The organism is Amycolatopsis sp. NPDC004378, from assembly GCF_053602455.1.
On sequence record NZ_JBSGDR010000007.1, the window covers coordinates 166,956 to 224,626 of the forward strand.

44 protein-coding genes and 1 pseudogene (2 of these 45 cut by a window edge) are annotated in these 57,671 nt (G+C 72.2%); 29 read left to right on the plus strand and 16 right to left on the minus strand.

From position 1 onward, the window contains the following. The 19 genes in view from ACWEN0_RS22580 to ACWEN0_RS22670 are tightly spaced (at most 26 nt apart) and all read left to right on the plus strand, a layout consistent with a single transcriptional unit that may run on beyond the window. Positions 1-1,690: the 3' portion of a phage tail sheath family protein gene (locus ACWEN0_RS22580; RefSeq protein WP_451976657.1), read on the plus strand. 578 nt of this gene lie to the left of the window's left edge; 1,690 of the gene's 2,268 nt are visible here — the last part of the coding sequence; its start codon lies off the left edge, out of view; it ends in the stop codon at positions 1,688-1,690. A 17-nt stretch (positions 1,691-1,707) separates the two neighbouring features. After that, positions 1,708-2,166: a phage tail protein gene (locus ACWEN0_RS22585; RefSeq protein WP_451976660.1), complete on the plus strand. Its 459-nt coding sequence runs from the start codon at positions 1,708-1,710 to the stop codon at positions 2,164-2,166. Positions 2,167-2,176: 10 nt separating this feature from the next. Further along, the gene (locus ACWEN0_RS22590) at positions 2,177-3,649 is read left to right on the plus strand and encodes a phage tail sheath family protein (RefSeq protein ID WP_451976663.1); all 1,473 of its coding nucleotides are present in this window, start codon (positions 2,177-2,179) and stop codon (positions 3,647-3,649) included. Further along, the gene (locus tag ACWEN0_RS22595; protein WP_451976666.1) at positions 3,646-4,146 is read left to right on the plus strand and encodes a phage tail protein; all 501 of its coding nucleotides are present in this window, start codon (positions 3,646-3,648) and stop codon (positions 4,144-4,146) included. The genes ACWEN0_RS22590 and ACWEN0_RS22595 overlap by 4 nt, the downstream gene beginning before the upstream one ends. A 26-nt stretch (positions 4,147-4,172) precedes the next feature. Continuing rightward, positions 4,173-4,358, plus strand: a complete 186-nt coding sequence (locus ACWEN0_RS22600; RefSeq protein WP_451976669.1) for a putative phage tail protein — start codon at positions 4,173-4,175, stop codon at positions 4,356-4,358. Continuing rightward, the gene (locus ACWEN0_RS22605; protein WP_451976672.1) at positions 4,355-5,023 is read left to right on the plus strand and encodes a CIS tube protein; all 669 of its coding nucleotides are present in this window, start codon (positions 4,355-4,357) and stop codon (positions 5,021-5,023) included. Before ACWEN0_RS22600 ends, ACWEN0_RS22605 begins: the two co-directional genes overlap by 4 nt. Positions 5,024-5,036: 13 nt before the next feature. Then, complete coding sequence (locus ACWEN0_RS22610; protein ID WP_451976675.1) at positions 5,037-6,230, plus strand: phage late control D family protein; 1,194 nt, start codon at positions 5,037-5,039, stop codon at positions 6,228-6,230. Further along, entirely contained in the window at positions 6,227-6,859 is a 633-nt protein-coding gene (locus ACWEN0_RS22615; protein ID WP_451976678.1) for a phage baseplate assembly protein V, read from the plus strand. The genes ACWEN0_RS22610 and ACWEN0_RS22615 overlap by 4 nt, the downstream gene beginning before the upstream one ends. Continuing rightward, positions 6,856-7,260 (plus strand): GPW/gp25 family protein, encoded by a 405-nt coding sequence (locus ACWEN0_RS22620; RefSeq protein WP_451976681.1) that lies wholly within the window; start codon positions 6,856-6,858, stop codon positions 7,258-7,260. The genes ACWEN0_RS22615 and ACWEN0_RS22620 overlap by 4 nt, the downstream gene beginning before the upstream one ends. Then, positions 7,257-9,164, plus strand: a complete 1,908-nt coding sequence (locus ACWEN0_RS22625; protein WP_451976684.1) for a hypothetical protein — start codon at positions 7,257-7,259, stop codon at positions 9,162-9,164. The genes ACWEN0_RS22620 and ACWEN0_RS22625 overlap by 4 nt, the downstream gene beginning before the upstream one ends. Then, positions 9,161-11,203 carry a putative baseplate assembly protein gene (locus ACWEN0_RS22630; RefSeq protein WP_451976687.1) on the plus strand — a complete coding sequence of 681 codons (2,043 nt, stop codon included), beginning with the start codon at positions 9,161-9,163 and terminating at the stop codon, positions 11,201-11,203. The genes ACWEN0_RS22625 and ACWEN0_RS22630 overlap by 4 nt, the downstream gene beginning before the upstream one ends. Continuing rightward, the gene (locus ACWEN0_RS22635; protein WP_451976690.1) at positions 11,200-13,122 is read left to right on the plus strand and encodes a phage tail protein; all 1,923 of its coding nucleotides are present in this window, start codon (positions 11,200-11,202) and stop codon (positions 13,120-13,122) included. The genes ACWEN0_RS22630 and ACWEN0_RS22635 overlap by 4 nt, the downstream gene beginning before the upstream one ends. Positions 13,123-13,137: 15 nt before the next feature. Continuing rightward, positions 13,138-14,334: a hypothetical protein gene (locus ACWEN0_RS22640; RefSeq protein ID WP_451976693.1), complete on the plus strand. Its 1,197-nt coding sequence runs from the start codon at positions 13,138-13,140 to the stop codon at positions 14,332-14,334. Continuing rightward, entirely contained in the window at positions 14,331-16,319 is a 1,989-nt protein-coding gene (locus tag ACWEN0_RS22645) for a coiled-coil domain-containing protein (protein WP_451976695.1), read from the plus strand. The genes ACWEN0_RS22640 and ACWEN0_RS22645 overlap by 4 nt, the downstream gene beginning before the upstream one ends. Continuing rightward, a complete protein-coding gene (locus tag ACWEN0_RS22650) occupies positions 16,316-17,446 on the plus strand; it encodes a hypothetical protein (RefSeq protein ID WP_451976698.1) in 1,131 nt (376 codons plus the stop codon). Before ACWEN0_RS22645 ends, ACWEN0_RS22650 begins: the two co-directional genes overlap by 4 nt. A 1-nt stretch (position 17,447) precedes the next feature. After that, positions 17,448-17,972, plus strand: a complete 525-nt coding sequence (locus ACWEN0_RS22655; protein ID WP_451976701.1) for a hypothetical protein — start codon at positions 17,448-17,450, stop codon at positions 17,970-17,972. After that, complete coding sequence (locus tag ACWEN0_RS22660; protein ID WP_451976703.1) at positions 17,969-19,660, plus strand: hypothetical protein; 1,692 nt, start codon at positions 17,969-17,971, stop codon at positions 19,658-19,660. Before ACWEN0_RS22655 ends, ACWEN0_RS22660 begins: the two co-directional genes overlap by 4 nt. A gap of 1 nt (position 19,661) precedes the next feature. Next, on the plus strand, positions 19,662-21,734 hold the full coding sequence (locus ACWEN0_RS22665) for an ATP-binding protein (protein WP_451976706.1): 2,073 nt from the start codon (positions 19,662-19,664) through the stop codon (positions 21,732-21,734). Next, a complete protein-coding gene (locus ACWEN0_RS22670) occupies positions 21,734-22,030 on the plus strand; it encodes a hypothetical protein (protein WP_451976708.1) in 297 nt (98 codons plus the stop codon). Before ACWEN0_RS22665 ends, ACWEN0_RS22670 begins: the two co-directional genes overlap by 1 nt. A 10-nt stretch (positions 22,031-22,040) precedes the next feature. Here ACWEN0_RS22670 and ACWEN0_RS22675 read toward each other — a convergent pair whose 3' ends face one another. Further along, the gene (locus tag ACWEN0_RS22675) at positions 22,041-22,721 is read right to left on the minus strand and encodes a hypothetical protein (protein ID WP_451976711.1); all 681 of its coding nucleotides are present in this window, start codon (positions 22,719-22,721) and stop codon (positions 22,041-22,043) included. Positions 22,722-22,740: 19 nt separating this feature from the next. Next, the gene (locus ACWEN0_RS22680) at positions 22,741-26,427 is read right to left on the minus strand and encodes a phage tail protein (RefSeq protein WP_451976714.1); all 3,687 of its coding nucleotides are present in this window, start codon (positions 26,425-26,427) and stop codon (positions 22,741-22,743) included. A 363-nt stretch (positions 26,428-26,790) separates the two neighbouring features. Here ACWEN0_RS22680 and ACWEN0_RS22685 point away from each other — a divergent pair, with 363 nt between their 5' ends. Both ACWEN0_RS22685 and ACWEN0_RS22690 read left to right on the plus strand, forming a co-directional pair. Further along, entirely contained in the window at positions 26,791-29,127 is a 2,337-nt protein-coding gene (locus ACWEN0_RS22685; RefSeq protein WP_451976717.1) for a molybdopterin cofactor-binding domain-containing protein, read from the plus strand. 11 nt (positions 29,128-29,138) lie between these two features. Beyond that, positions 29,139-29,615 (plus strand): (2Fe-2S)-binding protein, encoded by a 477-nt coding sequence (locus ACWEN0_RS22690; protein WP_451976720.1) that lies wholly within the window; start codon positions 29,139-29,141, stop codon positions 29,613-29,615. Between the two features lie 53 nt (positions 29,616-29,668). On the opposite strand, the gene ACWEN0_RS22695 is transcribed toward ACWEN0_RS22690, so the two are convergent. The 4 genes from ACWEN0_RS22695 to benA are packed head-to-tail and all read right to left on the minus strand — an operon-like array spanning position 29,669 to position 36,809. Continuing rightward, positions 29,669-32,332: a LuxR C-terminal-related transcriptional regulator gene (locus tag ACWEN0_RS22695; RefSeq protein ID WP_451976723.1), complete on the minus strand. Its 2,664-nt coding sequence runs from the start codon at positions 32,330-32,332 to the stop codon at positions 29,669-29,671. Positions 32,333-32,349: 17 nt separating this feature from the next. Then, positions 32,350-34,935 (minus strand): benzoate 1,2-dioxygenase electron transfer component BenC, encoded by a 2,586-nt coding sequence (benC, locus tag ACWEN0_RS22700; RefSeq protein ID WP_451976726.1) that lies wholly within the window; start codon positions 34,933-34,935, stop codon positions 32,350-32,352. 9 nt (positions 34,936-34,944) lie between these two features. Beyond that, positions 34,945-35,451, minus strand: coding sequence for a benzoate 1,2-dioxygenase small subunit (gene benB / locus ACWEN0_RS22705; RefSeq protein WP_451976729.1), 507 nt, complete (start codon positions 35,449-35,451; stop codon positions 34,945-34,947). Next, the gene (gene benA, locus ACWEN0_RS22710) at positions 35,448-36,809 is read right to left on the minus strand and encodes a benzoate 1,2-dioxygenase large subunit (protein WP_451976732.1); all 1,362 of its coding nucleotides are present in this window, start codon (positions 36,807-36,809) and stop codon (positions 35,448-35,450) included. The genes benB and benA overlap by 4 nt, the downstream gene beginning before the upstream one ends. 206 nt (positions 36,810-37,015) lie before the next feature. Between benA and ACWEN0_RS22715 the strand changes: the two are divergent. The 4 genes and pseudogenes from ACWEN0_RS22715 to catC all read left to right on the plus strand — a co-directional run bounded on the left by ACWEN0_RS22715 (position 37,016) and on the right by catC (position 40,174). After that, positions 37,016-37,913 (plus strand): annotated as a pseudogene (locus tag ACWEN0_RS22715) (LysR family transcriptional regulator). Continuing rightward, complete coding sequence (locus ACWEN0_RS22720; protein WP_451976735.1) at positions 37,913-39,016, plus strand: mandelate racemase/muconate lactonizing enzyme family protein; 1,104 nt, start codon at positions 37,913-37,915, stop codon at positions 39,014-39,016. The pseudogene ACWEN0_RS22715 and the gene ACWEN0_RS22720 overlap by 1 nt, the downstream one beginning before the upstream one ends. A 25-nt stretch (positions 39,017-39,041) precedes the next feature. Beyond that, a complete protein-coding gene (gene catA, locus ACWEN0_RS22725; protein ID WP_451976738.1) occupies positions 39,042-39,893 on the plus strand; it encodes a catechol 1,2-dioxygenase in 852 nt (283 codons plus the stop codon). Further along, positions 39,893-40,174 carry a muconolactone Delta-isomerase gene (catC, locus tag ACWEN0_RS22730; protein ID WP_451976741.1) on the plus strand — a complete coding sequence of 94 codons (282 nt, stop codon included), beginning with the start codon at positions 39,893-39,895 and terminating at the stop codon, positions 40,172-40,174. Before catA ends, catC begins: the two co-directional genes overlap by 1 nt. 8 nt (positions 40,175-40,182) lie before the next feature. Here catC and ACWEN0_RS22735 read toward each other — a convergent pair whose 3' ends face one another. From ACWEN0_RS22735 to ACWEN0_RS22760, 6 genes are all read right to left on the minus strand, one after another. Beyond that, complete coding sequence (locus ACWEN0_RS22735; RefSeq protein WP_451976743.1) at positions 40,183-41,253, minus strand: hypothetical protein; 1,071 nt, start codon at positions 41,251-41,253, stop codon at positions 40,183-40,185. 4 nt (positions 41,254-41,257) lie between these two features. Then, a complete protein-coding gene (locus ACWEN0_RS22740; protein ID WP_451976746.1) occupies positions 41,258-41,584 on the minus strand; it encodes a hypothetical protein in 327 nt (108 codons plus the stop codon). A gap of 146 nt (positions 41,585-41,730) precedes the next feature. Then, on the minus strand, positions 41,731-43,233 hold the full coding sequence (locus ACWEN0_RS22745) for a long-chain-fatty-acid--CoA ligase (RefSeq protein WP_451976749.1): 1,503 nt from the start codon (positions 43,231-43,233) through the stop codon (positions 41,731-41,733). A gap of 14 nt (positions 43,234-43,247) precedes the next feature. Continuing rightward, positions 43,248-44,042, minus strand: a complete 795-nt coding sequence (locus ACWEN0_RS22750) for an alpha/beta fold hydrolase (protein ID WP_451976753.1) — start codon at positions 44,040-44,042, stop codon at positions 43,248-43,250. Then, positions 44,039-45,700 carry an alpha/beta fold hydrolase gene (locus tag ACWEN0_RS22755; protein ID WP_451976756.1) on the minus strand — a complete coding sequence of 554 codons (1,662 nt, stop codon included), beginning with the start codon at positions 45,698-45,700 and terminating at the stop codon, positions 44,039-44,041. Before ACWEN0_RS22755 ends, ACWEN0_RS22750 begins: the two co-directional genes overlap by 4 nt. A 9-nt stretch (positions 45,701-45,709) precedes the next feature. Then, positions 45,710-46,876, minus strand: coding sequence for an acyl-CoA dehydrogenase family protein (locus tag ACWEN0_RS22760; RefSeq protein ID WP_451976758.1), 1,167 nt, complete (start codon positions 46,874-46,876; stop codon positions 45,710-45,712). A 61-nt stretch (positions 46,877-46,937) separates the two neighbouring features. Here ACWEN0_RS22760 and ACWEN0_RS22765 point away from each other — a divergent pair, with 61 nt between their 5' ends. Beyond that, positions 46,938-49,496, plus strand: a complete 2,559-nt coding sequence (locus ACWEN0_RS22765; protein ID WP_451976761.1) for a LuxR C-terminal-related transcriptional regulator — start codon at positions 46,938-46,940, stop codon at positions 49,494-49,496. 88 nt (positions 49,497-49,584) lie between these two features. On the opposite strand, the gene ACWEN0_RS22770 is transcribed toward ACWEN0_RS22765, so the two are convergent. After that, positions 49,585-50,031 (minus strand): hypothetical protein, encoded by a 447-nt coding sequence (locus ACWEN0_RS22770; RefSeq protein WP_451976764.1) that lies wholly within the window; start codon positions 50,029-50,031, stop codon positions 49,585-49,587. A 415-nt stretch (positions 50,032-50,446) separates the two neighbouring features. Between ACWEN0_RS22770 and ACWEN0_RS22775 the strand changes: the two genes are divergently transcribed. Next, positions 50,447-51,103, plus strand: coding sequence for a VCBS repeat-containing protein (locus tag ACWEN0_RS22775; RefSeq protein ID WP_451976767.1), 657 nt, complete (start codon positions 50,447-50,449; stop codon positions 51,101-51,103). 478 nt (positions 51,104-51,581) lie between these two features. On the opposite strand, the gene ACWEN0_RS22780 is transcribed toward ACWEN0_RS22775, so the two are convergent. The 3 genes from ACWEN0_RS22780 to ACWEN0_RS22790 form a co-directional block, all read right to left on the minus strand. Continuing rightward, positions 51,582-52,235: a response regulator gene (locus ACWEN0_RS22780; RefSeq protein ID WP_451977138.1), complete on the minus strand. Its 654-nt coding sequence runs from the start codon at positions 52,233-52,235 to the stop codon at positions 51,582-51,584. Beyond that, positions 52,232-53,416, minus strand: a complete 1,185-nt coding sequence (locus tag ACWEN0_RS22785; RefSeq protein WP_451976770.1) for a sensor histidine kinase — start codon at positions 53,414-53,416, stop codon at positions 52,232-52,234. The genes ACWEN0_RS22780 and ACWEN0_RS22785 overlap by 4 nt, the downstream gene beginning before the upstream one ends. Before the next feature lie 754 nt (positions 53,417-54,170). Further along, complete coding sequence (locus ACWEN0_RS22790; RefSeq protein ID WP_451976773.1) at positions 54,171-55,619, minus strand: alpha/beta hydrolase; 1,449 nt, start codon at positions 55,617-55,619, stop codon at positions 54,171-54,173. Between the two features lie 161 nt (positions 55,620-55,780). Between ACWEN0_RS22790 and ACWEN0_RS22795 the strand changes: the two genes are divergently transcribed. Beyond that, a complete protein-coding gene (locus tag ACWEN0_RS22795) occupies positions 55,781-56,629 on the plus strand; it encodes an NTP transferase domain-containing protein (RefSeq protein WP_451976776.1) in 849 nt (282 codons plus the stop codon). 37 nt (positions 56,630-56,666) lie between these two features. Further along, positions 56,667-57,671, plus strand: the 5' portion of a protein-coding gene (locus tag ACWEN0_RS22800; protein WP_451976779.1) for an aldehyde ferredoxin oxidoreductase family protein. 816 nt of this gene lie beyond the right edge of the window; 1,005 of the gene's 1,821 nt are visible here — the first part of the coding sequence; the start codon lies at positions 56,667-56,669; the stop codon falls past the right edge of the window.

Genomic DNA, 57,671 nt, shown 5'->3' on the forward strand with positions numbered 1-57,671 from the left:
CGTGCAGAAGGGCGCGCGCGACACCACGCCGGCGCTGCAGTTCACCGCCTCCAGCGCCGGGTCCTGGGGCAGGACCGTGCAGGTGCGGATCCAGCCGTCGGTGAGCGCTTCGCTGCCGGTGCTGGCGGACCCGGGTGAAGGGCCGCTGTTCGTCACCGCGGTCGCCGCCGACGCCGACCGCGACGCCGCGTCGATCCAGGTGAACGCCGTGCCCGGGCTCGACCCCGACGACCTGCCCGCCGACGTCTGGATCCTGATCGGCGACCGGCGGTTCAAGGTCACCGTCGCGCAGCCCGCGAACGGCCAGGTGACGCTCACCTTCCCGGACGGCACCACGCACGCGCCGTGGAAGACCGGCCTCACCGTGCGCCGCGTGCGCCGCGCGAACACCAGTGCCGGCCCGGTCCTGCGGGTCAGCGGCTCCAGCCGGCTGTACGAGGCCGCGGCCACCCAGCTCGACACGGGCGACCGGCTGAGCACGCTGCACGTCGTGTCGATCCAGCCGGACGACGTCGTCACGTTCGACGCGAACACCCCGGAGCTCGTCTTCGAGACCGCCAGGGTCCTGCTGATCGAGTCCACTGTGGACACGCGGTTCACCGACCCCGGTGGTGGCTCGGTCACCGAGACGTTCCGCAACCTGCGCCTGACCGGCGCCGGGCCCGGGACCGTGGTGGGCACGCTGGAGAGCCAGTCGCGGCTGGTGCGGGCCACCACGCTGGCCGGCCTGAGCACCGACCCCGCGAAGTTCCCCACCCCGCGCACCGGCGCCTGGCTCACCCTCGACCAGGACGGCACGGACGCCTTCGACGGGCTCGACGTCGGCGACTTCGTCGGCACCGACGGCGGGAGCGGCAAGCGCACCGGCATCGTGGCCCTGGAGGACATCGACGAGGTCGCGATCTGCGCGGTGCCGGGCGTCTGGTCCGGCACCGTCGAATCCGCGCTGGTGACGCACTGCGAGCAGCTCAAGGACCGGTTCGCCGTGCTCGACCCGCAGGACGGCCTCGACATCGAGGGCATCCAGGCGTTCCGGGAGCCGTTCGACACCAAGTACGCGGCGTTGTACTACCCGTGGCTGGTCGTCAACGACCCCTCGACCGGCCAGTTCGTCGAAGCGCCGCCGTCCGGGCACGTCATCGGGATCTACGCCCGCACCGACACCGAACGCGGCGTGCACAAGGCCCCGGCGAACGCGGTCATCCGCGGCATCCGGCTCACCGACGGCATCGCGCAGGACGTCACCAAGCGCCACCAGGACGTGCTGAACCCGCGCGGCATCAACGCGTTGCGCTTCTTTCCCGGCCTCGGCCAGCGGGTGTGGGGCGCGCGCACGCTGTCCTCGGACACCTCGTGGAAGTACGTCAACGTGCGCCGGCTCTTCCTGTTCCTCGAAGAATCGATCGACGAGGGCACCCAGTGGGTCGTGTTCGAGCCGAACGACGAGTCGCTCTGGGCGCTGGTGCGGCAGACGGTCGCGAACTTCCTCACCACGGTCTGGCGCGGCGGCGCGCTCGCCGGCACCACCGCGGACGAGGCGTTCTTCGTCCACTGCGACCGCTCCACGATGACCGACGACGACATCGCCAACGGCCGGCTCATCTGCGTGATCGGCGTGGCCCCCGTGTTCCCGGCGGAGTTCGTGATCTTCCGGATCCAGCAGAAGACCCGCGAGCCCCAGCTCGTCTGACCCGAAAGGCAACGGACATGCCACCAGTGACGCGGGACGATCCCTATGCCGCGTATAACTTCCTTGTCATCGTGACCAACGTCAGCGACGACGGCGTCGCGGTGAGCGGGTCGTTCACCGAGGCCAGCGGGCTCGACGTCGAGCTGCCCGTGATCGAGTACCGCACCGGCAGCGAGGACATCACGGTCCGCAAGCTCGTCGGGCTCAAGAAGTTCCCGAGCGCGCTGACGTTCAAGCGCGGGGTGACCGGCCACGTCGGTTTCTGGAACTGGGTGAAGGAAGCGCTCGACGGCCGCGTGCGGCGCACGTCCGGCTCGATCGTCATGCTCGACGAGAACCGCCAGGAGGTCATGCGCTGGAACTTCGACCGGGCCTGGCCGACGAAGTACACCGGCCCGTCGTTCAACGCGACCAAGAACGAGATCGCCATGGAGACCCTCGTGCTGGCCGTCGAGAGCCTCCTGATCGACGCGTGAAAGCAGGAACATGACCAGCGCGGCGCTTCCCGGCGTATCCCTCACCTTCGACCGTGCGGCTTCGGACGACGAGCCGTTGCGCACGGACGTGGCGGTGTTCCTCGGCCGCACCCGGCGCGGACCGGTCGGCTCGCCCGTCCGCGTCGAGAGCTGGAACGACGTCGTCGGCGCGTTCGGCCCGCCCGACGGCACGTCGGCGACGCCGTACGCGCTGCGCGGGTTCTTCGAGAACGACGGCCGCACCGCGTGGGTGCTGCGGGTGTCCGGGCCCGCCACGCCGGCCAGTGCACTGTGGACGGACGGCTTCCTCGTGGTGGCCGCGAGTCCCGGCGCGTGGGCGAACGGCGGCCGGGTGAGCGTGCGGTACCGCGGCAGCAGCGTCGCGGGCCCGCCGGCGGTCACCGTGCGGGTGCTCGTGCCCGGCGAGCCGGCGGAGACGTTCGCCGGGATGGCCCCCGGTGAGGTGGTCGGCCGCGTCGCCGCGTCCCGGCTGATCCGGGTGGTCCCGGTGGCCGGGGCGGCGCCGATCCCGCCGGACGCGCCGCTCTCGATGGCGTGGGAGCTGACGCTGTCCGGGGGCACGGACAGCCCGCCGCGGCGCGACGACTACGCGTCGGCCGTGACCACGCAGGCCGAGCTGCCGGAACCGGCGCTGGTGGCCCTGCCCGACCTCGGCGCCGACCTGACCGGGACCGAGCACACGGAGCTGGTGCTGAACCTGCTGGGCACGGTGGCACCGCTGCTGGACCGGCTGGTGCTGCTGGACGTCCCGCCGGAAAAGTCCACAGTGGACGACGTGGTGGCCTGGGCCGGCGCGCTGGCGGGCTTCGGCGACGAGGCGCTGCTCGCCGCGGCGGCGGTGTACCACCCGCCGCTGCGGGCGCCTTCGCTCGACGGCGCCGGGCTGCGGACAATCCCGCCGTCCGGGCACGTCGCGGGCCTCATCGCCCGGCTGGACGCCGAGCGCGGTGCCGCGGTCACCCCGGCGAACGCCACCCTGCTGGACGCGGTGGACCTCGAGGTCGAGTACCCGGAGGCCCAGCAGGTGCGGCTGTTCGACGCGAACGTCGACCTCGTGCGCTGCCTGCGCGGCCGCGGCCTGGTGGTGTGGGGCGGGCGGACGCTGTCGCCCGACCCACGCCGCGTGTACGTCGCCCACCGCCGGCTGCTGCACCTGCTGGTGCGGGCCGTCCGGCGGGCCGCCGCGCCCCTGGTGTTCGAGGTGAACTCGCCGGAGCTGCGGCTGTCGCTGGTCCGCGCGATCACCTCGGTCCTGCTGGAGGCGTTCCGGACCGGGGCGCTCGCCGGCACCCGGCCGGAGGACGCGTTCCAGGTGGTGTGCGACGACTCGAACAACCCGCCGGAGCAGGACCCGGGGCAGGTCGTGTGCGAGATCGACGTCGCACCGGCCGTACCGATGGAGTTCATCCGGCTCCGGCTCGTGCTGGGCCAGGACCGCGGTCTGGAGGTGATCGAGGAGTGACCACGCCCGTCGAGCAGCTGCTCGCCCTCAACGAGCCCCTGCCGAAGTTCCGCTTCGTCGTGACGCTGTCGGCGGCCGACGTCTACCTGCCGCCGGCGCAGGCCCAGCTGCTGCCGGTGGTCGCCGCGGGCGCGTTCCAGGAGGTCACCGGGCTCGGGGCGCAGCTGGAGGTGGTGACCTACGCCGAAGGTGGCCGCAACGACACCGTGCACCGGCTGCCGCTGCGCCACTCGTGGAACCCGATCACGCTCAAGCGCGGCGTGGTCCGCGACCGCCTGCTGTGGTCCTGGTACGAGACCGGCCTGCACGATTCGCTCGGCGCCCGCCGCGACGGCGCCGTGATCATGCTCGACGACGCCGGCGTGCCCGCGAAGTCGTGGATCTTCCACGGCGGGCTGGCCGCCAGGTGGAGCGGGCCGGACCTGCACGGCGAGCAGAGCGCGGTCGCGGTCGAGTCACTGGAAATCGCCCACGAGGGCCTGACGGCCGTCCTCTAGAGGACAGCGCTTTGAGGAGACACAGCGTGCCCAAGAACCTGATCATCCACAACCTCGAGGTGCGGTTCCAGGTGGAAGGCGACGACGGCGCCCTGTTCACCAGCCTGTTCAACAAGCACATCCAGGCGTGGGCGCGGCTCTACGAACAGGAGTGCGCCCGGGCGGAGCGCAGCGACGACGACCGCAAGATCGGCGGGGGAGCCCCGGCATGAGCGTCACCCCGTTCTCCGCGGTGAGCCAGGGCGCCGACGCGCACCTGGAGATCGAGCAGCCCGCGAACCCGCAGGGCGTGCCGAAGCGGATCCCGCTGAAGTTCAACCCGACGGACTACAAGCTGAGCAAGAGCAACACCTTCGCCGAGATCACCATCCCCGGCCTGGAGTCGCCGCCCATCCAGTACATCCGCGGCGGCAGCGAGTCGCTGACCGTGCAGGCGCTGGTGGACACCTCCGACACCCTCGCCGACGTCCGCAAGTCCTATGTGGACAACATCCGGCGGCTGATGCGGCCGCAGCAGAGCCTGCACGCCCCGCCGATCGTCAAGTTCGTCTGGGACCGGACGGTGTTCCGGGGCGTGGTGGAGAAGCTGGACGTCAACTACGTGCTGTTCGCCAAGAACGGCGTGCCGCTGCGCGCGCAGCTCGACCTCACCCTGAAGGAGTACCGGCCGGCGCGCGAGCAGGACCTCGACCCGCCGCGGACGTCGCCGACGGTCGAGAAGAGCTACGTCGTCCGGCGCGGCGACACCTGGGACCGCATCTCGGCCGCGGTGTACCGGCGACCGGACGCCTGGCGGGAGCTGGCGCGCGCCAACGGCATCACCGATCCACGCGACCTGCGGCCGGGGCTGGTGCTGACCGTGCCCCGGCTGCCGTGAGAGGGGGAGTGCGATGACCGCGCCCGCGGGCACCCGGCCCGAGATCGCCGACCCCGACCGGTACGCGCCCGAGTTCGAGGTCGTCATCACGGGCCTCCGGGCCGACGCGTCGACCAAGAACGACATCATCGACCTCAAGGTGCACCGCGACCTCGACGAGATGTCCGGTTTCGACCTGGAGCTGAACAACTGGGACGACGTCGCGCTGAAGTTCAAGCACAGCGACTCGCCGCAGCTGCAGATCGGCACGCTCGTCTCCGTCCGGCTGGGCTACGCGGACAAGCTGTTCACCGTCGCCACCGGCACGATCAGCTCGCTGGCCCCGAAGTTCCCGGACGGCGCGTCGCCGACCGTCTCCATCACCGGGGTCGACGGGATGCTCGCGCTCAAGGACCGCAAGCCCACCAAGGACGAGGACAAGAACTTCGTCGGGAAGACGGACTGGGAGATCGCCGAGCAGATCGCGCGGCGCAACCACCTGGCGTTCAAGACGACCCACGAGGGCCCGCCGCACGACCTCGTGGTGCAGAAGAACCAGTCCGACGCGCAGTTCCTGATGGAGCGGGCCAAGCGGATCGACTTCGACTGCTACATCCTGCCCGACCCGGAGACGAGCACGCAGACGCTCTACTTCGTCAAGCCGACCGACGGCCGCGACAGCCGCCCGATCCGGCTGTTCCGCCTCGCCTACGCCCCGGGCCTGGCGACCGGGCCCACCGCGCAGCCGGCCGGGCTGGTGCCCAACCTCATCGACTTCACACCGACCATGACGATCTCCAACCAGGTCAGCCAGCTCACCGTGCACGGCTGGGACCCGGTCAAGGCCGAGCCGATCGAGTACGTCGCGACGGCGAAGGACCTGCCCGGCGGGCAGAACTCGGCCGACGGGCAGAGCGGGCCGCAGGCGGCCGAAACCGCGGCCGGCGGCCGTCAGGAAGTGGTGGTCGACGCGCCGGTGCTCAGCCAGGAGGAGGCCAAGGAGCTGGCCATCGCGCTGCTGCGGGAGAAGGCCTACGAGTTCATCACCGCGACCGGCCGGGTGGCCGGGCTCCCGGAGCTGCGGCCGGGTGACAACCTGGAGATCTTCGGGCTCGGCAAGCGGTTCTCCGGCACCTACTTCGTCAAGCGCGTGGAGCACGCCCTCAACACCAGCGGCTTCTTCACGACGTTCACCGGGCGGAAGATCTTCCAGGGGGACAAGCAATGACGGCGATGCCACGCGCCATGCAGTACGACCAGCGCTACTACGGCGTCGCGCCCGCGGAGGTCGTGGAGAACGACGGCGACGACGAGGGCCGCGTCAAGGTGAAGTACTACTGGTTCGACAAGGGCGCGTCGATCAGCCCGTGGGCCCGGGTCAGCCAGCTGCACGCCGGCGGCGGCTACGGCTCGGTGTTCGTGCCCGAGGTCGGCGACGAGGTGCTGGTCGCGTTCTTCCAGGGCGACATGCGGCAGCCGTACGTGCTCGGCGGGCTCTACAACGGCAAGAAGAAACCGCCGACGGCGCACGACGACGGCCGGGACCAGAAGATCGTCCGCACCAAGGCCGGGCACCGGATCCTCTTCGACGACAAGGAGAAGGAGATCACCATCAGCACCGCGTCGGGCGCGACGGTGGTGCTGAAGGACAGCGGCGAGATCACCGTCGAGGCCAAGACCGTGACGGTCAAGGCGAGCGACGTCGACCTCGGTGGCGGCTCGACCGAGCCGGTCGTGCTCGGCAACGCGTTGCTGCAGGCGTTCGTCCAGCACACCCACCCCGCGCCGGGCGGTGTCACCGGTCCCGCGACACCGCTCCCGCCGTCCGTGCTCGCGAAGAAGGTGAAGGCGACGTGAGCGAGCCCTTCCTCGGCACCGGCTGGCGGTTCCCGATCGTGCCCGACGAGGCCGGCCGGCTGTCCTACGCCGTCGGCGAGACCAGCATCGAGCACTGCCTGCGCGCGCTGCTGCTCACCGCGACGGGCGAGCGCGTGATGCGGCCGGACCTCGGCACCACGGTGAGCGAGTCGGTGTTCGCGCCCGGCAGCGTCCAGAACCTGCGCGAGCTGGAACGCTCGATCGCCGACGCGGTGCGGAAGTTCGAGCCGCGGGTGGAGCTGGACTCCGTGCTCGCCGAGGCCGACCCGGCCGGCGAATCCCGCGTCACGGTCTCCGTCGCGTACCGCATCCGGCGCACCAACACCAAGGCCAACCTGGTGTTCCCGTTCTCCGCCGGCCTGGCGGGGAGCACGCCGTGACGCTGCCCGTGCCGAAGCTCGACGACCTCACGTGGGCCGACCTGATGGCGGCCGTCACCCGCCGCATCCCGGCGGAGTCCGACGGTACGTGGACGCTGCACGCGCCCGTGGACCCCGGGATCACGCTGCTGGAGCTGTTCGCGTACCTGCTGGAACAGCGGCTCTACTGGCTGGACCAGGCCCCGGACGAACTGGTCGTCGCGATCCTGAAGCTCCTCGACCTGGAGCCGCCGCGCCCGGCGCAGCCGGCGGCGACCGTCCTCGCGCTGACCACCGGCTCGCCGGAGCCGACCGTGGTTCCGCAGGGAACGGTCCTGGCACGCGACCCGGCCGCGGCGATCCGGTTCACCCTCGACGACGACGTCACCGTCTTCCCCGTAACGGGCGAGGTCACGGTGGTGACCGACCGCGACCGCACCGCGGATCTCCTCGCCCGCCGCGGGGTTCCCTTGCTCGGCAGCGACGGCGCGCCCGCGTCGGCGCGCTTCACGCTGCCGCTCGACGGTGCCCACCCGGCGTCCGGCTGGCTGTCGCTGCTCTTCGAACTCGACTCGGCGCTGCCGCCGTCGTGGACGTCGGACGTGGCCGTCGCGCCACCGGCCGAGCTGACCTGGTCGTGGTTCCGGCCCAGCGGCGACGCCTCCGGGCCGTTCGAACAGGTCCAGGACGGCACCGGCGGGCTGCGGCGCTCCGGCGTGGTGCGCCTGCGCCCGCCGGAGGACTGGTCCACGACGGCCCGCGGGCTGACGGTGTCCACCAAGGCCGCCACCTACGCGTCGGCGCCGCGGCTGCTGAGCCTGACGGTCAATGTGTCGGCCGCGCGGCACGTCGAGAGCCGGACGGTGACCGGCCTGGCGGACCAGACCGGCGACTGGCTGAAGCTGCCCGGCCAGCGGCTCGTCCTGCCGGACGCGGCCGACCGGCTGCTGACCGCCGCCCTGGACCTGGCCGGCGAAGACTGGAAGTCCGCGGTGGACTTCACCTTCGGCACCTCCCGCGACCGGGTCTTCCTGCTCGACCGCCACGAAGGCGCGCTCGAGTTCGGCGACGGGCTCACCGGCCGGATCCCGCCGCGGTCCGGCGACTTGCGCGTCGACTACACGATCGGCGGCGGGCAGGACGGCAACGGCGGCCTCACCGACAACTGGCTGCCGGTCGACAACGCCCTGCCCGTGCGCGGTGCGAACCCGGTCCAGGCCGAGGGCGGCGCCGATCCGGAGACGGTCGCCCAGGCCCGGGCCCGTGCGGCGGGCGCACTCGGCGAAGTGACCCGGGCGGTCACCCCCGGCGACTACGTCACCCTGGCGGTGACCACCCCGGGCGTCGCGGTCGGACGGGCCTACGCCTCGGTCGGCGAGCACCCGGGCTTCCCGTGCGCGCGGGTGCCCGGCGCGGTGACCGTCCACCTCGTCCCCGCCGTGCCGCGCGCGGACTTCGCCGCGCCCGACTTCGTCCCGGCACCACAACCGGATCCGGGCGCGCTGGCCGCCGTCGCGCGCCGGCTCGCCGGCACCCGCCTGCTGACGGCCGAGGTGTTCGTGAAGGTCCCGGCCTACCGGGACGTCCGGCTGCGGGTCGACCTGGCCGGCGCCCCCGCCGACCGCGTCAAGGTGTCCACTGTGGTCGGTGAAGCACTGCGCCGGTTCCTCGACCCGCTGGTGGGCGGCGAGGACGGGACCGGGTGGCCGTTCGGCGAGGCACTGCGACCGTCCGGGCTGCTGCGGGCCGCGCAGCAGGCGCTCGGCGACCTGGCGGACGTCGCCGCCGTCGCGATCGGCATCGACGGCGCCGACCCCGCGGAGACCTGCGACGACGTGCCCCTGCGCGCCGGCGACCTGCCGGTCGTCCGCGAGGTGCGCACGCACGTCGTGCCCGTCGTCGAACCGGGGGAGGGCTTGCTGTGACCGGCGACGTCTGGTGGGCGCGCGATTCGGGCCAGGAGGGCCACATCGTGCCCGGCCCGGGGCCGTCCGGTGTGCAGCCCGAACTCGTCGACGCGACGCGGGAAGCCGTCCGCGCCGCGGTGCGCGACCGCATCCCGGGCTACACCCCGGACTGGACCAACCCCGACCGGCAGGACGCCGGCGTCGCGCTCGTGCGGCTGTTCGGCACCCAGGTCGAGCCCGTGCTCACCCGGGTGAACCGGCTGCCGGAGAAGATCCTTGCCGAGCACCTGAACACCGCGGGCGTGCGCCGCCGCCCGGCCACCGCGGCGGCCGCGTTGCTGGAGTTCACCGTGAAGCCGCCGGACGGCGCGTCCGTGCTGGTCCCGGCCGGGTTCCAGGCGGCCGCGTCCGGCGTCGGCGAGCAGGTCGTCTACGAAACCGACCACGACCTCTACGCCACGCCGGCCACGCTGAGCGTGCTCGCCGTGCAGCGCGGCGGCGCGCTGGAGCCGGTCCCGCTCGGGCCGAACGGGCCGGGCCGCCCGTTCGCGCCGTTCGGCACCGAGCCGCAGCCCGGCAACGCGCTGTGGCTGGGCCTCGACGGCGTCGCCGGCCCGTTCCCGGCGCTGTCGCTGGGATTCGTGATCGCGGTCGCGGCCCCGGCGCCCGCGTCGGCCGGCGGCCTCACCCCGCTTCCCCTGGCGCCGCAGCCGGTGCTGCGCTGGGACGTGCTGGACGGCGGCCGCTTCGTGCCCGCCGACGTCGTCCGGGACGAGACCGGCGGGTTGCGCGCGAGCGGCACCATCGAGCTGCGGCTGCCGCGGACGTGGGCGACCGGCCAGCCGCCGACCAGGCGGCCCGGCCCCGCACTGCGGTGGCTGCGCCTGCAGGTCACGCAGGGCATCTTCACGGTCGCGCCGCCCCTGGTGTCGGGCCTGCGGCTCAACACGGTCGCCGCCACCGCCGCCCACACGATCTTCGACGAGCCCCTGGAACCGATCCAGGACGCCGCGACCCCGGCCGAGCAGCGGCAGCTGAGGCTGAGCCAGGTCCCGGTCCTCGCGGGCACCGTCGACATCGAGGTCGACGACGACCCGGGCGTCGACCTGTTCGGGACCGCGGGCGAGAACGCGGCGCCGTGGCAGGAGGTGCCGAGCCTCGCCGCGTACGGCCCGGACGACCGCGTCTTCGTCGTCGACTACGACACCGGCGTGGTCACCTTCGGCGACGGCGTCCACGGCGCGCCCGTGCCACCGGGCTTCCGCACCGTGCGAGCCGTGCGCTACCGCGTCGGCGGCGGCAAGGCGGGCGCGGTGGCGGCCGGCGCGATCACCGGCGTCGTGACCGCGCGGCCGTTCGTGACCGGGGTGAACAACCCGTTCCCGGCGACCGGCGGCACCGACGCCGAGCCGGACGACGACGTGATGCGCCGGGGCGTCGGCGAGCTGCGGTCCCGCGGCCGGGCCGTCGCGCCCGCCGACTACGGCCTGCTGGCGCTGAGTGCGCCGGGCGCGTCGGTCGCCCGCGCGAACGGCGTGCCCGGCCTGCACCCGGACTTCGCCGGCACACCCATCCCCGGTGTCGTCGGAGTCCTCGTCGTGCCGCCGATCGAGGACGGCGCCACCGAGCCGCCCGAGCCGAGCGCCGGGACCCTGCGTGCGGTGGCCGACTTCCTCGGCCGTGAGGTGGCGCCCGCCGGGATCACGGTCGTCACCGGCCCGGTCGCGTTCCGGCGGGTGGCGGTGGAGGCCCGGGTCCTGCTCGACGCCGGCCAGGACCGCGCCGCCGTGCTCGCGCGGGCGTCCGACGCGGTGACGACGTACCTCGACCCGGTGCGGGGCGGGGAAAGCGGGGCCGGCTGGCCGTTCGGCGGCGCGGTGCGGCACACGGCGCTCGTGCGGCGGCTCCTGGCCGTCGACGGCGTGCTCGCGGTGTCCGGGCTCGCGCTCACCGTCGACGGCCTGCGCCTGCCGCCGTGCACCGACCACGCGATCCCGCCGAACGACCTGGTGTGGCCGGAGCGGCCGCTGCTGATCCCGGTGGAGGAGTCCCCATGACGTGCACCCCCACCCCCGGCACCTTCCGGCTGCTCGACGACGTCGTCGGGTGGGACCAGGCCGCGGTGGCCGGCGTCGTCGGGTTCGGCGACCCGGCGGGCGTCCGGCTGGCCTTCGACGGCCCGTCGCCGGCGGGGCCCACGCGGACCCAGCTGCTGCCGTGGTTCCCCGACCCGCGCCTGGCCCCGGGCTGCGCGCCGTGCGGCTGGTACCTGCTGTCCGGGAACCGGGTGCTGCGCCGGAACACCTGCGACGGCGGCTGGCCGCCGCTGTGGCCGCCCGGCTGCGACCCGCGGCTGCTGCACGAGCCGGTCGCCGTGGCCGCCCGGGGACACCGGATCGCCGTCGCCGGCTCCGGCAAGGTCTTCTTGTGGCGCAACGAAGGCGATCACCTGACCGCCGTGATCGGGCTCCGGCACGCCGGTGTCGTCGCGCTCGCCCAGGACGAGCAGGTGCTCGTGGCCGCCCGCGACCGGCTCCGGCGGTACGGCGCCGACGGCCGGCTTCTCGAGGTCGTCCGGACCGGCGTCGACGGCGAGATCATCGGGATCCGCACCGGACCCGGCCGCACGATCTGGCTGCTCACCGCGGACCACGGCCGGCTCCGCATCCACCGCCGCGACCACCACCGGTTCCGTGAGTCCACAGTGGACGAACTGGCCGCGGCGCTGCCCTCGGGCACCCTCGTCGCCGCGGACGACGACGGCTTCTGCCTGCGGGAGATGGGATCCGAGGGCGAGGTGACAACGTGCTACGACTGGACCGGACAGCCGCGCGAGGAGCCCGCGCCCGGGGCCGGCCAGTACGTGCCGCAAGGGGAGTTCACCACCGGCCTGGTCGACAGCGGCATCTCGCGCTGCCGGTGGCACCGCGTGCGGGTCAGCGCGGACGTACCGCCGGGCACGGCCGTGTCGGTGGCGGTTGTGGTGTCCGAGGACGGCAGGTTCGCCGAAAGCGACTGGCAGACCGCGCCCGCGGGCGTCACGGACTTCCTCGTCGACCAGCCGCCGGGCCGGTACCTCACCGTGCGCGTGCGGCTGTCCGGCGACTCCGCCGCGACGCCGGTCCTGCACCGGATCCGGCTCGACTTCCCGCGCTCCACCAGCGCGGACCTGCTGCCCGCCGCGTTCCGGCAGGACCCGGCCGCCGACGACTTCACCGAGCGGTTCCTGTCCCTGTTCGACGCCACGACGGCCGAGATCGACCGGGTCGTCGAGCGCTACCCGGCGCTGCTCGACCCGGCCGGGGTGCCGGACGCGGCGCTGCCGTGGCTGGCCGGGCTGCTGGGGTTGTCGTTCGAAGCCGGGTGGGACGCCGGGACGCGCCGGAAGCTGATCGCCGCCGCGCCCCGGCTGTACCGGCGTCGCGGCACGCCGTGCGGGCTGTCCGAGGCCGTCGAGATCGTCTTCGGGGTCGAGCCGGTGATCGACGAACTGGCCGGCGACCGCCACTGGGCGCAGGTGCGCGCGGCCGCGAAGCCGGCGACCGCCCGCGGCCTCGGCTCGGTGCGGCTGTTCGGCCGCTCGTCGTCCCGGCTGCGCCTGGACACCTCGACGCTGGGCGCGACGCCGCTGCGCGCGTTCGGCGACCCGGACACCGATCCCCTCACCGAGCACGCCCACCGGTTCCGGGTCCTGCTGCCGGCCGGGGCCGCGGACGAGGACGCGGTGCGGCGCCTGGTGGTGCGGCAGGCGCCCGCGCACACGAGGGGAACGGTGCGCACCGGCGGGGCGGGGTTCGTGGTCGGCACGCGGTCGACGGTCGGGGTGGACACCGCGTTCGTCCCGCTCCCGCCGCCCGTGGTGGGCGGCGCGCGCCTGAACCACGACGGAGTACTGAGGCCCGGACCACGGGGCGCCCGCCACGGGGTGAGCGCCGGTGTGGTGTCCGCGGTCGGGGTCCACACGCGAGTGTCTTGAGAGGACAGAAGAGAGATGACCGAGGCAACGACACCGGAGCAGCCCTTCCGCCGGCTGCGGTACTTCCACGGGCAGTTGCTCACCGCCCGCGACTTCCAGCGCGAGCAGGAGTACTTCCGCGAGAAGCTGAAGCTGCGCATGCGCTGCCTGCTCGGCTACGGCGTGGTGTGCGGGCTGTTCGTCGAACCCGCGCCACCGGAGGACGGCAAGGAGAAGGCGGAACACCAGGCGAAGGTGCGCATCACCGCCGGGCTCGGCGTGGACTGCGACGGCAACGAGATCGTCGTGCCGGGCGGCTGCGCGATCGACCTGTGGGAGGCCCTGCACGAGGACGAGCGCACCGGCGGCACGGTGTGGGTCGGCGTCGAGTACGCCGAGCGCGCGGTCGAGCCGACCCGGACCGTGTTCAACTCCGCCTGCGCGGACACCTCGGACTGCGACTTCGGCTACACCGAGGAGACCTACTGCGTCCGCGTCACCACCAAGACACCGCCGAAGGACGAGCGCTGCGAGACCTGCTGCACGCCCTGCGAGCACAAGGTGCTGTGGCTGGCCAGGATCGACGACGTCGACTTCGCCCAGCCGGTCCGCGAGGACCAGATCCACCTGGACGTCCGCCGCTTCTTCGGCCGGCGCGTGCCGACCGTGATCACCGGGATCAACTGGCGGCACGGGCACACGTACACAGTGGACGAGGCGAAGGAGCTGCTCGGCACGCAAAAGGACGGGGGCGGGCTCGTGGTCCACTTCTCCGACGGCGTCCGCGTCGACAGCCTGCGCCGCGGCGTCGTGGAGATCCAGGTGATCGAGGGCGGCGCCGGCCGCAACGCCGACACCTGGTACATGGGCGGCCGGTTCGAGGAACCCACGCCGGAGGACGGCGAGTTCACCGACCACTTCCGGTACCGGCAGACCACCCGCGAGACGCTGCAGGACGGCGACCGTGTGCTGATCACGGTCCGCGCGGCGTTCATCCTCGACCACTGCTGCCGTCCGGTCGACGGCACCAACGTCGGCGGCCGGGTGCCCTTCGTCGGCGCGGCGACCGCCGAGGCCGACGCGGAATCGGGCCACGACCACCACCCCGAGCCCGAGCCCGACCCGACCGGCTGCCTGGTGCCGCCGACCGGAATCGGGCCGTGGACGTCCGGCACCGGCGCGGGCGGCGACGTCTTCGAGAGCTGGTTCTTCGTCACCGAGGAGCGGTCATGACCACCACCGACTGCGGGTGCGGGTGCGGCGGGACGTCGGCCTTCCCGGCCGCGTTCGCCCGGCCGCGGTTCTTCGCGGGCCAGTTGCTCACCGAGGACGACCTCACCCTGCTGACCGACTACGTGGCCGGGAAGGACCGGCTGCACAACCGGATGGTGTCCGGCCCGGGTGTCGTCTGCGGACTCGAAGTCACGTGCGACTCCTGTCCGGGTGGGACGGTGCTCGTCCACCCGGGACACGCGCTCGACTGCTGCGGCAACGACATCGTGCTGTCCTGCAAGGAAAAGGTCGACGTGCAGGCCCTCGTGCGCGAGCTCCGCGTGACGTCGCCGGGCGTCCACTGCGGCGACCCGTGCGACGACGACCAGCGCCACTTCGGCCTCTTCGTGCGGTACGAGGAGAGCATGGCCGACCCGGTCGCGCCGTTCGCCACCGAAGAGCCGTGCCCGACGCCGGGCTGCGTGCCGTCGCGGGTGCAGGAGGGCTTCCGGTTCGTCGTCAAGTGCGACACGGGCGACGACCACCGGTTCAACCCGGCGACCAAGCTCCTGGCGCAGATCGGCGACAAGGACACCTTCGAGCAGGTCCGGCTGCTGAGCGGGCGGCTCGAGCGCTACCTGGACCCGATGTCCGTCGCCGGCCCGGCGTCCACCAGGGCGATCGAGTTCGCCAACGCCGACGCCGTCCGCTACGCCGACAACCTCCGGCTGCTGCAGCAGAGCGGTGAGGGTGTGCCGCAGCCACCGGCGGCCCGGCAGATGACCGAGTACGTGCGGGCGCTGGCCAGTGCCGTCGCCCGGTACGACACCTACGACGCCGCCGGGCAGGAGGACCTCCGCACCAAGCACAACCTGGGTGACGTCGATGCCGCCCGACGCGTGCTCGGCTCGGCCTGCGACCTGCTCGCCCGGACGAACGCCGAGGACGTGTGGCCGGAGGCGGCGCACCGGTCGGTCGCGCTGTCCGTCGTGGCCGAGGCGAAGAGCCGGGTCGCGACCGTCGATCCGGACGCGCCCCTCGAAGTCCGCCTGCTGGCCCAGGGCACCCCGCTGAACAACGTGCTGGAGGCGGAGTTCCGGGCCGACCTCGTGCGGATCCGGGACTGGCTGCTCGGCCGGCTGGACCGGGTCGCCGGCGTCGCGGACTGCCTGCTCCACGACGACGTCCGCAAGGTCGCCGTCCCGCAGCCGCTGCCGGTCCCCGAGCCGGATCCGGCGCAGCACCTGGCGATCGCCGACCTGGGGCTGCTCGCGGACGCGGCCGGGAAGCTGACCACGGCCGTGCGCCGGTTCGTCACGGACGCGGCGTGCTCGACGCTGAACCCGCCGTGCGTCGACTGCTCCGACGAGGACGTGCTGCTCGCGCACCTGGAGCTGGACGGCTGCGACGTCGTGCGGGTCTGCTCGGCGACGCGGGAGCAGGTACTGCCGGGCGGCTCGGCCTACGGCGAGTGGCTGCCGAAGCTCTACCAGCTGCGGCACTTCGCCGAGCAGGTGTGCTGCCAGCCGACACCGGTGTACAAGCCCCCGAACGTGCCCGCGTCGGGCCCAATCCCGCGCCCGTACGTGCCCGAACTACTCGAAGAGTGGCGGCGCAGCGGCCCGCTGGAGCAGATGTGGACGCTGCTGGTGACCCCGGCGCCGGGGGAGACCGTGCCGAAGCCCGTGCGCGAGCAGGTGTACACCGTGCCCGCCGAAGTGACCGACAGCCTGCAGGAGCTCAACGCCCTGCGCGGTCAGCTGAGCGACCTCGTCGCGACCGTGGAGGCCTTGCGGGGGCAGCTGGACACCGCCCGGCAGCAGGTCTCGGAGGTGCGCGACGAGCTGCCGGAACGGCTGTCCGACCGGCTTTCGGAGCTGGAGAATGCGCCGGAACCGGAGTCCGGGGAGGAAGAGGATGCGAAGCCGCCGGCCCGGCGGACCCGGTCGTCGACGAGCCGGTCCGGCAGCACCGCCCGCAAGCCGCGGTCGGGTGAGACGTCGTGACCGGACCCCTGCGCCCGGAGTTCCGCGAAGGGCAGGTGCTCGCCGCCGCGGACCTGGCGGCGACCGTCGCCTACGCCCGCGCGACGGCCGTCCGGCACGCGCGCCTCGCGCACGACTGGGGCATCGCCGACGGGCTCGGCCTGACGACCGAGAACCGCACCGACCCGGCGACGAACGCCCGGTTCGTCGAGGTGAGCGTCCAGGCCGGGCTGGCGGTCGACGGGACCGGCCGGGAGATCGTGGTGCCGGCGGCGGTCGTGCTGTCGGAGGCGGACTTCGAGGCCGTCAACGGCGCCGACCGGCCGACGACCGAGCCGTACCCGGTGTTCCTCACCGCCGCCGACCGGGCGCAGCCGGCGACCGGGCCGACGTCGTGCGCGAGCTCGGCCGGGCCCACGCGGGTGGAGGAGTCCTACCAGATCCTCTTCAAGCGGCTCGGCGACGAGCGGCTGGTGGCCGACCAGCAGCCGCCCGCCGTGAACGCCGCGCCGGCCGCCCCGCCGGTCCAGTGGCTGGTGCTGCTGGGTTTCGTCCAGTGGACCGCGGGCCACTTCACCGCGGTGTTCCCGACGGCCCGGGGGGTCGCGCCGCGGTTCGCCGGGGTGCGCGCGGACACCGTGTCGGCCCGGTCGGGCACGCTCGCGCTGCGGACCCAGCCCGCGGTGGGGGAAGGGAAGCCCGCGCTGGTGCTGTCCGGATCGGACGCGCCGACGCTGGTCTACGGGCTGTACAAGGGCACCGGCGAAGTCGACCCGCTGATGACCGTGGAGGCCAACGGGAACCTCACCATCGCGGGCAGTTTCTCCGGTCAGATCTCGGCGGGCAGCGTGCTGGCGACGTCGGGCAGCGCGACCGACGGCATGGTGCTGCCGCTGCCGTCCGGGGTGACGCCCGAAGAGGTCGCCGACGGCCGCGTGTCGTTGCACGTGTATGTGACACCGCGGATCCCGCCCTCGGACAAGGGACTGACCGTGCCGGCCGAGGCCACTGTGGACGATCAGCGGCGGGTCCGGTGCCGGCTGCGGTTCTACGACCCCGCCGCGACCCCGGCGGCGGTCACCGAAGAACCCGGGTCGGTCGACTTCCTGGTCCTGGCCACGGTCGCGGCGACGAGCGGGGGTGGCTGAAATGGGCCTTTTCGCGGTGTACGAGTCGAGCACCGGCACCCTGGTGGGTGCGGTGAAGGCGATCGACGTCCCGGTGCCGGCGGCGGCCGCGCTGGTCGGCGACGCGCTGCCGGTGCGGCTGCCGCTCAGCACGGGCGAGGTCGCGACCCTGGCCCTGCCGGGCGGGGAGCTGGCGGTGCACGAAGCCGACGACCAGCCGGCGGTGTTCGTGGAGCCGTTGACCTACGGTGTCGCGCTGCAGCCGAACCAGCAGCCGAAACCCACGCTGGTGAAGCTGGCGAAGGTGACCGAGCCGCTCAAGATCGACGCGACCGGGCTGGTCGTCAAGCTGCCGGAGAAGCCGGCGCAGGACACCGCGGTGTTCGCGCTGGTCTCCGACGGCACGGACACGCTGCCCCTGCGCGGGACCATCACCAAGGACAACGACCACGTGGCGCTCCCGGTCACGGTGGGCCCGGGCGCGCACGCCGTGCTGGTGCTGGTGGCGGGCCGCGCGGGCCGGCTGACGGAGGTCAAGACGCCGTGAGCGCCGTCGGCGAGATCACCGTGCACCGCTGCGTGGTGCGGGTGGTCCGGCGCGGCGGCTGGAGCTGGGGTCCGGACCCACGGGGGCTCGTCCAGCGGGTGCTCGACGCGCTGCCGGACCTGCTGGCCGCGGAGTTCGACGAGTACGTCACCGGCGACGGCCCGGACGTCGAGGTCACCGAGCCGGTGCGGCTGTCGGTCCGGCTGTCGGCGCGCGGGGGCCGGGTGCTGGTGCCGGACGGTCTCGTCTTCGAAGCCGTCACCGGTGGTCTCGCGCCCGGGTCGGTTCCGGTGCCGGTCGCGGTCCCGCCGCCCGGTCCGGCCTCGTCCGCCTCGCCGGATCCCGCCGACGAGGTGCCCGCAACCGTCCACAGTGGTCCGGAGACCGAACCGCCGACGTTCGCCGTGTTGGTCGCGGAACTGGCCGCGCGGGACGAGCTGGCCGCGTTGCTCTCCTTGCTGCCCGAGGAAACCCTGGTTCGCTATCTCTCCGCGCTGCTGGTCTCCGACGGCTTCGAACCGCCCGGTGCGGTCGGTGGTGGTCCGGCCGCTGCCGAGGTGCCGAGCGGGCCGGCGACCGTGCTGGCGGCGGAACTGGCTCGCCGCCGGTCCCTCGCGCGGCCGCCCGAAACCCGCGCGGAGATCGCCGAGCTGGTGCGGTCCTCGGACGCGGTCGCCGAGGTCGTCCGCGCGGAGGTGGTGACCGCTGTCCCGACGGCGGCTGGGGAGACGAAGGTCAGCTCGGTGCTGCCGTTCCTGCTGGCCGGTCCGCTGGCGAGAACCGGCTACCTGGACGCGCTCGGCCCGGCACTGTCCGGAGTGGACCTGCTCGAGGAAGCCCCGCTGTTCGCCGCCGCCCTGGCGTACCAGGTGCTCGGTGCGCCACGGCGGGGCTGGCGGCGAACTCCGGAGGACGACGCCTCGGCCGCGGCGTTCGCCGGGTGTGCGTCGGTACCGGACCTGACCGGCTTCGCGCGGCGGGTCCGCCCCGCGTTGCCGGTGCTGGACGGCGTGCTCGCGCTGTCGCTCTGCCGCGGCCACGACCCCGCCGACCCGCTCCTGGTCACCGGCGTCGACGACGGCCTGCTGCTGGTCGACGCCGAGGGCCTGTTCCCGGTCGCGTGGGCGGCCACAGTGGACGGTCTGCTGCCGCACTGGATCGCGTGCGGGCGGCCCCCGGTGCTGGTCCGCGACAGCCCGCTCCCGCCGACGTGCCTGCGGGACCTGGCCGAGGCGGGCGTCCGGTTCCTCACCGACGTGCGTCCGGTGCGCGACGATCCGCTGACCCGGCTGCGCTGGCGGACTCCACTGTGGACGACCGGTGGCGTGGAACCCCGGCTGGCCGCGCACCTCGCCGCCGGCGGGCTGGACGAACTGGTGCGCGCGCTGTTCGTCGAGCGGCGGGCCGCGCCCCTGGCCGGCGACCGCGCGCTGGAGCGCAGTGTCGCGCTGGCGGCGTCCCTCGGCCTGGGCATGATCGCCTGGCAGCTGTGGGAGGGGGAGTCCCCGATGCCGGCGCTGACGAGGTTCGCCGACCTGGAGGGCACGGTCCGGTTCACCCGCGACGCGGTGCGCGTGAAGCTCCCGCTGGGCCGCCGGCACGCGGACCTCGCGCGGGGCGGCCTGCTCGCCGACGTGCCGGACGTGGTCTGGCTGGGCGGCCGGACCCTGATCTTCGCGGGGGGCTGACGTGAGCGGAGTGGCGGTGGAGCACCTCCGGGTGCGCCTGGCGGAGCTGCACCTGGCGCTGCGGACGGCCGTCGCCCGCCAGTCCGAGGCCGCGGCGCTGCTGACGCGTCCGGACCTGACGCCGTTCTGCGTGACGGACGAGCAGGTGGACGGGCTGCTGGACCGCGTCGACGCGTTCGCGGAGGCGATGACCGAGCCGCCGTCGCCCCCGCGTCCGGAGCCGGAGGCCGAGCTGCACCTGCGTCGCCTGGCGGCGTCGCGTGGCGTAACGCTGCCGCTGGACGCCCTCGCGACCCGGTACGGCCTGGCGCGGGTCGAGCAGGACGCGCTGCTGCTGGTGGCCGCGCCGGAGCTGGACCCGGGCTACGAGCGCGTCTACGCCTACGTCGTGGACAACCTCAACCGGCGGGCGCCGTGCGTGGAACTGCTGGTGACGGTGATCGGGGAGACACCGCCGGACCGCCTGGCGCTGCGTCGTGCGCTGGGGACCGCGGGCCGGCTGCGCCGCTACGGCCTGCTGCGGGCGTTCGGCGACGCGCCGTCCGAGCTGGCCCAGGAGCTGGCGCTCGGCCCGGGGGTGTTCGAGTACCTCCTCGGCTGGGGCGGCGACGTCGGCATCCTCGGCCACGACCCGGGCGAGGTCACGCGGCCGGAGCGTCCGGTGGCGTCGCCGTACCTCGGGTCGCGGCGGCTGACGTCGCTCGGCCGCGCGCTGGCCGCCGGTGACGTCGACGTGGTCGGCCTGTGGGGCTGCCCCGCCGACAGCCAGATCGACGCGGCGCGGGCCCTGGCCGCCGCGGCCGGCAAACCCCTGCGTCACCGGACCGCGGACGTCGCGGCGGACCTGCGCACGGCGGCCGCGCTGGACGCGATCCTGTGGGTGCGGACCGAAGGTCTCGGCCCGCACCCGGACGAGGCGCTGGTGCGCTCGGGGGTACCGCTGTGCCTGACGGGCGTGACGCCGTGGCGCCCGCCGGGCCTGCTGGCCGCGCGCACGTACGGCGAGCTGACGATCCCGGCGCCGGGTTTCCCGGAGCGCCGCGCGATGTGGTCGTCGGCGTTCCCGGTGCTGGACGAGGCGGTGCTGACGGACCTGGCGGCCCGCTACCGCATGAGCGGCGGCGAACTGCGCGCGGTGGCGTCGGTCGCCGACGCGGACGCGCGCCTGTCCGGCAACGGCCACCCGATCACGGCCCACGTGGAGCCGGCGATCGCGACGGTGACCCGCGGTCGCACGAGCGGCGCCGTCCGGTCGATCATCCCGCGCCGCGGCCTGGCGGACCTGGTGCTGCCGGAGGCCCAGATGGGCCAGATCACGGAGATCGCGTCGGCGTTCCGCGCGTGGCCGCGCATCGCGGAGTCGTGGGGTTTCGCGGCGAAGTCGGCGACCGGCGGGGTGAAGGCGCTGTTCACGGGCGAGCCGGGCACGGGCAAGACGATGTCGGCGGAGGTCGTCACCGGGATCCTGGGGCTCGAGCTGCTGAAGGTGGACCTCGCGCAGGTGGTGTCGAAGTGGGTGGGGGAGACGGAGAAGAACATGGAGGCGGTGTTCCAGCAGGCGGAGGACAGCCACGCGGTACTGCTGTTCGACGAGGCGGACGCCCTGTTCGGCAAGCGCGGCGAGGTCAAGCACGGCACGGACCGCTACGCGAACCTGGAAGTGGGTTATTTGTTGCAGCGCCTGGAAGCGAGCGACGGGCTGATCATCTTGACGAGCAACCTCAAGGAGAACATCGACCCGGCGTTCACCCGGCGCTTCCACTTCGTGGTCCACTTCCCGCGCCCGGGCGTACCCGAACGCCGTCGCCTGTGGGAGCTGGCGTTCCCCCCGGAAGCACCGCTGGCGGCGGACGTGGACGTGGACGTGTTGTGCCGCTTGGACATGACGGGCGCGGGCATCACGTCGGCAGCCCGCACGGCAGCACTGTCGGCGGCCGACGCGGGCAGCGCGGCGATCGCCATGCGCCACGTGGTCCGGGGAGTGTCCCGCCAGTTCCAGCGCGAAGCGCGCTTGTTCCGCCCGGCCGAGCTGGGCCGGTATGCTGAACTCCTGACCGACAACGGGAGTGCGTGATGCACGAGCTGATGCCACCGCAGACCAAGCCCGCGGTTCCGGTCACCGCCCACGAGCTGAGCACCGCTGCGGCGGCGGACCGGGGCAAGAAGAAGCTAGTGCTGGTCCCGGCGGTGATCGGCAACGCCCAAGCGGCCAAGACGGCCATGGACGGGTCTTCGAAGACGGTGCCTTCGCATTTGGCGTCGACGTTGGCGGCGGGCCAGGACCGAGTGGGCAACGCGGCGATCGCCGGGGCGGCGCTGCGGGTGGTGCCGATGGCGGTGCCCCACAAGGCCGCTTGCCCGGGTTGTTGAGCCCTGGCGCTTACTCGGCCAAGCCGGCCTCACGAAGTCCGTCGAAGAGTTCCTTCAGCCGCTGAAACCGCTTCGATCTCTTGGGGGCCACCACCACCATCGAGTCGAACGGGCTGATGTCGAACCGGCTGAAGACGCTTTGCGCCCCATCGGGGACGGAGCGGCGGTCCAGTTCCGCCCGATGCTCGCGGCGCAGGAGGAACTGCGTTTCCGGGTTCCGCCTGACCAGTTCGCCCGGTACGTAGTCCAAGCTGACGTCCACGAAATCGGCGTCCGCGATGTCCAGTGCCCAGTCGACCGACTTGTAGGCGTCGACCAAGGCCCGATCGGCCTCGGGGCCGACTTCGGCTTCGCCGGGCCGAGGAACGGGCCTGCTGACCATGATCGCACCCGCCTTGCCCTTGAACGTGACGTGGGAGAAGACGCAGCCGCTCAGGTGCGTCAGGCCGCCTTTGGTGACGAGGTTGTCGATGGTGACGTCCTCGAACCGGATTCCGACCGCCAGGCAGTTGTCCAGCGTGCACCTGGTCGCCCTGACGCCACGGACGACGAGACTGGGCGTCCAATCGGTCCGCTGGGCCAGCGTCGAAGCGACGAACGTGCAGCGGTCGAGCTCGAAGTCTTCGATGGGCCGGCCGGAATCGTCGGCGCGGAGATCTTCGAAACGCTCGTCAACCAGTCTGGTGGGCACACCGAGTCCTTTCCGGCGGTCAGGTGAACACGGCATCGACGGTACGGGCCGGGATGGGACGGTACGCGACGATCTGTGCCTCCCGGCTGACGTACGCTCGTTGCAGGTGCTCCATCGTAGAGGTGATGCTGGAGCCGGTGACGTCCACGGGGATGGCTCGCTTGCCGTCCTTGATCAGGAAGTCAGGAACACTCTCTCCCGGCCGGCTCGCACCGAGTCGCTTGATGTCAGGGTGCGAGACCGTCCTGGCGACGTACTTTTCCACCGCCATCCCGATGAACCGCGTACGCAGGTCCGGCCGGTGCTTGCCGGCTTCGATCATCCCCGGGCTCATTTCCGCCTTCAACAGGGTTGCCGAGAGCTTGCCTGCCGCCGCGGTGACCCGCACCAACTCGGCGAAGGCCCTCTTCGCTTCCTCACCCACGAGGTTCTGGTCGCCGACCAGAATGCGGTACGTACGACCGGAGTCCCTCGCGTATTCCCCGACGACGAGGTAGGTCGCGCCTTCGATCAGGTCCTTGCCGCGCCACTCCGGAGGCGTGGTGTGGAAGGACGTGTACTTCGCGATCTTCTCTTCGCTGTTCACCTGCTTGGCCACTTCACCGACGACGTCCTCGTACCGGCCGGCCTTGTCGTGGTGCCTGGCCACGGACACGATGGCGGCTCGGATCTCCTTCTCGATCTTGACTTGGTCGCCCAGATCGCCTTCGACGAGATCCTTGACGCCGTAGTCGCTGCCGTACTTGACGATCTTCTCCTTCAGGTCGCGGAAGGCGTCGGGGAAGCCCGGGTAGTCGAGGAGTCTCTTGGCTTTCTTGCCCTTCTGCTTTTCTGCATTCTCGACGAGTTTCTCGACCCTCTTCGCGGTCCGCACGATGGCCTTGAGGTCGGTGATCTTCTCCGTCTCCTTCGGGTCCTTTCGCTTTCTCGCTTGCAGTCTCTTGATCACGCGACCCGCCTTGACGGACACCTTCAGCCGGGCACTCGCGATGTCCACACCTTCGTCGGGTGTCGCGATGAGGGCGTGGCTCTCGCCAGTCATCGACAGGCTCGTCTGCTCCGGCGCGAACTTGGCGGCTGAGTCGTCCTTGTCACCGGGCTTCTTGTCCTTCGGCTTCTTCTTGCCGAACCTGTCCTTGAGCTTCTTCGCAAGCGCCTTGACCTTGGCCCAGACCTTCTTGGCCAGCCCGACGATCTTGTCGATCACCCAATCAATGGCCTTGTTCACCGGCCGAGCGAGCTTCTGGAAGACCTCCTTGACCTTCCCCGCGATCCCGCCAACGCCCAGCAACGCCGCCAACGCGCCGATCAGCACCGGGATCGACCGCGCCAGTGACTTCTCGACCAGGCCGGCCACGCCACCGCCGCCGCCCTTGGCGATGGAGATCACCGCGTCCAGGACCGTGTTGACGAACTCCAGGATCTGGCGGCCGTTCGTCACGATGAACTTGACGATGTCGATGATCATCTTGCAGGCGCGGATGAACGCCGATGCCGGGTTGAACAGGGAAATGATCCAAGTGATGCCGGCGATGACGATCGTCGGCAGCAGGAACGACACCAGGTTGTCGATCAGGTTCTGCTTCAGGTCGCCGACCCGGGTCTTGAGGTCGTCCCACAGTGCGCGGATTCCGCGTTTGCGGACCTCCAGCACCAGCGGCAGCGCGTGTTCGCCGACCTCGATGGCCGTCATTGCTTCCTTCGGCAGCTTGCGGGCCAGGCGGGCGCGCAGGTTCGCCCACGTCAAGCCGAGCAGGCTCGTGATCATCAGCAGGATGCCGATGACGTCGAAGGTCGTCGGCAGCGTGATGCCCGCCGTCGCCGCCGTGCCGAGGAGCCACGAAAGCACCCCTTGCTGCAGGTGCATCAGCGCGTTGTTCTTGAACTGCTTGAGCCCGCCGCCGACCGCCGAGATCAGGTTGCCCAGGAAGCCGATCGGGTCGCGCAGGATGCCCATCACCGCCTGCGCCGCCTTCGCCAGCACCCCCAGCAGCAGGTCCTTCAGGTCCAGGATCGTCTTGATGACGCCCTTGATGCCGTCCAGGGCCTTGTCGACCAGCCCGTTGTTCTTCTCCTTCTCCGCGGCGATCTCGTCGTCGACCGCCTTGACCGCGTCGGTGTACTTCGTGGCCAGCGTGTCGACCAGTTCGGTGCTCTTGTCGTCGACCGACTGCGTCAGCTCGTCGAACTTGTCGGCGAACCCGGCGGCCGCCTGCTTGCCCAGGGCCTTGAGGTCCTTCGGGAGGCTGTCGACGGCTTTCTGCAACTCCGTGCGGCCTGTGGCGATGCGCTGCTTCGCCCGCGTCAGCTCCCGGCCGATCGTGTCCGCGACGGCCGAGATGACGCCGCGCATCCGCTTGACGTAGTTGTCGCGCGCCTCGACGAAGATCCGGTTCGCTTCTTCGGGCAGGCCGAACAGCTTGTCGTGGCCCCACTTGATCAGGCCCCACGCGCCGCTGTAGCGCTTGTCCTTGTACTCGTCCATCTTGCGCCGGTGTTCGGCGGTGAACGCGTCGCGCGCTTCCTTCTCGCCCTTGGTGAACTGCTCGTCGACGAGCTTGTCCAGTCCGGTGAGGATGCCCTCGACGTCGGTTTTCATCGTGTCGAAGACCTTTTGCAGGGTGGCCGTCACCTGCGCCCGCTTGTCCTCGTCGGACGACTTCGCGGTCTTCTTGCCACTGCCGACCTGCCGGCCGGTGCGCACCCGCTGGCCGGCGATCGCGCCCATCGCGGCGGCGCCGAAGTGCTGGGCCTGCGCGGTGGTCCGGCGCAGCTGCTGCGACTCGTTCTTGCGGAGCTCCGGCGGCGTCGCCTCCGAATGCTTCTCCGCGGCCTTCTTGTCCTTCAGGGCCGGGGTGAACGCCGGATCGGTGCCCAGCTGCTTTTCGGTGACCTGGTTGTCGGCCATCTCCTGGTCGACCTTGGCCGGGCCCGCCGACAGGTCCGTCGCCGACGGCGGCAGCTTGTCCGGGGCCGCCTTCGCCGGGTCGGGCGTGGCCGGCGTGCCGGGCGGGCGGTCGTCCGCCATCGGGACGACCTGCTTGGGGACGGCGGCCGAGGTGTCCGGGGGAGCGGCGGTCGTGTCGGCGATCTGCTGGGCCGAGTCCGATTTCCCCTCGCCGACCTTTCCCTGCACTTCGGCCTTGATCTCGGCGGGCTTGCCGGAGTCGGCGAACTCGTCCGCCTGCTCCAGGTTCTTCGGCGCCTTCTCCGCGATGGCCTGCTCGACGGCCTTGATGAACGCTTCCTTGTCGAACTCCTTCGGCTTGGCGTCGTTCATCTTCTCGGCGTTGGCGGTCTTGCCCTGTGCCACCTCGTCGTCCTTGGGCGGCACGGAGGCGTCCTGCGCCGACGTCGCTTCCTTGCCGGCCGGCGGGTGGGACGCCGCGACCGTGCGCTTCTTGTGCGCGATGTCCTTCTTCAGCACGGCGAACTTCGGGTCGGACCCCGGGCCCCGTGCCAGGCCCGCCGCCACCGCGCCGTTGCCGACCTTGTCCTGCGACTGCTTCTGCGACGGGTCGGCCAGCGGCTTCTTGTCGCCCGCGCGCAACGCGGCGAGCGCCGCGGCGTTCGACGGCGGCAGCCCCGCCGGTTTCCGCTGCGGCGGACGTTCCTTCAGCGCCACGGGCGCCGTGGCCGGCGTCGTAGCCGGTGCCGTCGTCGTCACCGCGGGCAGCTTCGCGCGAGCCGTCGGTGGCGGTGGCATGGGACAGCTCCTCCCACTCCGAACCCTCGGAAAGCGTGGCAGCAGGCCGTCACCAGGACGTCGCGAAAACGTCTTCGCGCCGATCGGGCGAGATTGGGTCCGCAAGAGCGGAGAGAAACACGGAAAGTGACCGCGGATGCGGCTGCGAGCCGGTCGGAAAACGGCTACAGCGGGAACGAGCGACGTCGCATCCGGTTATTCACTCTTTCCGGTGAAGCACCCGAGGATACGCAGGTCAGGGGCCTGGAAGTGTCCAAAAGTTGGACACCCACTGCTCCATTTGCCGGGCATGGTGATGTCTCACCACTTCCCGAACCCGGTGGAACCCCTCCCACCGCCCCACCATCTCGAAAGGGGAGCAGTGTGACCCTCAGCCACGACGCTCCGGACGTCGGGGACACGCCCAAGGGCGTCTCCCGCCGCGGTTTCTTCGGCTACGTCCTCGCCGCCGGCACCCTGGTCGTCGCCGCCGACGTCGCGCAGAGCACGCCCGCGGCCGCCGCCGTGCCCTCCCTGCCGCAGCCGCCCGAGCTCTACGACCTCAACGACGCCCTCACCGACGCCGCCCTGCCGACCTCGCAGCTCGTCACCGTGACCGTCCACCCGGACGGCACCGCGTCCTTCGAGCTCCCGCGGATGGAGGTGGGCCAGGGCATCACCACCTCGACCGCGATGATCATCGCCGAGGAGCTCGACCTGCCCGTCGAGAAGGTGCGCGTCAGCCTGGCCCCGGCGCGCCCCGAGCTCGTCTTCAACCAGCTCACCGGCGGGTCGAACACCACGATCTCGACGTTCACACCGATCCGCGTCGCTTCGGCGATCGCGAAGCTGCAGCTGCTCGAGGCCGCCGCCATCCTGCTCGGCTCGAACGTCGCCCTGCTCAAGTCCAAGGCCGGCGTGATCACCGCGCCGGACGGCTCGTCCGCGACCTACGGCCAGCTCGCCTCGAAGGCCGCCGCGAGCCAGACCAAGCAGGTGAAGCTCGATCCGAGCCAGCTCAAGCCCGCGACCGCGTTCAAGGTCCTCGGCCAGCCGCAGAACCGCGTCGACGCGCTCGACATCGTCACCGGCCGCAAGCAGTTCGCGATGGACATCGACGTCCCGGGCGCGCTGCCGACGATGATCTGCCGGCCGCCGACGCTCAACGGCACGCCGAAGGCGATCCAGAACAAGGCCGACGTGCTGAACCTGCCCGGCGTCACCGACGTCGCGATCATCCCCACCGGGGTGGCCGTCCGCGCGGAGACGTTCGGCCAGTGCATCGACGGCGTGCGGGCGCTGAAGGTCGACTGGGGCGCGGGCAGCGTCGAAGGCCAGGACGACGAGTCCGTCCTGGCGAACCTGCGCAAGGCCGAACTGCCGCTCGCCGTGCCCAAGGTGCCGCTGCTGACCAAGACCGTCGACGTGGACTTCGAGTTCATGTTCCGCTCCAGCGCCGCGCTCGAACCGTACTGCGCGGTGGCCGACGTCCGGCCCGGCAGTGCCGAGATCTGGGCCGGGCTGAAGTCGCCGATCGTCGCCCAGGGAGAGGTCGCGCAGGCGGTCGGGCTGCTGCAGACGCAGGTCAAGGTCAACGTCATCACCGGCGGCGGTTCGTTCGGGCACAAGCTGTTCGGCAACCACGCGGTGGAGGCCGCCCAGGCGTCCAAGGCGTTCGGGAAGCCGGTGCGGCTGATGTGGCACCGCGCCGACGAACCGCGCCAGGGCCGGCTGCACCCGATGTGCACTTCGCGGCTGCGCGCCACGATCCTCGCCGGCAACGTGCTCACGTTCGAGCAGCGGGTCACCTCCGTCGAGACGTCGTTCCGGCACGGGCTCGGCGAGATGCTCACCGCCGTCGCGACCAAGCTGCCCACCGGGCTGGGCAACCTCGGCGTCGCGGAGACCGTCTTCGCGCTGACCCAGGAGGTGCCGTACAACTTCGGTGTCGTCGACCAGCTGCTCACCGAGACCGACCAGCGCTTCAACACCGGCTCGATGCGCAACGTCTATTCGCCGGACACCGGCTGCGCCGCCGAGCTGATGGTCGACATCCTCGCCAAGACGATGGGCAAGGACCCGCTGGCGTTCCGGCTGGAGTTCCTCAAGAGCGACGTCGTCAAGGGCGTGCTGCGCAAGGTCGCCGACGTCGGCAACTGGGGCCGCAAGATGCCCGCCGGGTTCGCGCAGGGCATCGCGATCCACAAGGAGTACAAGGGCGCGAGCGCGTGCCTGGTGGAGCTGGACTGCCGGCCCGAGACGGTGAACCGCAAGATCCGCGACGGCGTGGGCGGGCCGCGCGTCACGAAGGCGGTCATCGCCATCGACGCGGGCCTGGTGGTGAACCCGCGTGGCCTGGAAGCGCAGATGACGGGCTGCTTCGCCGACGGCATGGCGCTCGCGCTGACCAGCAGCGTGCACCTCAAGGACGGCCACTTCCTCGAAGCCAGCTGGGACAACTACTTCTACACCCGCCAGTGGAACATGCCGACCGACTTCACGGCCATCGTCATGCCCTCGCACGGCGAGCAGCCCGGCGGCGGCGGGGAAGCCGGGGTGGCGTGCTCGTACGCGGCCGTCGCGTGCGCCTACGCCCGCGCGACCGGGAAGGTCCCGAAGCGGTTCCCGATCAACCACGACGACCCGATCGGCTTCGAGGTCAAGTCGTTCGTCCCGCCCGTGCCCGAGTCGCCCACCGACGGCCTCGACCACACCTACTGAGGAGAAGATCGATGAGCAAGCACACCTTCGTCCTCAACGGGAAGCCGGTGACCGTCGACGTCGACGACGACGTGCGGGTCCTGTGGGTGCTGCGTGACGTCCTCGGCGTGCGCGGGCCCAAGTACGGCTGCGGCATCAACGTCTGCAAGGCCTGCACGTCGCACTTCAACGGCAAGGCGTTCAACCCGTGTTCGGTGCGGGTGGCCGACGTCAAGGCCACCGACGAGATCACGACGATCGAAGGCCTGCCCGCCACCGTGGGCGCTGACCTGCACCCGATGCAGGAGGCGTGGCTGCAGTACGACGTCGCCCAGTGCGGCTACTGCCAGCCCGGCCAGATCATGGCCGCGGTCGCCAAGGTGAAGCAGGTCCGCGCGGAGGGCCGGGAAATCGCCGAGAGCGACCTGGACGAGATCCGCAACGTCTGCCGTTGCGGCACCTACGCGCGCATCCGCGAGGCGATCAAGGCCGGCGCCACGAAGATGTAGTCCCGGCGCGGAAGGTGGCCGGAGCCCGCGGGTTCCGGCCACCTTCCGGCGGGTCAGGCCCCTTCGGCCGGGGCGTTGTACCGGGCCGCGAGCGCGGTCCGCGAGCGGACGCCGAGCTTCGCGTAGACGCGGGTCAGGTGGTACTGGACGGTCTTGCTCGACAGGAACAGTTCCGCGGCGACCTCCTTGTTCGACATCCCCTGGGCGACGAGCCGGGTGACGGCCTCCTCCTGCGGCGTCAACGTCGAGTCCGAACGCGCGAGGTGGACGCCGCCGGCCTTCAGTTCGCGGTCACAGCGGTCGACGTAGGTCGTCGCGCCCATCGCGGCGAAGCCGTCGCGAGCGGCGGTGAGGGCGACGTCGGCGCGGGCGCGGCGGCCGAGGCGGCGCAGGGTCTGGCCGTAGCCGAAGTTGATGCGGGCCTGGTCGTAGCGCAGGGGCAGGGTGGCGATCCGCTCGAGGGCTTCGTCGAACGACGCGGTCGCGGCGGCGACGTCGCCCCGGACGCCGTGGAGCCGGCCGCGGGCCGCGGCGAGGCGCGCGCGGGCCGAAGCGTGGTCGCGCTTGGCGGCCAGTTTTTCGTGCGGCACCAGGAACTCGCCGGCTTCGTCGAGCCGGCCGAGCAGGATCAGGGCGTGGGCGTACATGTCGTGCCAGGGCCAGTGGCCGGGCTCGTCCGCACTGGACGACGGCGCCGGGCGGGTGAACGGGTGGAGCGAGCGCAGCACCCCGGCGTGGTCGGCGCGGGCTTCGGCGACGTGGGCCCGCGCCAAGTGGCTCGGGAGGCGCATGATCGGGTAGTCGCTCGCGCCGGGGGCGCTGTGCAGGAGCAGCGCCTCGGCGGTGTCCCACTGGCCGCGCAGCGCGTGCACGGCCACGGCCGTCCACGACAGCAACGGGCCGGTCAGCAGGATTCCGGTGCGCTCCTGCAGGTGCAGGGCATCGCGCACGGTGGTGAGCGCGCTGTCGAGCTCGCCGGTGAGGAACTGCGTGCGCGCCAGCCAGGCGCGGGCCCACAGCGAGATCCGCGCGGAGCCGCCGAGGTAGCTGGTGGGGATCGCGGTTTCGAGGTCGAGGCGGGCGTCGTCGAGCCGGTCGGTGAGCAGGTTGAGCCAGCCCCGCGCCATCGTCGCGCGCTGGGCCTGTGCGCCGTGACGCAGGCGGGTGGTGAGCTGCTCGTAGTCGCGCCGGGCCTGCTTCGCGCGTCCGGTGGCGGCCAACCCGAGGCCGCGGATGGCGGCGGCCTCGACGGCCGGGGGCGTGTCGGCGCCCGCGAGCTCGATGGCGCGGTCGGCCCAGAGGACGAGGTCGCGGCCGTCGTAGCGGGCGAGGGCGTCGAGGACGTAGCGCTGGCAGATGAGGGCTGCGGTGTCCGGGTCGCGCCCGGGGTTGACGATGTCCCACGCGCGGCGCAGCCGGGTGCCCGCTTCGGCGGCGCGGCCGCGGACCACGGCCAGGTAGCCGAGGACGGCGTCCCGCAGCGGGGTTTCGCGGGTGCTTTCGACTTCGGGGACCAGGGCCGCCGCGCGGAAGACGTCGCCGGCGCCGATCAGCGCGTCGACGGCCCGGGTGATGCGGGCCTGCCGCAGCCGGGGGTCGTCGGTCAGCCCGCCGGCGTCGCTGAGCAGGGTCGCGGCGGTGCCCCAGGCGCCTTCGGCGGCTCGCTCCCGGGCCAGGTCGTCCAGCCGGGCGGCGACGGCGGCGTCGGGTACCGGGCTGGCGGCGGCCAGCAGCCGCAGGGCCCGGACCGGGTCGTCGACCAGCTCCGCGGCCCGCCGCTGGAGCGCGGCGCGCCGGGCCGGGCCGAGCTCGCCCAGGACGGCGGCCCGCACCATCGGGTCGGGCGGGCCGGCTTTGGTGAGCCCGCGCGGAGCGAGCCGGACGAGCCCGGCGGCGGCGGTTTCGTCCAGCAGTTCCAGGGGATCGGTGTCGAGTTCGGCCAGGGCGAGGACGTCCTGGACCGGGGTGTCCGTGCCGAGGACGGCCGCCGCTTCGGCGAACCGCCGCGCGGCCGGCGAGCACGCCGCGAGGTCGCGCCGGACGCGCGCGTCGACGACGGCCGGGGCGGGCAGCGTGGGGTCGAACCGGGTCCAGGTCGTCCTGGGCAGCTCGGTGAGCAGCTCCACCACCGGCTTCGGCCGGCCGAGGCTGTGGCGCAGCAGCCGTTCGGCGATCGAGGGGTGGAGCGCGACGCCGTAGGACGCGGCGAGTTCGCTGATCTGCGCGGCGTCCAGCGGCGGGATCAGCGGGTGGTCGGTCGCGATGCGCGGCAGCAGGTCCAGCGCCGCGGCACCGGCGCGGGGGTCGCCGGTGGTGGCGGTGGCGATGACCCGCAGGTGCGCGTCGGAGTGGTGACGCAGGGCGGAGGCCAAGGTCTGCAGGGACGCCTCGTCGGCGAGGTGCGCGTCGTCTATGACGAGCAGGGTGCCGGGCTCGAGCCGGCCGGCGAGTTCGCCGGCGGTCCGGAGCGGCTCGGACGTCGGCAAGCCGGGGAACGCCTGGGTGAGCAGGGCGTACGGGCACCCGGACTCCCACGCCGCCGCGGTCATGCGGTGGCGGGGTCCCTGGTGGCGCTGCGCGAGCTGCTCGGCGATGGCCGACGTGCCGATGCCGGGCGGCCCGGCCAGCAGCACGAACCGGTGGCCGGTCCGGAGGCCCTGCTCCAGGCCGGCCACGAGCTCCGCTCGCCCGATCAGCGGCTCCGCCGGTCGTGTCACGTCCACCTCACGCGGGTTCAGCCGAGGTCGCCCCCGGCCACGGGCAGGACGGTCCCGGTCACGTACGAGGCCTCGTCGGAGGCCAGGAACGCGATCGCCGCGGCCTGCTCGTCCAGCGTGCCGTATCGCTTGAGCAGCGACGACTCGAGCGTCTGGTCGACGTGGGCCCGGAACCACGCCTGCTCACGCTCGGTCTCCAGCGCCGAGCCGCCGCGGGAGACGCGCCGCGCGGGGGCCTCGGTGCCGCCCGGAGCGACCGCCACGACCCGGATCCCCGCCTCGGCGTACTCGAAGGCGAGCGACGCGGTGACGGCGTTGACCCCGCCCTTGGCCGCGGAGTACGGGATGCGGTGGATCCCGCGCGTGGCCGCCGAGGACACGTTGACGATCACGCCGTGGCCCCGGGCCGCCATCGACGGCAGCGTCGCCCGGCAGGAGAACAGGGTGGTCAGCAGCGAGCGCCGGATCTCGGCTTCGATCTCGGCCGGGGAGAACTCGGTGAAGGGCTTGAACCAGATCGCCCCGCCGACGTTGTTGACGAGCACGTCGATCCGGCCGAACCGGGCGAGCGCCGCCTCGGCCACGGCCTGCGCGCCTTCCCACGTCTCCAGGTCGGCGACCACGGCCTGGCCCGCCAGTTCGCCGGCCACGCCTTCGACGAGGTCCGAGCGGTCGGCCAGGACGACCGAGCCGCCTTCGGCCGCGATCCGGCGCGCGGTGCGCTCGCCGATGCCCTGGGCGGCGCCGGTGACGACGACGACCTTGCCGTCGAAGCGGCCGGGCGTGACGAACCCGCGACGGGGGTCCGGGCCGGCCATGGCCCGCCGGGTGGTGACCTTCGAGCGGTCCGCGTGTTCGGCGATGAGCCGCCGGGCGGTGGTGCGGTCGCCGGCTTCGAAGGCAGTCACGATGTCGAGGTGGTCCTGGGTGCAGCGGGGGTGGCACCAGGTGGCGCCCCGCAGCGTGGCTTCCATGTGGCCCTTCACGCCCAGGGCGCGGTAGGCCTGCAGGAGGTGCTCGTTGCCGGTGAGGGTGAACAGGTAGTCGTGGAAGGCCGCGTTCGCCTCGGTGTAGGCGGCGGCGTCGACGAACCGGTCACCGTCCACAAAGGGCACGGCCGATTCGGCGAGCAGCCGGTAGCCCGCGAGCTGCCGGGTGGACAGGCGGCCGATGGTGAGTTCGAGCGCGCCGAGTTCGAGGGCCTGGCGGGCTTCGAACACGGCGTCCGACTCGTGCACCGACGGGTGCTCTTCGCCGATCTCGTAGCGGCCCGGGTCCGTGGGAGCCGGGGGCACGGCGAAGATTTCCTGCCCGGCGAGCGCCCGGGCCGCGGGGTTCGCGAGCACCGGTTCGCCGACGTCGAGCCCGCGCGTGCCGCCGCCGTCGCCGGGCCAGATCGGCTGGCCGGCGATCGTGCGGGCGGTGGCGGCTTCCTCGGCGGCCGGCCGCGCCGCACCACCGTTCAGGGCCGCGAGGGCGGCCTCGGGCAGCACGGTCTGCCCGGCCAGGGTGCGGCTCGCGCCGGGCTGCTCGGCCGGCCGCGGCGCGGGCAGGACGACCGCGGGTTCCGGCTCGGCCACGACCGGTTCGGCGCTGCCGGCGGCGAGGGCGAACTTCTCGAAGTAGAAGCCCGTCGGTTCGAACCCGGCGTCGGAGAAGTGCGTGCGGACGGCCTCGACCATCGGCGGCGGGCCGCAGAGGTAGACGGCGACGTCGCCGTCGTGCAGGTGCTCGTCGCGGATGAGGGTGGTGACGTAGCCCTTGTGGGGTGCGGTGCTGCCCGGGTCGGCCACGCAGTGGTCCCAGGTGAGGTTTTCGACCTGGGCGGCCAGTTCCTCGAGCGTCTCGACTTCGACGAGGTCGTCGTCGGTGCTGACGCCGTAGACCAGGTGGGTGGGCCGCGTCGAGCCCGCCGCGCGCAGCGTGCGCAGGATCGACAGGATGGGCGCGAGCCCGGTGCCGCCGGCCAGCAGCAGCACCGGCCGCTCGGTCTCGCGCAGGAAGAAGCTGCCGTGCGGACCGGTGAACGTCAGTTCGTCGCCCGGCTTCGCGCGCTCGGTCAGGTACTCCGACATCACGCCGCCGGGGGTGAGCTTCACCAGGAACGTCAGGTGCTTCTCGTCCGGGGCGTTGCTGAAGGAGTACGACCGGCTTTCCCCCGTCCCCGGTACGGCGATGTTGACGTACTGGCCGGGCAGGAAGGCGAGCTTGTCCCGCTCCGGCGTCTCGAGCGTGACGGCCACGGTGGTGGGGGAGAGCCGGTCGAGCGCGGTGAGCGTCGCCCGGTAGGTCGCGGCCTGCGTCTTGGCGACCGCCGAGGTACTGGCGATCCGCAGGACCAGGTCGGACCTCGGTTTCATGCTGCACGGCAGCACGTAGCCGCGCTCGGCTTCGTCCGCGGAGAGCGCGTCGTCGAGGTAGGTGCCGCCGTCGAACTCGCCGGACTCGCAGAACGCTTTGCACGTGCCGCAGGCGCCGTCGCGGCAGTCGAGCGGGATGTTGATGCGCTGCCGGTAGGACGCGTCCGCGACGGTCTGGTCCGGCGCGCAGGTGATGAACCGGGTGACACCGTCCTCGAAGGACAGTGCGATCTGGTGCGTCATGGCCGGACCTCAGATGTGGTAGACGTCGACGACGTGGTGGATGTAGTCGTTCTTCAGCACCACGGTCTTGCGGCGGATCAGCGGCGCCGGGCCGGAGAAATCGAGGGTGTAGAACGACGTCCCGTAGTACGGGTCCACGGTCCTGTACCGGAAGTACATGGTGTGCCAGTTGAACCGGACGTCCACGAGGTCCCCGCGCCGCTCGATCAGCTCGACGTTCGTGATGTTGTGGCTGGTCCGCGGTTCCGGGATCGACGTCGCGCTGGAGCGCTCGGTGCGGATCCGGAACACCCGGTCCTCCAGGCCGCCCTTGTCCGGATAGAAGATCAGCGAGATCGACGTCTGGGGGTCTTCGGTGAGCAGGTCGTCGTCGCCCCAGGAGGGCATCCAGTAGACGACGTCGTCGGCGTAGCACGCCAGCCACTTCTCGAACTCGCGGTCGTCGAGGTAGCGGGCTTCGCGGTAGAGGAACTGCTCGATGTCGTGCTGCGTGATCGTCTTTTCGGCGGTGGTCATCGGGTTTCTCCTCGCTCCGCGGCGATCGCGGCCCGCATGGTTTCGCGCCAGTAGCCGTGCTGGACCGGGTACAGGCCTTCGTCCTCGTTCTTCTTGCCCGCCGAGATGACGCCCTTCATGCCGAGGGCCTCGGCGACCTCGTCCGGGCCGGTCAGCCAGTGCCGCGCGCCGCGGCTCATGTCGTTCCAGGGCGCGGCGGTGGCACGGAAGGTGAGCTGGCAGGAGCGGAACTCCTCCAGGTCGTCCGGGGTGGCCATGCCGGAGGCGTTGAAGAAGTCCTCGTACTGGCGGATCCGCCATGCGCGGGCGTCGGCGCTCTCGCCCTTCGGCGCGATGCAGTAGATGGTGACCTCGGTCCGGTCCGGCGCGATCGGCCGGAAGTGCCGGATCTGCGTGGAGAACTGGTCCATCAGGTACACGTTCGGGTACAGGCAGAGGTTGCGGGAACCGCGGACCATGAACTCGCCCTTGGCGTCGCCGAACTTCTCCTTCAGCTCTTCCATGCGGTTCCACAGTGGACGGTCCTGCGGGTTGCCCGCCCAGGTCCACAGGCACAGGTGACCGTTGGGGTAGGACCAGTAGCCGCCGCCGGACTTGCCCCAGCTGCCCGCGTCGAGGGTCTTGGTGCTGTTCTTGGACTCGCCGGTGTTCCGGCGTGCGGTCGTCGCCGCGTAGTTCCAGTGCGTGGCGGTGACGTGGTAGCCGTCGGCGCCGTTCTCGGCCTGGACCTTCCAGTTGCCGTCGTAGGTGTAGGTCGACGCGCCGCGCAGCACTTCCAGGCCGTCGGGGGACTGGTCGACGAGCATGTCGATCACCTTGGTGGTGTCGCCGAGGTGCTCGTCGAGCGTCGTGACGTCGGGGTTGAGGCTGCCGAAGAGGAAGCCGCGGTAGGACTCGAACCGGGCGACCTTCGTCAGGTTGTGCGAGCCGTCGGTGTCGAAGGAGTCGGGGTAGCCGGCGCCGTCGGGGTCCTTGACCTTGAGCAGCTTGCCGTCGTTGCGGAACGTCCAGCCGTGGAACGGGCAGGTCAGCGTGGTGCGGTTGTCGGTCTTGCGGCGGCAGATCATCGCCCCGCGGTGGGCGCAGGCGTTGATCAGGCAGTGCAGTCCGCCGTCCTTGTCGCGCGTGATCACCACGGGCTGACGCCCGATGTAGGTCGTGAAGTAGTCGCCGGGGTTCGCCAGCTGGCTCTCGTGGGCGAGGTAGATCCAGTTGCCTTCGAAGATGTGCTTCATCTCGAGCTCGAAGACCTCTTCGTCGGTGAAGATCCGCCTGTTCGCGCGGTAGACACCCGCCTCGGGGTCTTCGACGACGGCGTCGGCGACGACGGCGGACACGTGCTCCAGCATCTCGGTCATGGATCCTCCAGCGGCGCGGATCGGCTCTGATCGTCCGAACCATGACAGACCGTGCGACCGGTCACACCGGACATCTGCCTAGATCTGACCCAGGGTGCGATTGATAGGTACTGTTTATCAATCGGTCGAAATCAAGTCTTTGTCTTCGATCAGCTTGGTCCATACCGTGAGGAGATCGGCGGCAACGGCTCGTGAGGAGGTTCGCCATGGAACTGCGTCACCTGCGTTACTTCGCCACCGTCGCCGAGACGTGCCACTGCGGCCGAGCAGCTGCACATCGCCCAGCCGGCGCTGTCGCACACCATCCGGCAGCTGGAGGACGAGCTGGGCGTGGCGCTGCTGGCCCGCACGACCCGGCAGGTCCGGGTCACCCCGGCCGGCGAGTTCTTCCTCGCCGAAGCCCAGCGGGTGCTCGCGGCCGTCGACGCCGGGGTGCGCGGCGTCCGGCGGATCGGCGAAGGCAAGCTCGGCCTGGTCCGGATCGGCTTCACCGGGACCGCCGCGTTCTCCCACCTGCCGCACCTGGCCCGGGCGCTCGCACAGCGGGTCCCGCAGGTCGAGCTGGAGGTCCGCGCCGATCTGCTCACGGCCGAGCAGTGCGAGCTCCTCCGCACCGGCACGCTCGGCATCGGCGTGCTGCGCCCGCCGGTCACCGGGGACGACATCGACTTCCGCGTGATCGAGGCCGAACCGCTCATCCTCGCCGTCCCGGCCGACCACCGGCTGGCCGTCGAGCCGGTGGTGGCGATGACCGACCTGCGGGCCGAACCGCTGGTCACCTACACCGGGCGCAACTCGGTGGTGCACGAGGCGGTCGCGCGCAGCTGCCGTGAAGCGGGTTTCACCCCGCGGCAGCAGCACGAGGCCCCCGGCACCGCGGCCCTGCTCGCGCTGGTCGCCGGCGGGCTCGGCATCGGCGTCGTGCCCGCGTCCGCACGGTCCCTGCCGCTGGCGGGCGTCGTCTTCCGGGACCTGGCCGGGGCCGCGACCGTCGAACTCGCGCTGGCCTGGCACCGCGAAACCCCATCCCCGCTCGTCTCGACCGTCCTCGCCGCGCTCGAGGACGTCTTCCCGTCCACCCGACCACCGGCAGAGGTCAGCTGATGAAGATCACGCACGTCGAGGCGATCCCGTTCGCGATCCCCTACCGCAAACCGCTGCGGTTCGCCTCCGGCGAGGTCCACGCCGCCGAGCACGTCCTCGTCCGGGTGCACACCGACGACGGCGTCGTCGGCGTCGCCGAAGCGCCGCCGCGGCCGTTCACCTACGGCGAGACCCAGGCCGGGATCATCGCCGTCGTCGACTCGATCTTCGCGCCGCAGGTCACCGGGCTCAGCCTGCTCGACCGCGAAACCGTCCACACGCGACTCGCCCGCACCGTCGGCAACCCGACCGCCAAGTCGGCGATCGACATGGCCATCTGGGACGCGCTCGGGCGCAGCCTCGACGTCTCGGTGACCGAGCTGCTCGGTGGCTACACCGACCGGATGCGCGTGGCGCACATGCTCGGGTTCGACGAGCCCGCCGCGATGGTCGCCGAAGCCGAGAAGATGCGCCAGACCCACGGCATCACGACGTTCAAGGTCAAGGTCGGCCGCCGCCCGGTGTCCCTCGACACCGCGGTCGTGCGCGCGCTGCGGGAGCACTTCGGCGCCGGCGTCGACCTCTACGTGGACGGCAACCGCGGCTGGACCGCCGCCGAGTCGGCCCGGGCCATGCGGGAAATGGCCGACCTCGACCTGCTCTTCGCCGAGGAACTGTGCCCGGCCGACGACGTCCTCGGCCGCCGGTGGCTCGTCTCGCGGCTGGACGTCCCGTTCATCGCCGACGAGTCCGCCGTGACGCCCGCTGACGTCACCCGCGAGGTCCTCGGCGGCTCGGCGACGGCGGTGAGCATCAAGACCGCCCGGACCGGCTTCACCCGGTCGCAGCGCACCCACCACCTCGCCGAGGGCCTCGGCCTGGAAGTCGTGATGGGCAACCAGATCGACGGCCAGCTCGGCTCCCTGTGCACGGTCGCCTTCGGGGCCGCCTTCGAGCTGACCTCACGCCGCGCGGGCGAGCTGTCCAACTTCCTCGACATGACCGACGACCTGCTCACCGAGCCGCTGTGCATCAGCGACGGCGAACTCGCCGTCCGGCCCGGCGCCGGCCTCGGCGCGTCGATCGACCCCGAAAAGCTCCGGCGCTACCGCCAGGACCACTGACCCCACCACGAATCAAGGAGGATTCATGACCGCCATCCACGAGACCGCCACCGCCGCGGCTTCGGGCGCCAACGCCACCGAGCGCTTCAAGAGCGACAAGTTCGCTGGCGTCGCCGGGACACCGCCTGAGCGCGTCAGCCTGCTCGCGCGTGAAGTCCTCGAAGCCGTGCACGGCACGATCCGCAAGCACAAGGTCAGCTACGACGAGTACAACGCGCTCAAGTCCTGGCTGATCGGCGTCGGCGAAGACGGTGAATGGCCGCTGTTCCTGGACGTCTGGGTCGAGCACGTCGTCGAAGAGGTCGCGACCGAACACCGCGAGGGCAACAAGGGCACCATCGAAGGCCCGTACTACGTCCCCGACGCTCCCGAGCAGGGCGCCCGCGGCTCGGTCCCGACGCGGGAGAACGAGCCCGGCACCCCGCTGACGTGGACCGGCCAGGTCACCTCGACCGACGGGTCCGCGGTGGCCGGGGCGAAGGTCGAGCTGTGGCACGCCGACGCCGACGGCTTCTACTCCCAGTTCGCGCCGAACATCCCGGAGTGGAACCTGCGGGCGTCCTTCACCGCCGACGAGTCCGGCCGCTTCGAGATCCACACGGTCCGCCCGGCCCCGTACCAGATCCCCACGGACGGCGCGTGCGGCAAGCTGATCGCGGCGGCGGGCTGGCACGCGTGGCGCCCGGCGCACCTGCACGTCAAGGTGTCGGCCCCGGGCCACGAACTGCTGACGGCCCAGCTGTACTTCCCGGGCGACGAGCACAACGACGACGACATCGCCTCGGCGGTCAAGCCGGAACTGCTCCTGAACCCCCGCCCGGTGAACGGCGGCGAGGCCATCGAATACGGCTTCGTCCTCGACCCGGAGCGGTCCTGATGCTGTACCACGTCCGCATGGACGTCCACCTGCCGGCGAACCTGGACCCGGCCACGCGAGCGGACCTCATCGAGCGTGAGAAGGCGTACAGCCAGAGGCTGCAGCGCGAAGGCAGGTGGCCGCACCTGTGGCGGATAGCCGGGGAGTACGCGAACTTCTCGGTACTGGACGTCGCCGACCACGACGAGCTGCACGCACTGTTGTCGGGGTTGCCGTTGTTCCCGTACATGGACATCGACGTCACCCCGCTGGCCGCGCACCCGTCGAAGATCGCGGACTGACCGGCGGGTCAGGACGACGGCAGGATTCCCGCGACGGCGGTGCCGAGGGCGGTCGCCTCGTCGCAGGGACGGTCCGTTGCTCTCTTCGCCGCGACGTCCACGTCGACGAACTCCGTGATCGTCTTTCCCGGGCCCGCTGGGAATTCCCGGTAGGACACCTGGATCGCGCAGTGCTGCGTCGATTTCTCCGTCATGAACAAGGGGTGGCCGGAAGGCGAACTCAACGGCGTGGTCGCGGGGGGCCGTTCGCTCCGGTCGAACCGGACGGTCACTGTGGTCCCGGTGGCGGCCGTCCACTGGCAGGACCAGTTGCCGAAGCCGGGTTTCGGGGGGCCCAAGGCCGGTTGAGCCCGGTCGAGCGTCTTGCACGCGTTCGCGCCGATCAAGGACTGGCGTGGCAAGCTGCTCGCCCGCGTCGGCAGCCCGTGCTGGCGGAAGACCGTCGCCGCTTCGGCCATCAGGGTGTCGGCGAGTGCGCACGGGTCGCCGTCCCGGTCGACGGCGTCGATGATCGCCACGATGTCCTCGCGCAGCGGGGTGGTCCGCTCGCAGCTGTCGACAACGACCAGGTCGGCGCTCGACCGGGGCTGGTGCGCGGTGGCGAGCGTGAGGGCGACCTCGGCCACTCGACGTCCGTCGCGCGTGACCGATGCCGTGCAGTGGTCGAACGTGCCGGTCGTGTCGTCGAGTTCCGTCCGGCCGAGCGCGTCCAGGGTTCCGGTGTCGAGCAGCCCGCAGGGATCGGCCACCGCGAAGGGCGGCCCGGAACCGCCGTCGGAGGCGGCGACCCCGATGACCGCCGACGGCAGTGTGTTCAGCATGAAGAACCCCGCGCCCAGGACCAGAACCGTGGCCGCGGACAGCGCCCCGACGAGGCCCTTGCCCCACCGCCGGGCCGTTACGCGGGCTCGGGGTGACCGCACGACGTAGCTGTCCGGCGTCTCTTCGGGGGTGAACGCGGGCGATGCGTCCGTCATCGCGGCGACCAGCCGCGGCAGCCGGTGGGCCGGGAGCCGGTGGGCGGGCGCCGGGGAGTCGGCGAGCGCGTGGAGCACGCGCCGGGGTACTGAAGGGGGCACGGTGTCAATCGCCTCCGCCGATTTCGCGGGCAGGCTCTTCCGGGGGCAGCAACCGAATGGCGTACCGGCAGGCTTTTTTCACCACGACCGGTGCGCCGGCCCCGAACCCGAAGGCGACGAAGCCGTTGGAAATGATCGTGGTCGTCGCGAGTGCGGCCGTCGCGGCGGTGGCGATGCCCAGGTGCAGCCCGACCGAGGTGGCGTAGAGGCCGCCGCCCGGCCCGTCGGGCGGCGTCCACGGCCACTTCTTGGCCCGCTCACTCGCTTCGAGCAGCAGGAGGGCCCGGTTCGCCGCCGCGCCGATCAGGCCCCAGAGGGCGTACTGCCACATGGCGACGAACCCTAGTTCAGGACGGCTCGCGTCCTGTCGCCGAATCGGTGAACGGGCCGTTTCCGGCGTCCGGCGGAAGTCATTTCGAAAGACCGGAAAAGTGCGCGCCGGTAATGGTTTGTCGAACTTCGGGTGGTGAATCTCCGTCAGCGCAGTTCGCGCTTGAGGACCTTGCCGGTCGACGTCATCGGGAACGCGTCGCGGAACTCCACCAGCCGCGGGTACTTGTAGCCCGCCATGCGCTCCTTGCCCCACGCCACCAGTTCGGCCTCGGTCACCGTCGCGCCCGGGCGGCGGATGACGAACGCCTTGACCTCCTCGCCGTGACTCGGGTGCGGAACACCGACCACCGCGACCAGGCTCACCGCCGGGTGCGTCATCAGCACCTCTTCCAGCTCGCGCGGGTACACGTTGAAGCCGCCGCGGACGATCATGTCCTTGGCCCGGTCGACGATGAAGTAGTAGCCGTCCTCGTCGCGGGTGGCGATGTCGCCGGTGCGGAACCAGCCGTCGTGGATCGCCGCGGCGGTCGCCTCGGGCCGGCCGAGGTAGCCCTTCATCACGTTGTGCCCGCGGATCGCGATCTCGCCCGCCTCACCCTCGGGGACCTCGGTCCCGTCCTTGCCGACCAGTTTGACGTCGATGCCCCAGACCGGCTGGCCGATCGAACCGGGCTTCGCGACGCGGCCGGGGTGGTTGAACGTCGCGACCGGGCTCGTCTCGGACAAGCCGTATCCCTCGCGGATCCGGACGCCGTAGATCTTGTGGACCTGCTCCAGGATCTCCACCGGCAGCGCGGCGCCGCCGGACACCGCCATCCGCAGCGTGCCCGAGATGGCGTCCAGGTCGAACGCGGCCGGGTCGGCGCCGGCCAGGCCCCAGTACATCGTCGGGACGCCCGCGAAGAACGTCACTTTCTCCTGCTGCATCAGCGAAAGCGCCGCGCGGGCGTCGAAACGGGGGAGCAGCACCAGCGTCGCCCCCTCGCCGAACCCGGCGTTGAGCTGGACGCTCTGACCGAAGGAGTGGAACAGCGGCAGCGTCACGAGGTGGACGTCGTGCTCGACCGTGCCGAAGAGCTTGTGGCAGGTCAGGGCGTTCAGGACCATGTTGGCGTGCGTCAGCTCGGCGCCCTTCGGCGTGCCGGTCGTGCCGCTCGTGTAGAGGACGACGGCGGTGTCGGCGGGTTCGGTGGCGGCCGTTTCGAACGACGTCGGGCCGGTCAGGGTGTCCACAAAGGACTCGTCGACGAGGAAGAAGTGCTCGCACGACGGCGTCGCGCCGAACCCGGCCCGGCCTTCTTCGCCGAGCGGCAGCCCGGGTCCGCCGGCGAAGCAGAAGAACGCCTTCGCACCGGAATCGGCCAGGTGGTAGGCGATCTCGCGGCCCTTGAGCAGGACGTTGAACGGCACGACGGCCGCACCGGCCTTGAGGATCCCGTAGTAGACGACCGGGAACGCGGGGATGTTGACCGAGGCGAGCGCGACCTTGTCGCCGCGGCCGATCCCGCGGGACCGGAGCAGGTGGGCGACCTGGTTGGCGGCGGCGTTCACCTCCCGGTAGGTCAGCCGGGTCTCCCCGGCGACGAGCGCGTCGCGGCCCGGCAGGGTGGCGGCGCTCTCTTCGAGCATCATGGCGAGGTTCAGCATCGGAGCGGCTCCGTTCAGGACAGGAAGCGGTGGATGAGGGGGACGAGCTCGGCGGCGTGCGTGAGCAGGGCGAGGTGACCGCCGCCGGAAACGATGTGGACGGTGCCGTGGCGCAGCAGCCGCGCCATCAGCTTGGCGTTGACGGCCGGGATGATCGGGTCGTCATCCCCGGCCACGAGCAGCACGCGCTGCCGCAGTTTCGGCAGGTACCAGGCGCTGGTCCAGCCGGCCCCGGCGACGATCTGCCAGTAGTAGCCGAGCGGGTCCGGCGCCCGGGTGGCTTCGGCGAAGTGCGCGGCGACGCCGGGGTCCGTGCCGAACCCGCCGCCGTAGATCCGGCGGCCGGTCTCGCGCAGGTGCGCCGGGCCGAAGTACCGCAGCGGGCTGGCCAAGGTGAGCAGCACCGACGGTTTCGCCGGCACCATCACCATGCCCATACTGGTCGCGCACAGCACGACCCGCCGGACCAGCCACGGGCGGCGGTGCGCGAACTCCTGGGCCAGCGCGCCGCCCCACGAGATGCCGAGGACGTCCACCTCGTAGTAGCCCAGCTCGGTGACGAGGTCGGCGAGCATCCGCGCCAGCTGCGGCATCCGGCGCGGCAGCCGGGTGGTCGGCGAGCCGCCGGTGCCCGGCATGTCGAACCGGATCACCGGGACCCGCCGCCCCGGCTGGGCGGCGAGACCGTCGACCAGCGGCTCCAGCAGCTCGAGGTTCGCCCCGATGCCGTTGCACAGCAGCAGGGGCGTGCCCTCGCCGGGCCGGTGGTCGACGTGCAGGACGACCCCGCGCACGCGGACCGTGGTCATGCGCGGACGTACCGGCCGGGCGCCGCCTCGATCGGCGGGTGCTTCGCACTGCCGACGGCCGCCGGGGCGTCGACCTGCTTGCCCGCGCGCTCGCCGAGCCACTCCATCCAGCGCGGCCACCAGCTGCCGCTCACCTTGGTGGCGCCGGCCTTCCACGCTTCGGCCGACTCCGGGTTGTCGGCGTTGTGGAAGTAGGCGGCCTTCGGGTTGCCGGGCGGGTTGAGGATGCTCTGGATGTGCCCGGAGCTGCTCAGCGCGAATTCGACGTCGCCGCCGAGCCGGCGGGCCGAGCGGTAGCAGGCGGCCCACGGCGTGATGTGGTCGGTGGTGCCGGCCATCACGAACGCGTCCGCGGTGATCTTGCCGAGGTCCAGCGGGGTGCCGTCGACGACGACCGCGCCCGGGCGGGCCAGGGAGTTGTCGCGGTAGATGTCGATCAGCTGGCCGTGGAACGCGGCCGGCAGCCGGGTGGTGTCGTTGTTCCAGTAGAGGATGTCGAACGCGGGCGGTCGCTTGCCGAGCAGGTAGTTGTTCACCCAGTAGGACCAGATGAGGTCGTTGGGGCGCAGCAGGTTGAACACCCGGGCCAGCTCGCGGCCGTCGAGCACGCCGTTGACGTGGGAGTGGCGCTTCGCCGCGGCCAGGGTCTCCTCGCTGGCGAACACGCCGAGCAGGGTCTTGTCCTCGGCCATGTCGAACACGCTCACGAACAGCGTCAGTGCGTGGATCACCGGCTTGCCGCGCGCGGCGAGGTGGGCGGCCAGCGACACCGACGTGATCCCGCCGGAGCAGGCGCCGGTGAGGGTGACGTCGGGGCTGCCGGTGATCTCGCAGACGGCGTCGATCGCCGCTTCGAGCGCGCCCAGGTAGGTCACCAGCTCCCAGTCGCGCTGCTCGGCGGTCGGGTTGCGCCAGCTGACCACGAACACCTGGTGCCCCTGCTCCAGCGCGTACTTGACCAGGCTCTTCTCCGGCGAGAGGTCGAAGACGTAGAACTTGTTGATCTGCGGCGGCGCGATGACCAGCGGCCGCGACCAGACCTGCTCGGTGCGCGGGACGTACTGGATCAGCTCCAGGACCTCGGTGCGGAAGACGACCGAGCCTTCGGTGGTGGCGAGGTTCCCGCCGACGGTGAACCGTTCGGTGTCGACCTGGCTCGGGAAGCCGCCGTTGCGGCGGACGTCACCGGCGAAGTGCCGCGCGCCTTCCACGGCGCTCTCGCCGCCGGTGTCGATGAACCGCTTGACCGCGGCCGGGTTCAGCGGCAGGTTGCTCGGCGACAGCGCGTCGAGCGCGAGCGACAGCACGAACCTCGCCCGTTCACGGTCCACTTCGGACAGTTCGCTGCCGCCCAGCCAGGCGTCCAGCTCGGCGTCGGCCGCGAGGTAGACACCGAGCAGCCGGCGGTAGAGGAAGTTCTGCGTCCAGGCCGAGTCGCTGAAGCGCCGGTCCTTCGGGCCGGGCACCAGCTCGCCGCGACCGCGGGCGGCGGCGACCGCGGTCCTGGCCAGGTGGCGCAGGCTCGCCGTCGTGTGCTTCGGGTGCTTGACGGCCTCGCCGACGACCGTGCGCAGCGAGTCCAGGAGGTCCTTGCGGCGGAAGCCGACGATGGGGTTGGGGCCGCCGATGGCGTCGGCGGCCACGCTCGGGGATGACATGGGTTCTCCTTAAACGAAAGCGGACCGGCCGGTGAGCGCCCGGCCGACGATGAGGGTGTTCATTTCGCGCGTGCCCTCGTAGGAGTGGATGGCCTCGGCGTCGGCGACGAACCGGCCGACCTCGTGCTCCAGGAGGATCCCGTTGCCGCCCATGAGCTCGCGGGCCATGCCGACGGTCTCGCGCATCTTGGTGGTGCAGAAGGCTTTCGCGAGCGAAGCCTGTTCCTCGGTCAGCTTCCCGGCGTCCTGCAGCCGGGACAGCTGCGCGACCAGGCAGAGCGAAGCGGTGATGTTGCCGAGCATCTTCACCAGCAGGTCCTGCACGAGCTGGAACCCGCCGATCGGGCGGCCGAACTGCTCGCGTTCCTTGGCATAAGCGAGCGCGCGCTGGTACGCGCCGAGGGAGCAGCCGACGGCCTGCCACGCCACCGACGTCCGGGTCATCCGGAGCACGGCCGCGGTGTCGGCGAAGGTGTTCGCGTGCTGCAGGCGGTTGCTCTCCGCGACACGGACGTCCTCGAGGAGGATGTGCGCGTTCTGCACGGTCCGCAGCGCGATCTTGCCTTCGATCTTGGTCGGGGTGAACCCGGGCGTGTCCTTCTCGACGAGGAAGCCCTTGACCTGGCCGTCCTCGACGTCCTTGGCCCAGATGACGACGACGTCGGCGAAGGTGGCGTTGCCGATCCACTTCTTCTCGCCGTTCAAGACCCATTCGCCGCCTTCGCGGCGGGCGGTGGTCTTGAGACCGCGGGAAGCGGCGGAACCGACGTCCGGCTCGGTGAGGCCGAACGCGCCGATCTTTTCGAACCGGTGCATCGGCGGCAGCCACCGAGCCTTCTGCTCTTCGGAGCCGCAGAGGTAGATCGAACCCATGGCGAGGCCGGTGTGCACGCCGAAGAACGTCGCGAACGACGGGTCGGTGCGGGCCAGGTCGAGGGTGACGAAGCCGTCGAGCAGGCTCGTGCGGCCGGGCAGGCCGTAGCCGGTGTAGGAGAGGCCGCCGACGTCGAGCTTGCCGAGCGGCGCGACGAGGTGGTGGGGGAAGCGTTCCCGCGCCCAGTGCCAGGTGGCGACCGGCGCCACCTCGTTGTCGAGGAACTCGCGCAGCCGGTGCAGCAGGTCGCGGTCCTCGGCCGGGAGGTCGTCGGCCAGGAGGTAGAAGTCCGTGGTGTCCATGCGGATGAAGGTAGGTTTCCGCGCTGGTCGGCACCCCTGTCCAAGGTTAGGGTTCGGGGTTATGCAGGTGGTGGCGACGAAGCTGCTGGTGCCGCCGGCCCGCCCGGGCACGGTCGCCCGGGGGCGGCTGCTGCGCCTGCTCGACGCGGTGCCCGCGCACCCGGTCACCCTCGTCACCGCGCCGGCCGGGTTCGGCAAGACGACGCTGGTCAGCGCGTGGCTGCGGGACTTCGGGGGCCGCTCGGCCTGGCTGACCCTCGACGAGGACGACGACGTCCCCGGCCGGTTCCTCGACTACCTCGTCACCGCGCTCGGCGCCGGCCGCACGCTGCTGGACTCCGGCACCGCGTCGACGCCCGCGGTGATGACCGGGCTCGTCAACGACCTGGTCGGCGAGGAGCGCGTCCTCGTGCTCGACGAGGTCCACCTGCTCGCCGAACCGGAGATCCTCGACGCGCTGACCTTCCTCGTCGAGCACTGCCCGCCCGGGCTGCACCTGGTGCTGCTCGGCCGCACCGAACCCGACCTGCCCCTCGCACGGTGGCGCGGCAGGGGCCTGCTGGCCGAGCTCGGCGCGGCCCAGCTGCGGTTTTCGCCGGAGGAGGCCGCCGGGCTGCTCGCCGCCGTCACCGGCCGGGCGGTCGACGCGGCCGTGGTCGGCGAGCTGAACCGCCGCGCCGAGGGCTGGGCGGCGGCGCTGCAGATGCTGGGCATCGGCCTGCGCGACGGCACCACGGCGGCGCCGTCGGTGCGGCTGCAGCCGGGCAACCGGTACGTGCTGGACTACCTCGCCGAGGAGGTGCTGGCCGGCCAGCCCGCCGACGTCCGCGACTTCCTGCTCCGCACGAGCGTGCTCGAGACGCTGTCGTCGCCGCTGTGCGACGCCGTCACCGGGCGGACCGGCAGCGACCGGGTGATCCGGGACCTCGAGCGGGCCAACCTGTTCCTCACGCCGATCGACGACGCGGGGGAGTGGCACCGCTACCACGGGCTGTTCGCCGGCTACCTGCGTGGCGAGCTGGCCCCGGACGTCGCCGTCGAGTCCCACGCGCGGGCGGCGCGCTGGTTCTCGGCGCGGGGGATGCCGGCCGAGACGATCCGGCACGCGGTGCCCGGCCGCGAGATCGGGCTGGCCGTCGCGACCGTGCGCGAGCAGGCCGAGGACCAGGTCCGGCGGGGCGAGCTGGCGACGTTGCTGTCGTGGCTCAACCGGCTGCCGGAGGACGAGCTGCGCGCGCAGCCCGACCTCGCCGGGTTCAAGGGCTGGCTGCTCTACCTCGGCGGGCGCGCCGACGACGCCGAGGCGTACGCCGCGATCGCCGACGCGGGCATGGGGCCCGGCGCACCCGTGCTCGACCAGGCGATGCTCCGGACGTTCCAGGCCTACCTGGCGCTGACGCACGGCCGTCCCGCCGACGCGGCCGGGCTCGCGACCGCGGCGCTGGACCTGCTCGGCGACAGCACGTCGTTCTTCCGCGCGGCCGCGATGGGCGTGCTGGGCCAGGCCCGGCGGCTGACCGGCGACCGGCGCGGCGCGATCGAGGTGCTGCGCGAGGCCGTCCGGCTGGGGGAGCGCAGCGGCAACCCGCTGAGCGCGCTGGAGGCCACCGGCTACCTCGCGCCGCTGCTGTACGTGCAGGGCCGGCTGCGTGAAGCCGTCCTGCTGTGCCGCGACGCGCTGCGCGGGCACCCTTCCGCGCCGATGGCCGGCCTGGCCGAGGTGCCGCTCGGGACGTTGCTCTACGAACGCGACGAACTCGCCGAAGCCCGCCGGTGCCTGGTCGAGGGGATCGCCCGGTGCGAACAGCTCGGCACGACGTCGTACACGCTGCTGGGCCTGCGGACCCTGGCGCGGCTGCACCACGCGGCCGGCCGGGTCGACGAGGGGTTCGAGGCGCTGCTGGCCGCGCGCCGCCAGGCGGACGCGGCCGAGGACTACCGCCGCGCGCGGCTGGTGGTGGCGACGATCGCGGAGCTGCACCTGCGCTCCGGCAACGTCACGGCGGCTTCGCAGGCGTTCGACGAGATCACCGGCGACCCACCGTCCTCTTCGGACTACGAGCAGCTGACCCGCGCGCGGCTCCTGCTGGCGCGCGGCTCGCCGTCGGAGGCCCTGGACGTGCTGGGCGTGATCGAAGAACGCGCCCGCGAGGAAGGCCGGGACGGCAGCCTGGTGGCGATCCTCGTCGCGAGCGCGCTGGCCCGGCGCGACGCGCGCGACCTGCTCGCCGAGGCGGTCGGGATCGCCGCCCCGGACGGCTACCGCCGCACGTTCCTCGACGAAGGCGCGGCGCTCGTCCCGCTGCTGAAGGACGTCCGCGCGACGGCCCCGGAGTTCGTGTCCGACCTCCTGTCCCGGTTCCGGGGCACGCCCGCGGTGGCAGCACGGGGTTCGGAGCTGCGGACGGTCGAGGGCGTCGGCGTGGTCGAGACGCTGACCGAAACGCAGCGGCGGATCCTCGGGCTGATCGCTACGGGGATGTCGAACCAGCAGGTGGCCGACAAGCTGTTCATCACGGTCGGCACCACGAAGTGGCACCTGAACCAGATCTTCGGCCGGCTCCAGGCCCGCAACCGCACGGAAGCCGTCGCCCGGGCCCGCGAGCTCAACCTCCTGTAGAGGCCCCGCGAAAGGCGAGCCGCGGCAGACCGCTTGGCCGCTCGCCGAAGCGGGCTGACGACTGTCCGATCAGGACGCCTCGGAGGCGTCAGCAGGCGTAGTGGATCCTCGTGTAGCCGACGTACAGCGAACCGTAGTCCTGCAGGCTGCCGCTGCTGATGTCCACGGTCGTGCCGCGGTCGCCGACCGTGTTGCTCGCCCAGAGCGGTTCGCCGCCTCCGGTGTACACGACGAGGTTGCCGTCGCGCTGGTAGGTGGCGTAGCTGCCGGGCCAGCCATTGGTGTTGGACGCCCAGCACGCGTGCTTGCCGTTGATGAGCCAGTACTCGACCAGGTTGCCGTCCGCCTGCATCTCGAGCGTGAAGTTGTGGTCCCCGGAGGTGATGTAGTCGCCGGCAGCCAGCACGTCCCCTCTGAGGAGGTAGGTGCCGTGGTTGGCCGCCGGCGCGGCGTTCGCGGTCGCCGTCAACGGATTCATGAGGAGCGCGCAGAGGGCGGCGACGCCTGCCAGTCGAGTGATCAGCTTTGTTCGCATGGGTTCCAGCGTTGCGGGGGGCGGCGAGCCGCGGCAAGCCTTTCCAAGGTCGTCGAAACGCTGCCCGCGCCTGGCCTGTTCGTGGGTATTCTCGGCGGTGGCTGCAATCCCGGTGCTGCAAAGACGGGCGACCGGGTGGCGGACACCGGGAGTTTCCGTCACTCGCGCCCGTACCAAGCGAGCAGGCCCGCAGCCGTTCGCAGATCTCGGACAGCTCCGCGACGACCTCGTCGGTTGCCCGCTTCGCGGTTAAGCCATTCCTGCGCGAGCGCGGCCAGGGCGTTTCCGGCGTGACGGCCGGGGTTGCGCGCGTGTGGCACATCACACTCCCAGTGCACGTGACGAGACCGTGGCCGTCTTTCCCGGTGAGAGGACTTTCGGTGAAAAGATCACCGATCGAGGGAGGGAGCACACCATGAACCGCATCGGACTCGTCCGGACCGCCACCGTTTCCGGCCTGGCCGCCGCGCTCGGGCTGGCCGCCGCCGTGCCCGCGCTGGCCGCGCCGGGGCCGGAACCGGTCACCGTCGCCGCCGACCTGAACGGGGACGGGCAGCTCGAGACCGTCACCGACCGGATCGTCGGGGACGGCGACCAGCTGGTCTCGGCCACTGTGAACGGCACCTACACGTCGATCCACCTGCCGGCCGACAGCCAGTTCGGCATCGACGCGCCCCGGGTGACCGACCTCAACGGGGACGGCCGGGCCGAGCTGGTCATCACCCAGTCGGTGGGGGCGAACACCACGTTCTTCTCCGTGCTGCACTTCGACGGCCGCGCCCTGAGCCAGGTCGTGGGGGCCGACGACAAGCCGTTCTCGGTCGCCGAAGGCGGCGGGGTCGCCGCGCACCTGGGCTACACCTGCACGCCGTTCGAGGGTGGCCGGGCCTTCACGACCGTCGCTTCTGAGAACGACGACGTCAGCCGTCCGACCGACCGGTTCACCTACTCGGGCACCCGCACGACGTACACCCTGCGTGACGGCGCCTTGAGCGTCCAGGACACGACGCCGTTCAGCGGCGTCCCGACGACGGACCCGCTGCTCGCCGCCGACCCCGGCAGCTGCGCCTGACCGAGCACGATGGCCGTGGGCACCGCCCACGGCCATCGTCGTGTCCGGAGACGGCGGGATCGGCCAGGCTGTGCCGACCGCAGCCGCGCCGGCGCGAGCTGGTCCCGGTCCCGACGCGGGCTACGCCGAGGTCGGTCTGCTGGCACGTGACGACCCTGCCGATCGAGCGGCGTTCGGGCGCGGCCGACTCGTTGCGGCGCTTCCTCGGCACCCCGGCGGCGATGCAGGTGATGCGCCCCTGGGCAGCGGCGTTCCGCTTCCGGCCCCGGTGTACATGACGATCTGGTGTTGTGCGGTGCCGGACCTGCCCCCTGAGCGGGCCCGGCACCGCATCCCCGTGCCGCCCTCGGGCCCCCCGGCCGTCGGACGACTGTCCCCGCACGCTCTCCCGTGCACCGGTGAAACCCCGACGGCCCGCGCGCGTGATGTGCGTTGGCGCGGTGACCACCCGGCCGGGTTAGCCCAGGCCGCGGACCGTTCAGCGCACCAGGCCGGATTCCCAGGCCCACACCGCGATCTCCGTGCGGTTGCGGGCTTCGATCTTGCGCTGGATCGAGGCGAGGTGCGTCTTCACCGTCGACAGGGAGATCGTCAGCTCCTCGGTGATCTCGGCGTTCGTGCGGCCGCGGGCGACGGCCTTGGTGACGTCGAGTTCGCGCTGGGTCAGCGCGGGTTCGGCCTGGCGCGCGCGGCGGCCCGCCGGGGTGGCCGTGAAGTGGGCCAGCAGGCGCGTCGTGATCGAAGGGGAGACGAGAGTTTCGCCGTTCGCGGCCGCGTGGACCGCTTCCACCAGGAGGCGGGGGCCCGCGTCCTTCAGCAGGAAGCCGCAGGCGCCGGAGCAGAGGGCCTCGTGGACCAGCTCGTCGAGGTCGAACGTCGTGACGACCAGGACACGCAGCGGGTCCTCGACGTCGGGGCCGGCCAGTTGCCGGGTGGCGGCGAGGCCGTCGACCAGGGGCATCCGGATGTCCATCAGCGTGACGTCCGGGCGCAGCTCCTGGGCCAGCTCGACCGCCTGCTTGCCGTTCTCCGCCTCGCCCACCACTTCGAGGCCGGGTTCCCGCTCCAGGATCAGCCGGAAGCCGGTGCGCACCATGGCCTGGTCGTCGGCCAGCAGGATTCGCAAGGTCAGCCCCCTTCCGGCGGCCGGGCCGCGGCGACGCCGCCCGGCAGCGGCAGCTCGGCGAGCACCCGCCAGCCGCGCTCGCCGTGTTCCCCGGCGACCAGCCGGCCGTCCAGGGCCGCGATCCGCTCGCCCATCCCGATCAGGCCGTACCCGCCCGCCGAACGGCGCGCCCGCCCCGGCCGGAGCCCGTCGTTGCCGACCTCGACCCGCAGGTACCGCCCGTCGTCCCCGGGCTCGACCACCACGGTGACGCGCCGGGCGTCGGGCGCGTGCTTCCGCACGTTGGTCAGCGATTCGAGCACCACCCGGTGGACGGTCGACACGGTCTCCGGAGCCACGGCGAGGTCCGCCAGCCCGGGCGCCAGCCGCACTGTGACACCGTCGTCGTCACCGACCGCGGCTTCGACCGTCTCGGCCAAGCCGGTCGTGCCGACCGGTAGTACGTGCCCGGGGCTGCGCAGCATCATGACCAGCCGCCGGACCGCGCCGAGCGCCTCCGCGCCGGCGTGCTCGATCTCCTTGATCAGGTCGTGCTCGGGTCCTTCGGCGAGGATCACGCCGGCGGCCTGGGTGCGGACGACGACCCCGGTGATGTGGTGCGCCACCAGATCGTGCAACTCCCGAGCCAGCTCGAGCCGCTCCCGATCACGGGCGGCCGCCAGGGCGGCCTCGCGGCGGGCGTCGCCGTCGCGCAGGATCAGGCCGATCATGACGCTGCCGCCCCACAGCAGGGCCCAGAGGACCGCGAGGGTGAGCGTCGTGGAGGAGTCGCCGTACCGCAGCACCGGCGCGAACGCCATCGCCAGCCCACCGAGCACCGCAAGCGCGGCGGCGTGCCCCCGGGGCAGCCGGTGGCAGGCCGCTCCGACCAGCAGCATCAACGCCACGACCTCGGGATCGCCACCGAACTTCGCGGCGGGTGCGGCGAAGAAGCCCACGGCGCTGGTGGCCAGCGAGAGCCCGATTCCGGCGCCGGCCAGTGCTGCGGTCCGTTCTGGAAATCGCCGTCGTAGCAGGGCGAGCGCCCCGAGGACCGCGCCGACGCCGAAGTAGAGGAGCTCGCCTGCGGGGGCCGGGGCGTCGACGATGAGCCGGCGCACGATCAGCTCGAGGTTCAGCCCGCCGAGGACCACGATCTCGACGATCACCAGGCCGCGGAGGGGCTTCGGAACGGTGGTCGGGAGCACGTGGGCCGTCCTTCCTGCGGGTGCCGAGGGCCGGGGTGATCATCATGCCGGAGTGGCCGGGTGGGGTGCCTGGCGCGTGGCCCGGGTTCACGACGCTGGTGCCGTGCGGCGAACTCAAGCCTGCGTGCCCGGCTTGATGATCGCCGGGGTGCCGGGCACGCGGCCGCTGTGGCTGAGGCCGAGCGGCGCAATGGTGGGTCGCCCTGATGACCGGTCTCTGGGTGCTGTCGGGCGGGCCGGGTTCCGGCGGTTGACGCCGAACGGCGAACTCAAGCTTGCCTTGCCCGGCTTGCTTGGAGAACGGTCGCCGGTCGCCGGTCGCCGGTCGCCGGTCGCCGGTCGCCGGTCGCCGGGTGCCAGGTGCCGGGTGCCGGGTGCGCGGCCGGTGACGCCGAACGGCGTGCGGGAGGTAGCGTTCGCTGCCCGTGCTGCCCGTGCTGCCCGTGCTGCCCGCGCCTGCCTGGTCGGCCGCGCCTGCCTGGGTCTGCTGCGCCCGCCTGGCTCACGGCGCCCGCCTGGCCTGCCCCGGTCCGCCGCGCCCGGCCCGGCCCGGCGCCGCCCGCCTGGCCCGGCGCTGCCCGCCCGGCCTGGTCCGTCCGGTCCGGCGCCGCCCGCCCGGGCTGGTCCGACCGGCCCGGCGCCGCCCGCCTGGCCCGGTGCCGCCCGCCTGGCCCGGCGCCGCCCGCCTGGCCCGGCGCTGCCCGGCCCGGCCTGGCGCTGCCCGGGATCGCAGCGGACCCGGGCAGCGCCGGGCTTAGCGGGGTTCGGCCGCGCACGTCACGTCGTGGTCTGGGCGTTGGCCCGTGGTCAGGTATGCAGTCGCCACTGTGTCGGCGCACTGGTTGCCCACGTACGGGTAGACGCCGTGGCCGCCTGCGTTGACCGTTGCCATTCGGGCTCGGGTGCCGAATGCTTGGCGCAGCTGGATGGCGCCGGCCAAGGGGGTTGCCGGGTCGCGCTCGTTCTGCAGCATCAGGACGTTCGATGGGCCTTGGTCGCCGATGCGGACTGGGGGTTCGGCTGGCGCCGGCCAGAATGCGCACGGCTGGATGTTGGCTCCGGCCGCGCCGAACATCGGGTGGCGCAACCGGTCGATTGCCACCGCTGCCTGGTAGGTGGCCACCGATCGCGGCCAGCGGGAGTCGGCGCAGATCGTGTAGTAGCGGCCTGAGATCAGGTTGTCCACATTGGACGGCTCGCCGCCCGGGAGCGGGGGGAGCGGCTGGTCGGTGTCGAGTGCCTGCCAGAGCTTGGCCACCAGGGGCATCGCCGCGTCGTTGAAGAGGAAGCCCCAGGTGAGCATCCGGAACGTCGGGCCGTCGATGTCCCGGACCGCGGCCTTGTCCAGCCTCGCGGCGAGGTCGAAGTACTTCGCCGTGACCTGTTCCGGGGTGCTGCCCAGGTGGTAGGTGGCGTCCTGGGTGGCGGCGAACTTCGCGAAGTCCGGGAAGCGGTCGTCGAAGCCCTGGGCGTAGAGCCGGTCGTTCGCGAAGTCCCAGCCGGTCGGGTGGACGTTGCTGTCGAGCAGGATCCGGTCGCCGCGGTCGGGGAACAGGGTTGCGTACACCGCGCCGAGGTAGGTGCCCCACGAGTAGCCGGCGAAGGACGTCTTCTCCTCGCCGAGCGCGGCCCGGATCCGGTCCATGTCGCGTGCGGTGTCGGCCGTGCTGACGTGCGGCAGCATCCACGCCGACTGCGAAGTGGCGCACTGGCGGGCGATCGCCTTCGACTGCTCGGCCCGCTTCGCCACGTCCGCGGCGTTGCGTGCGTAGGGCGGCACGTTGCCCGGAGCCTGTTGCTCCGGGGTCAGGGCGCACGTCACCGGCGTGCTGTGCCCGAACCCGCGCGGGTCGAAGCCGATCAGGTCGTAGCTGTCCAGCACGCTCTGCGGCAGCTTCGCCGCCACCAGTTCGGCCGGGAACTTCAGCCCCGGCGACGGACCACCGGGGTTGGTCAGCAGGATCCCCCGGCGCTGCCCCGGGTTCTTGCTCGCGAGCCGGGAGATCGCGACGTCGATCTGCCGGCCGCCGGGATCTCCGTAGTCCAGCGGGACCTTGATCGTCGAGCACTCCAGGCCGGGCGCGGCGGCGTCCGCCGGGCACGGTCCCCACCGCACGCCGCCCGGCGCCGCCGCCGCGGGCACCGCGGCGAGCGTTGTCCCCAGGACGCCGATCGCGAGCGCGATCGACCACGTCTTCCCCATCCGAAACCCCTCCTCCGAACGACGCCCGAGCGCCGTGACCTGTGAGCGAATTTCATTCTGCTCAGCGAACGCTCACCGCACATCGAGCCCGCGAACGGTTTCCGCGGCCCCGGACATCGGTCAAAAGGACTAGGAAGCCCGGCCCGGCTATCGTCGACGACGTGCAGACTGAGGCAGGCGTGGTCCTCGCGGGCGGCCGGTCGTCGCGCATGGGCCGCGCGAAAGCCGGCCTGGCCTGGCACGGTTCGACGTTCCTCCACCGCACGAGCGCGCTGCTGAACCGGGTCGTCGACGGCCCGGTGGTCGTCGTCGCCGCGCCCGGGCAGACCCTGCCCGACCTGCCCGCCGGCGTCGAAGTCGTCGAAGATCCCGTCGAAGGCCTCGGGCCGATGCAGGGTGTCGCCGCCGGGCTGGGCGCGGTGGCCGGCCGGGCCGACGCCGCGTTCGTCTGCTCGACGGACATGCCGTTCCTGCACCCCGCGTTCGTGCGGCGGGTTTTGCGTGCCATGTCCGACACGAAGGCCGACATGGTGCTCCCCGTCGCGCGCGGGTTCCGGCAGCCGCTCGCGGCCGCCTACCGGACGTCGCTCGCGGACCTGATCACCCGGCTCGTCGGCGAAGGGCAGCTGCGGCCCGGCATGCTGTTCAAGCACTGCGAAGTCGCGCAGCTCGACGACGCGCAGCTCCTCGGAGACCGCCGGCTGGCCGCCTTCGACCCCGGCCTGGACTCCGTGCTCAACGTCAACACCCCGGACGACTACGCCGCCGCGCTGGACCGGCCGGAACCCGGGATCACGATCGAACGGTTCGGGGCGCTGGCGGGCAAGGACGGCCACCGGCCGCACACCGTCCGGGCGGCGACGCTGGGCCGGGCGGCGAAGCTGGCGGGCCTGGAGCTGGACCGGCACGTCGTCGCCGCGGTGAACGGCGACCAGGTCACCCGGGATCCCTTGCTGCCGCTCGCAGCGGGGGACACGGTCGCCTTCCTGTCGGCGGACGCCGGCGGATGACGCGCCGATCCGGCGCCGGCGGGCTTACAGTCGGAGGATGGCGCCGGGCGGCTTCTTCGGGCGGGCCCTGATCGTCGATGTCGGAGACGGCACCGCGACGGGTTCGCCGTTCGAGCTGACCGAGCAGGTACTGCGGGCCTACCTCGGCGGGGTCGGGCTCGGCACGTGGCTGCTGCACCGCCTGGCCCCGCCGGGAATCGACCCGCTCGCCCCGGAAGCGCCGCTGGCGTTCGTCTTCTCGTCGCTGGTCGGAACCCCGCTGACGACCAGCGCGAAGTTCGCCGTCGTGGCCAAGTCGCCGCTGACCGGGCTGCTGACGGACGCGCTCGCCTCGAGTCGGTTCGCGATCGCGGGCAAGCTGACCGGGCACGACGCCCTCGTCGTCCGCGGTCGTGCCGCGCGGCTGTCGGTCCTGCTCGTCCACGGCGACGACGTCCGGCTCGAACCGGCGCCCGAGCTGGCCGGACTGCCTGCCGCGGAGGCGGAGAAGCGCGTCCGGGAGCGGTTCGGGAGCGGCTGGCGCACGGCGGCGATCGGGCCGGCGGGGGAGCGGCGGGTTCGCTACGCGACCATCAGCCACGACGGGCGGCACGCGGGACGCGGCGGCCTGGGCGCGGTGCTCGGCGCCAAGAACATCAAGGCGGTCCTCGTCCGGCCGGCGACGAAGGTGGCGGTCGCGGACCAGCCGGGAGTCCTTGCCGCGGCGAAGGATCTGCGCCGCCGCAGCTTCGGCCCGGCCACCGCCAAGTACCGCGAGCTGGGCACGCTGGCGAACCTGCTCGCGTTCAACGCCGTCAGCACGCTGCCGACGCGCAACTTCACCGCCGCGACCTTCGAGGACGCCCCGAAACTGGCCGCCGAGGAACTGCACGAACTGCGTGGCGTCGCCCGCACCAGCTGCGCGTCATGCTCGATCGGCTGCGAGCACATCTACTCGCGCAAAGGCGGCGGCAGCCAGCGGATGGAGTACGAGAACGTCTTCGCCCTCGGCCCGCTGTGCGGGGTTTCCGATCCCGACGACGTCTTCGCCGCCAGCGCGAAG

Excerpts from the sequence above, each read along its gene's own strand:
- benA (WP_451976732.1), bottom strand. The coding sequence starts at position 36,809 with ATGACCGAGATGCTGGAGCACGTGTCCGCCGTCGTCGCCGACGCCGTC.
- ACWEN0_RS22770 (WP_451976764.1), bottom strand. The coding sequence starts at position 50,031 with ATGCGAACAAAGCTGATCACTCGACTGGCAGGCGTCGCCGCCCTCTGC.
- ACWEN0_RS22740 (WP_451976746.1), bottom strand. The coding sequence starts at position 41,584 with ATGTGGCAGTACGCCCTCTGGGGCCTGATCGGCGCGGCGGCGAACCGG.
- ACWEN0_RS22745 (WP_451976749.1), bottom strand. The coding sequence starts at position 43,233 with ATGCTGAACCTCGCCATGATGCTCGAAGAGAGCGCCGCCACCCTGCCG.
- ACWEN0_RS22640 (WP_451976693.1), top strand. The coding sequence starts at position 13,138 with ATGACCGAGGCAACGACACCGGAGCAGCCCTTCCGCCGGCTGCGGTAC.
- ACWEN0_RS22760 (WP_451976758.1), bottom strand. The coding sequence starts at position 46,876 with ATGGACACCACGGACTTCTACCTCCTGGCCGACGACCTCCCGGCCGAG.
- ACWEN0_RS22765 (WP_451976761.1), top strand. The coding sequence starts at position 46,938 with ATGCAGGTGGTGGCGACGAAGCTGCTGGTGCCGCCGGCCCGCCCGGGC.
- ACWEN0_RS22750 (WP_451976753.1), bottom strand. The coding sequence starts at position 44,042 with ATGACCACGGTCCGCGTGCGCGGGGTCGTCCTGCACGTCGACCACCGG.
- ACWEN0_RS22605 (WP_451976672.1), top strand. The coding sequence starts at position 4,355 with ATGAGCGTCACCCCGTTCTCCGCGGTGAGCCAGGGCGCCGACGCGCAC.
- ACWEN0_RS22690 (WP_451976720.1), top strand. The coding sequence starts at position 29,139 with ATGAGCAAGCACACCTTCGTCCTCAACGGGAAGCCGGTGACCGTCGAC.
- ACWEN0_RS22635 (WP_451976690.1), top strand. The coding sequence starts at position 11,200 with ATGACGTGCACCCCCACCCCCGGCACCTTCCGGCTGCTCGACGACGTC.
- catC (WP_451976741.1), top strand. The coding sequence starts at position 39,893 with ATGCTGTACCACGTCCGCATGGACGTCCACCTGCCGGCGAACCTGGAC.
- ACWEN0_RS22790 (WP_451976773.1), bottom strand. The coding sequence starts at position 55,619 with ATGGGGAAGACGTGGTCGATCGCGCTCGCGATCGGCGTCCTGGGGACA.
- ACWEN0_RS22775 (WP_451976767.1), top strand. The coding sequence starts at position 50,447 with ATGAACCGCATCGGACTCGTCCGGACCGCCACCGTTTCCGGCCTGGCC.
- ACWEN0_RS22585 (WP_451976660.1), top strand. The coding sequence starts at position 1,708 with ATGCCACCAGTGACGCGGGACGATCCCTATGCCGCGTATAACTTCCTT.
- ACWEN0_RS22670 (WP_451976708.1), top strand. The coding sequence starts at position 21,734 with ATGCACGAGCTGATGCCACCGCAGACCAAGCCCGCGGTTCCGGTCACC.
- ACWEN0_RS22615 (WP_451976678.1), top strand. The coding sequence starts at position 6,227 with ATGACGGCGATGCCACGCGCCATGCAGTACGACCAGCGCTACTACGGC.
- ACWEN0_RS22590 (WP_451976663.1), top strand. The coding sequence starts at position 2,177 with ATGACCAGCGCGGCGCTTCCCGGCGTATCCCTCACCTTCGACCGTGCG.
- ACWEN0_RS22645 (WP_451976695.1), top strand. The coding sequence starts at position 14,331 with ATGACCACCACCGACTGCGGGTGCGGGTGCGGCGGGACGTCGGCCTTC.
- ACWEN0_RS22680 (WP_451976714.1), bottom strand. The coding sequence starts at position 26,427 with ATGCCACCGCCACCGACGGCTCGCGCGAAGCTGCCCGCGGTGACGACG.
- ACWEN0_RS22755 (WP_451976756.1), bottom strand. The coding sequence starts at position 45,700 with ATGTCATCCCCGAGCGTGGCCGCCGACGCCATCGGCGGCCCCAACCCC.
- ACWEN0_RS22610 (WP_451976675.1), top strand. The coding sequence starts at position 5,037 with ATGACCGCGCCCGCGGGCACCCGGCCCGAGATCGCCGACCCCGACCGG.
- ACWEN0_RS22720 (WP_451976735.1), top strand. The coding sequence starts at position 37,913 with ATGAAGATCACGCACGTCGAGGCGATCCCGTTCGCGATCCCCTACCGC.
- catA (WP_451976738.1), top strand. The coding sequence starts at position 39,042 with ATGACCGCCATCCACGAGACCGCCACCGCCGCGGCTTCGGGCGCCAAC.
- benB (WP_451976729.1), bottom strand. The coding sequence starts at position 35,451 with ATGACCACCGCCGAAAAGACGATCACGCAGCACGACATCGAGCAGTTC.
- benC (WP_451976726.1), bottom strand. The coding sequence starts at position 34,935 with ATGACGCACCAGATCGCACTGTCCTTCGAGGACGGTGTCACCCGGTTC.
- ACWEN0_RS22655 (WP_451976701.1), top strand. The coding sequence starts at position 17,448 with ATGGGCCTTTTCGCGGTGTACGAGTCGAGCACCGGCACCCTGGTGGGT.